Here is a 57,671-nt window from a genome sequence, read left to right as displayed (position 1 = left end):
GATCCTCCCGCGCGCAGATGTCGCGCGCGTTGCCCGCCGGTAACGGGCGGCGTCAGCGCGGGACCACCGTCCGCTCCTCCGCGAAGTGGCACGCCGAGTCGTGCGCGGCCGGGGTGTCCGCGCCGCGGAAGACCGCCGGGACGGCCAGCAGCGGCACCTCCAGCGCGCACCGCTCCTGCGCCTTCCAGCAGCGGGTGCGGAAGCGGCAGCCGGACGGCGGGTCGGCCGGCGAGGGCACGTCGCCGCTGAGGATGATGCGCTCGCGGTGGTCGCGGGCGGTGGGGTCCGGGACGGGGACGGCCGACAGGAGCGCCTGGGTGTACGGGTGGGTGGGGTGCTCGTAGATCTCGGCGTCACTGCCGATCTCGACGATCCGGCCCAGGTACATCACGCCGACCCGGTCGGAGATGTGCCGCACGATCGAGAGGTCGTGGGCGATGAAGAGGTAGGACAGGTCGAACTCGTCCTGGAGCTTCTCCATCAGGTTGATGACCTGCGCCTGCACGGACACGTCGAGCGCGGAGACCGGTTCGTCCGCGACGATGATCTCCGGGTTGAGGGCCAGGCCGCGGGCGATGCCGATGCGCTGGCGCTGGCCGCCGGAGAACTGGTGCGGATAGCGGTTGATGTACTCGGGGTTGAGCCCGACCACGTCCAGCAGGTCCTGCACCTTGCGGCGCCGGTCCCCCTTGGGCGCCACCTCGGGGTGGATCTCGTACGGCTCGCCGATGATGTCGCCGACCGTCATGCGCGGGTTCAGCGAGGTGTACGGGTCCTGGAAGACCATCTGGATGTTGCGGCGCACCGCCTTCAGCGCACGCCCGGACAGCGCGGTGATGTCCTCGCCCTTGTAGCGGATCGCCCCCGCCGTGGGCTTCTCCAGTTGGACGAGCATCCTGGCGACGGTCGACTTGCCGCAGCCCGACTCGCCGACGATGCCGAGCGTCTCGCCCCGGCCGAGGTCGAAGGAGACGCCGTCGACCGCCTTGACCGCGCCGACCTGCTTCTTGCGGACGATGCCCTGGGTGAGCGGATAGTGCTTGACCAGGTCCCGCACCTCCAGGATGGCCTCGCCCGCGGAGACGCTCCGGGTCGAGGGACCCGCCCAGGAGCCCGCCTCGGTCGCCCCGGACCCCTCCCCCGCCTTCTCGTGACCCGTCTCAGGCATCGAGCGTCTCCTTCCAGAAGTGGCAGGCGCTCTGGCGGTCCGCGGCCACGTCGTACAGCGGCGGCACCTCGCTGCGGCAGATGTCCTGGGCCATCGGGCAGCGCGGGTTGAAGGCGCAGCCCGGCGGGATGTGGAGCAGGTTCGGGGGCAGGCCCTTGATCGCGTACAGCTCCTGGCCCTTCTGGTCCAGGCGCGGGATCGACGCGAGCAGTCCCTTGGTGTACGGGTGGGCGGGGTTCGCGTAGATCTCGTGGACCGGGGCGGTCTCGACGATCCGGCCCGCGTACATGACGGCGATCTTGTCGGCGACGTCGGCGACGACGCCCAGGTCGTGGGTGATCAGGATGAGCCCCATGTTGAGCTCGCGCCGGAGCTCCGCGAGCAGGTCCATGACCTGGGCCTGCACGGTCACGTCCAGGGCGGTGGTCGGCTCGTCCGCGATGATCAGCCTGGGCTCCAGGGCGAGCGCCATCGCGATCATGATGCGCTGGCGCATGCCGCCGGAGAACTGGTGCGGGTACTGGCCGACCCGCTCCTTGGCGGCCGGGATGCGCACCCGGTCCATCAGCTCGACGGCCTTCGCGCGGGAGTCCTTCTTCGACATCCCGCGGTGCACCACGAACATCTCGCCGAGCTGCTCCCCCACCGTCAGGACGGGGTTCAGCGAGGACAGCGCGTCCTGGAAGATCATGGCCATCTCGGCGCCGCGGATCTTCCTGCGCCGGTCCTCCTTGAGCTTGAGGACGTCCTGGCCCTGGAAGAGGATCTCGCCCTGCGGGATGCGTCCGGGCGGCATGTCGAGGATGCCCATGACGGCCTGCGCGGTCACCGACTTGCCGGAACCGGACTCGCCGAGGACGGCGAGGGTCTCCCCCTCGTCGACGCTGTAGTTGACCCCGTTGACGGCCTTGGCGACGCCGTCGCGGGTCTTGAACTCCACGTGCAGATCGCGTACTTCGAGCAGCATGTCAGCAGCACCCGCTATCGCAGCTTGGGATCGAGGGCGTCGCGGACCGCGTCGCCGAGCATGATGAACGCGAGGACCGTGACGGCCAGGGCGCCCGCCGGCCACAGCAGCATGTGCGGCGCGTTGCGGACGTACGCCGAGGCCGAGGAGATGTCGATGCCCCAGGACACGGTGGGCGGCCGCAGACCGACCCCGAGGTACGAGAGGGTGGCCTCCAGCGCGATGTACGTGCCCAGCGCGATGGTCGCGACGACGATGACCGGCGCGATCGCGTTGGGGGTGATGTGCCGCAGCAGCATCCGGGAGTTGCCCGCGCCGAGCGCCCGGGCGGCCTGCACGTAGTCGTTCTGCTTGGCGGTGATGACCGAGCCGCGCGCGATGCGGGCGATCTGCGGCCAGCCGAGCAGCACGATGAAGGCGATCACCGGCCAGACCGTGGTGCCGGGGACGACCGAGAGGAAGACCAGGCCGCCCAGGACGACGGGGATGGCGAAGAAGACGTCCGTGATGCGGGAGAGCAGCGCGTCGAACCAGCCGCCGAAGAAGCCCGCGAGGCCGCCCAGGACGCTGCCGAGGAGGGCGACGCCGAGGGTGGCGCAGACGCCGACCGTCACCGAGGCCCGCGCTCCGTAGACGGTGCGGGTGTAGACGTCGCAGCCCTGGCCGTTGAAGCCGAAGGGGTGTCCGGGCTGGGAGCCCTGCTGGGCCTTGGCCAGGTCGCAGGCGAGCGGGTCGCCGGACGCGATGGCGGAGGGCCACAGCGAGATGAAGACCAGGAAGGCGATGATCAGCCCCGAGAGGAGGAACACGGGGTTGCGGCGCAGGTCGTGCCAGGCGTCCGACCACAGGCTGCGCGCCCTGTCGCTCCGTCCGGGGCCGGGGGGCTGTTCCAGGCTGGCGCCCTCGTCGAGCGCGAGGTCCATCGCGCCGCCCGCTCCGGCGGTGGAGATCGCGGTGTCGTCCTTGCGGGGAGTGGGCTCAGGCATACCGGATCCTCGGGTCGAGAACGGCGTACAAGAGGTCGACGATCAGGTTCGCCACCAGGTAGACGAGGACCAGGATGGTCACGAAGCCGACGACGGTCTGCGAGCTCTGGCGGACGATGCCCTGGTAGAGCTGGTAGCCGACGCCGTGGATGTTGAAGATGCGCTCGGTGACGATCGCGCCGCCCATCAGGGCGCCGACGTCGGTGCCGATGAAGGTGACCACCGGGATCAGGGAGTTGCGCAGCAGGTGCCGGGAGACGACCCGGCGGCGCGGCAGGCCCTTGGCGACCGCGGTGCGGACGTAGTCGGCGCGGGCGTTCTCCGCGACCGAGGTCCGCGTCAGGCGGGTGACGTACGCCAGCGAGACGGACGCCAGCACCAGTCCCGGCAGCAGGAGTTCGTCGAAGGCGGCGTCCGGGGAGACGGCCGGTTTCACCCAGCCCCACTTCACGCCGAGCAGCAGTTGGAGCAGCAGGCCGGTGACGAAGGTGGGGACCGAGATGACGATGAGGGTGAGCAGCAGGACCCCGGTGTCGACGGGGCGGCCCCTGCGCAGTCCGGTGAGGACGCCGAGGCTGATGCCGATGACGATCTCGAAGACGATCGCGACCAGGGTCAGCCGGGCGGTCACCGGGAAGGCGGTGCCCATCAGCTCGGTGACCTTCTGGCCGTTGAAGGCGCGGCCGAAGTCACCGGTGAAGAGGTTGCCGAGGTAGGTCAGGTACTGCTGCCAGACCGGCTGGTCGAGTCCGAAGTCCTTCTTGAGCTGCGCGGCGACCGCGGGGTCGCACTTGCGGTCGCCGCACAGGCCCGCGACGGGGTCGCCCATGACGTTGACCATCAGGAAGATCAGCAGCGTGGCGCCGAAGAAGACCGGGATCATCTGGAGCAGACGCCGGATCACATAACGTCCCATGACTGGGGGCTCCCGTGGTCGTCGTTACGGTGAACTCGTCAGCGATGGGCGTCAGTTGACCTTGATCTCGCTGTAGACCGGGATGCTGAAGGGGTTCAGCGCCACGTTGGAGACGCGGTCGGAGTAGGCGACACTGCCGTTCTGGTACCAGAGCGGGATGGCGGCCATGTCGTCGGCGACGGCCTTCTCGGCCTTCTGGTAGGTCTCGACGGCCTTCTTGGTGTCGACCTCGGCGTTGGCCTCGTTCATCAGCTTGTCGAAGGCGGGGCTGGACCACTTGCCGTCGTTGGACGAGGCGTCCGTGTAGTACAGCGGCTCCAGGAAGTTCTGGATCAGCGGGTAGTCCATCTGCCAGCCCGCCCGGAAGGGGCCGTCCATCTCGCCCTTGGTGACCTTGCTGCGGAAGTCCGCGAAGGTGCCGATGGGGTTGCCGACGCAGGCCCGGTTGTCGCCGAGGGCGTTGTTGATGCTGTTGCAGACGGCGTCGACCCAGTCCTTGTGGGAGCCGCCGTCGGCGTTGTACGAGATCTTGAGCTGGCCGCCGGGGATGCCGCCGCCCTCGGTGATCAGCTTCTTGGCCTCGGCCGCGTCGTACTCGCAGTCGGCGCCGCACAGCCCGGCCTTGTAGCCGCCCTCCTCCTTCAGGACCGGGGAGGTCCAGTCGGTGGCGGGGGTGCGGGTGCCGTGGAAGATCGACTCGGTGATCTGCTTGCGGTTGATCGCCCGGGAGATGCCCTTGCGGACCTTGGCGGCGCCCTCGGTCTTCCACTCCGGCTTGTAGAAGGGGAAGGCGAGGGTCTGGATGATGCCGGCGGGCGGGCTGGCGTACCGGCCGCCCACGTCGTTCTTGACGTTCTGGAGCTGGGCGGCGGGGACGTCGTCGAGGAGGTCCAGGTTGCCGGCCACGAGGTCGTTGTAGGCGGCGGTGTTCTCGGTGTAGACGCGCAGGTCCACGCCGTTGTTCTGCGCCTTGTCCGGGCCCGGGTACTCCCCCCACTTCTTGAGGTTCATCGCGGAGCCCTTGGCGTAGTTCTCCACCGTGTACGGGCCGTTGCCGACGGGCTTGGACACCCAGGCGTCGTGGTCGTCGAAGAAGGCCTTGGGCAGCGGGGCGAAGGCCGCGTAGCCGAGGGTCTCGGGCCAGGTGGAGAACTTCTGGTTGAGCTTGACCGTGAAGGTCTTCTCGTCGACGACCTTGAGGCCGGACAGGGTCTCGGCGATGGGGTCGCCCTTCTCCGGGTGGACCTTGTCGTAGCCCTCGATGTAGCCGAAGAAGGGGGCGCCCTTCTGCTTGTTCTTGACGTTGGCCCCGTAGTTCCAGGCCCGTACGAAGGACTCGGCGGTGACCTTCTCGCCGTTGGAGAACTTCCAGTCCTTGAGCTTGACCGTGAAGTTCTGGGCGTCGGTCGTCTCGATCTTCTCGGCGACCATGTTCTCGGCGGCGCCCGTCTTCGGGTTGTACCGCTTGAGGCCGCGCGTGACCATGTCGAGGACCTTGCCGCCCTGCACCTCGGTGGTGTTGGCGGGCTCCAGGGGGTTCTGCGGGTCGCCCCACCAGGCGCTGAGCACGCCGTCCCCGCCACCGCCGCCGCCGCTGCCGCCTCCGCAGGCGGTCGCGGCGAGTGCGACGGCGGCCGCGGCTGCGGCCCATTTGGCGTGCCTGGCTCCGCGCATGGGGTGCCTCCTGGAGTCCCGAAGATGACCTAGGGACCCATATCACCCCATTTGACAGGGTGCCGCATCTCCACTCCGCCATACGCGGCGTGTCCGGTACGGGGCGGGGACGGCTGCCCGGCGGACGTGCCGTCAGGGGCGCGGGGAACCGCGCGACCAGCCACGACGGAGCCGCACGGGACGGAGGACCACGACGGGTCCGCACCCGCCCACGCGTCCGCGGACACGACACCGCCCCCGCTCCGAGGCGACTCGGAACGGGGGCGGTGCGTCAGGTCCTGGCAAGGGAACGGCTCAGGCCGCGCCCACCACGTCCTTGACCTCGGCGAAGTGGCACGCCGACTCGTGGGCCGCCGGAGTGTCCGTGCCCACGAAACGCGTCGGGATCGCCAGCAGCGGCTCCTCCTGCGCGCACTTCTCCTCCGCCTTCCAGCAACGCGTCCGGAAGCGGCAGCCCGACGGCGGGTTGGCCGGCGAGGGCACGTCACCGGTGAGCACGATCCGCTCGCGGTGGTCGCGGGCGGTCGGGTCCGGGACGGGTACGGCCGACAGGAGCGCCTGGGTGTACGGGTGGGTCGGGTACTCGTAGATCTCGGCGTCGGAGCCGATCTCCGCCATCTTGCCCAGGTACATCACGCCGACGCGGTCGGAGATGTGCCGCACGATCGAGAGGTCGTGCGCGATGAAGACGTAGGACAGGTTGAACTCGTCCTGGAGCTTCTCCATCAGGTTGATCACCTGCGCCTGCACGGACACGTCCAGGGCCGAGACGGGCTCGTCGCAGATGATGATCTCGGGGTTGAGGGCCAGGCCGCGGGCGATGCCGATGCGCTGGCGCTGGCCGCCGGAGAACTGGTGCGGATAGCGGTTGATGTACTCGGGGTTGAGCCCGACCACGTCCAGCAGGTCCTGCACCTTGCGGCGCCGGTCGCCCTTGGGCGCCACCTCGGGGTGGATCTCGAAGGGCTCCCCGATGATGTCGCCGACCGTCATGCGCGGGTTCAGCGAGGTGTACGGGTCCTGGAAGACCATCTGGATGTTCCGGCGGACGGCCTTGAGGGCCCGGCCGGTCAGCTTGGTGATGTCCTGGCCCTTGTAGAAGACCTCGCCCGCGGTCGCCGTCTCCAGCGTCATCAGCAGCCGGGCGACCGTGGACTTGCCGCAGCCGGACTCGCCCACGATGCCGAGCGTCTCGCCCTGGTAGAGGTCGAAGGAGACCCCGTCCACGGCCTTGACCGCGCCGACCTGGCGCTTGAAGAGGATGCCCTGGGTCAGCGGGAAGTGCTTGACCAGGTTGCGGACCTGGAGGATCGGCTCCCCGCGCTGCACCGGCGCCTCGATGGCGGCGACGGCCTCCTCGACCGAGGCGGCGTCCACCGTCTCGACCTCGGTGACGTTGGGGGTCGCGTCCACGGCCTCATCGGACTTGTTGAGCTCAGCCATGGATCGTCTCCTTCCAGAAGTGGCACGCGCTACCGCGGCCGGGCAGTTCGGCGCCGTCCTGCTCGGTGACCTGCACCAGCGGCGGGATGTCCGTGCGGCACACGTCCTGCGCCATGGGGCAGCGCGGGTTGAAGGCGCAGCCCGACGGGATCTTGAGCAGGTTCGGCGGGAGACCCTTGATCGCGTACAGCTCCTGGCCCTTCTGGTCCAGGCGCGGGATCGATTCGAGCAGTCCCTTGGTGTACGGGTGGGCCGGCCGCGCGTAGATCTCGTGGACCGGGGCGGTCTCGACGATCCGGCCCGCGTACATGACCGCGATCTTGTCCGCGACATCGGCGACGACGCCGAGGTCGTGGGTGATCAGGATCAGGCCCATGTTGAACTCGCGCTGGAGCTCCGCGAGCAGGTCCATGACCTGCGCCTGCACCGTCACGTCCAGGGCCGTGGTCGGCTCGTCCGCGATGATCAGGTCGGGCTCCAGGGCGAGCGCCATCGCGATCATGATGCGCTGGCGCATGCCGCCGGAGAACTGGTGCGGGTAGTCGTTCACCCGCGCCGCGGCGGCGGGGATCTTGACCTTGTCCATCAGCTCGATGGCCCTGGCCTTGGCCTCCTTCTTGGAGAGGCCGAGGTGCACCCGGTACATCTCGCCGAGCTGGTAGCCCACGGTGAGCACGGGGTTGAGGGACGAGAGCGCGTCCTGGAAGATCATCGCGATCTTCCGGCCGCGGATCCTGCGCCGCTCCTCGTACCCCATCGTGAGCATGTCCTGCCCGCGGTAGAGGATCTGGCCCTGCGGGATCTTGCCCGGCGGCATGTCCAGGATGCCCATGATCGCCTGCGCGGTCACGGACTTGCCCGAGCCGGACTCGCCGAGGACGGCGAGGGTCTCGCCGGCGCCGACGGAGTAGTTCACACCGTTGACCGCCTTGGCCACACCGTCGCGGGTGTGGAACTCGACGTGCAGGTCGCGCACTTCGAGCAGCGGGGTGTTGTCGGATTCGCCCGCTCCGGAGAGGGGGGCACTTGCGGTTTCTTCGATGATCGTCACGACGCCCTCCTAGCGCAGCTTCGGGTCGAGGGCGTCACGGACCGTGTCACCGAGCATGATGAACGCGAACACCGTAAGGAAGAGCATTCCGGCCGGGAAGATCAGCACGTGGAGGTTGTTGCGGATCTCCTCGCTGCCCGCCGAGATGTCGATGCCCCACGAGATGGTCGGGTCGGCGAGACCCAGACCAAGGTAGGACAGCGTCGCCTCGGCGGAGATGAAGCCGCCGAGCGCGATGGTGGCGACCACGATGGTGGGCGCGAGCGCGTTGGGCAGGACGTGCCGGAAGATCATCCGGCTGGTCCCGGCGCCGAGGGCGCGGGCCGCGGTCACGTAGTCCGCCTGCTTGGCACTGATCACCGAGGCCCGCATCACGCGGCAGATCGACGTCCAGCCGAGGAACGCGAGCGCCGCGATGACGACGTACACCTTGCGCTCGGTGAAGGCGTTCAGGACGACCATCGTGCCGAGCAGGAAGGGCAGGCCGAAGAAGATGTCCGTGACGCGCGAGATGATCGAGTCGATCCAGCCGCCGAAGTAGCCGGAGATCAGACCCAGCAGACCGCCGATGAGGGTGATCGCGAGGGTCACGCCGACGCCGACCAGGATCGACGCACGGGTGCCGTGGATGACGCGTGCGTAGATCGACCGGCCCTGGATGTCGTAACCGAACCAGTCCGCCTGGAAGAAGTGCCCCAGCTCGGGCTTGGTCAGGTAGTTGTTGGTCAGGTCGCCGGCCCGCGGGTCGGCGCTGGTGAACAGGCCGGGGAAGGCCGCGATCACCAGCAGGACGAACAGCATGGTCGCCGCGGTCCAGAACATCGGGCGGTGGCGCAGGTCGTACCAGGCGTCGCCCCAGAGGCTGCGGGGCTTGCCGGTGGACTCCCTCTTGACGGCCTCGGGGGCCGCGTCCGCTGCCGGGGGCGCGATGGCGTCCACGGCGGCGTCGGTCTTGGACTTGGTCACGTCAGGCATACCGGATCCTCGGGTCCAGGACCGCGTACAGCAGGTCGACGATCAGGTTGATCACCAGGATGATCAGGACGAACACGGTGACGATTCCGACGATGGTGGAACCCTCACGCTGCTGGAGCGCCCGGAAGAGCAGGTTGCCCACTCCCTGGACGTTGAAGATGCCCTCGGTGACGACGGCGCCTCCGATGAAGCCGCCGATGTCGGTGCCGACGAAGGTCACCACGGGGATCAGGGAGTTGCGCAGCAGGTGCACTCCGACGATGCGGCGTCGGGGCAGACCCTTGGCGAGGGCGGTGCGCATGTAGTCCGCACGCAGGTTCTCGGCGAAGGTCGTGCGCGTCAGCCGTGCCACGTACGCCATGGAGAGCATGGCCAGGACGAAGCCCGGTAGCAGCAGCTGGGTGATGTCCATCGAGTCCTCGACGTTCGGAGCCACCCATCCCAGGGTGTCCGCGAAGACGTAGCGGGCCAGGTAGCCCATGATGAACACCGGCACCGAGATGACCACGAGGGTGAAGAGCAGGACGCCGGTGTCCGGGGCCTTGCCCACCTTCAGACCGGCCCACGCGCCGAGCGCGAGACCGATGATCAGCTCGATGGTGAGAGCGACGATCGTGAGGCGGATGGTCACCGGGAAGGCGGCGGTCATCTCGTCCCAGACCGGTCGGCCGCCGAAGGTGTTCCCGAAGTCGAGCTGGAACAGGTCCTTCATGTAGTTGACGTACTGCATGTAGAGGGGCTGGTCGAGCCCGAACTCCTTGCGCAGTGAGGCCAACTGGGCCGGGTCCGCACCCTTGTCGCCGAACATGGCCCTGATCGGGTCGCCGGGAAGGATGTGAACCATAAGGAAAATCAACAGAGTGGTCCCGAGGAACACCGGGATCATCTGGAGCAGTCGCCGAGCGACGTAGCGCCCCATCATGCCTCCATGCCGTGAGGGGTCGGCGATGGCCTTCGCAGTTGTTCTCCGCCATGGGGTGTGGGCGGCGAGTTGACGGGCCTACGCCTGCCTGCCGACGCCGCCCCCGGACAGGGGCGGCGCCGGCAGGCCGGTTCTGAGAAGACTTACTTCTTGGCCTTGACCTGAACGTCGGTGAAGATCGGGTCGCCGTCCTGGCCGTACACGATCTTGCCGAACACGTTCTTGGACTGGCCCGAGTTGTTCTTGTAGAACCACAGCGGGATGGCCGGCATGTTCTTCGCCAGGAGCTGCTCGGCGTCCTGGTACATCTTCACGGTCTCGTCGAGCGTCTTGGCCTTGTCGGCCTTGGCGGCGAGCTCGTCGAACTCCTTGTTGGAGTAACCGCTGGTGTTGCCGGCGGCCGTCGTGCCGTACAGGTCACGCATGAAGTTCGAGTTGACCGGGTAGTCGAGCACCCAGCCACCGCGGTACATGGACTTGACCTTCTTGCCGTCACGGGCGTTCAGGTCGGTCGCGAAGTCCGGCTTCGAGTCGCCGACGCACTCGACGCCGGTGGCCTGGCGGATGGAGTTGCAGACCGCGTCGACCCACGCCTTGTGCGGCTGGTCGGCGTTGAACTGGATCGAGATCTTGTTGCCCGGGACGCCGCCGCCCTCGGTGATGAGCGCCTTGGCCTTGGCCGCGTCGAACTTCGTGATGTCGCCGAGGGCGCCGGCCTTGTAGCCGAGCACGCCGCGGGCGACGTAGGAGTCCGCGGGCTCACGGGTGCCGTTGAGCACCGTCTTGGTGATCGTCTCGCGGTCGATCGCCATCGAGAGGCCCTGGATGACCTTCGGGTTGATGCCCTTGAACTGGTCCGTGTAGAACGCCGGGACGATCGACTGGACGGCCGAGTACTCCTGGTCGATCGCGCGGTCGCCGAGGTCCTGCTTGTAGTTCTTCAGCGCGGTGACCGGGACCTGCTCGATCCAGTCGAGCTGGTCCGAACGCAGTGCCGAGTAGGCCGACTCCGCGGTCGTGTAGTTCTTGAAGTCGATGCCACCGTTCTTGGCCTTGTTCGGGCCCTGGTAACCGTCGAACTTCCGAACCTTGATGACCTTGTTGTGCTCCCACGACTCGAACTTGTACGGGCCGTTGCCGATCGGCTTCTGGCCGGCGGCCTTCGGGTCCTTGAAGAAGGACTCCGGCAGCGGCGCCCAGACGTCGTAGCCGAGCTTGTAGGCGAAGTACGAGACCGGGCCGGTCAGGTTGATCGTGAAGGTGTTCTCGTCGACGACCTTCAGACCCTCCATCTCGGTCTTGGTCGGGTCGCCCTTCTCCGGGTGGACATCGGCGTAGCCCTTGATGTCCTGGAACCAGCTGGAGTTGGTCTGGTTGTTCTTGACGTTGGCCGACCAGTTCCACGACTTCACGTAGGACTGCGCGTTGACCGGGGTGCCGTCGTGGAACTTCCAGCCGGGCTTCAGCTTGACGGTCCAGACGCTGGAGTCCTCGTTCGGCGTGACGGACTCGGCGTTGACCATCTCCAGCTTGCCGGTGCCGGGCTCGTAGTCGACCAGGCCGGAGAAGACCGTGCGCAGCACGCGGCTGCCCTGGCTCTCCTTGGCGTTGGCCGGCTGGAGCGGGTTCTGCGGCTCGCTGAGCTGGGCGACCAGGATCCCGTTCGGGTCGGCCTTCCCCTCGCTCATGCCGCCGCCGCTCTTCTTCTCGTTGCCACCGCAGGCGGTAGCGGCCAGAGCCACGACTATCGCGCCTGCGACCCACTTGGCGCTCTTGGCACCGCGCATGGGTTCCTCCTCATGAGTCCACTTGTTAACTGCAAGAGAGGGCACAGGTGCACTCGCCGACACCCCTGACGGCGAGAAGATTCTGGTGCCCCAGTGTGCTCGTGAGTCGGCGCTCCCCACAGCGCCCAACCCATTGACCCGAGCTCAGTGGAGCCAACTATTAAGTACGTCCGGACCGTAAACCACACTTAAAGGGTCTCGTTTTGACAACATCACTTATCGCCCACTGCCCGAAATCCGGACAAAGTGAGCCCAGACAGACACCCCCGAAACGGACTGTTAACGCAACTTCCGGAGAGTGTTGATCGATATCCGGACACATGGCCCGCGAAAACGACTTGACCGACGGGTCGGTACGGGACGGTTGGATCTTGCCCGGACAGCCCGGAGGCCCGACACTCTGACGAGTGTCGGGCCTCCGGCTCCCCGGCCGGGCGGCCGCCCGGCGGGAGTGCCTAGCGCTTGGCGCGCGAAGCCGTGCGGCCGCGCTCCTTGGCGTCCAGGACGACCTTGCGGATGCGCACGGCCTCCGGGGTCACCTCGACGCACTCGTCGTCGCGGCAGAACTCCAGGGACTGCTCCAGCGACAGCTTGCGCGGCGGCACCACGTTCTCGGTGGTGTCGGCGGAAGCGGCACGCATGTTGGTGAGCTTCTTCTCCTTGGTGATGTTCACGTCCATGTCGTCGGCGCGCGAGTTCTCGCCGATGATCATGCCCTCGTACACCTCGGTGCCGGGGTCGGTGAACAGGACGCCGCGCTCCTGGAGGTTGATCATCGCGAACGGCGTGACCGTGCCGGCGCGGTCGGCGACCAGGGAGCCGTTGTTACGGGTCACGAGCTGGCCGAACCACGGCTCCAGGCCCTCGTGGATCGAGTGGGCGATGCCGGTGCCGCGGGTGCTGGTCAGGAACTCCGTACGGAAGCCGATGAGGCCGCGGGACGGGACGACGAACTCCATGCGGACCCAGCCGGAGCCGTGGTTGGACATGTTGTCCATGCGGCCCTTGCGGACGCCCATGAGCTGCGTGACGGCGCCCATGTGCTCCTCGGGGACGTCGACCGTCATGCGCTCGACCGGCTCGTGCACCTTGCCGTCGATGAGCTGCGTGACGACCTGCGGCTTGCCGATGGTCAGCTCGAAGCCCTCGCGGCGCATCTGCTCGACCAGGATGGCCAGCGCCAGCTCGCCGCGGCCCTGCACCTCCCAGGCGTCGGGGCGCTCGGTGTCCAGGACGCGGAGCGAGACGTTGCCGATGAGCTCGCGGTCCAGGCGGTCCTTGACCTGGCGGGCGGTGACCTTGCGGTCCTTGACGGCGGACTTGGCGTCCGCGCCCTTGCCCGTGCCGCCGCGGCCGACCATCGGGGAGGTGTTGGTGCCGATGGTCATGGAGATGGCGGGCTCGTCGACCGTGATCAGCGGGAGCGCGATCGGGTTCTCCGGGTCGGCCAGGGTCTCGCCGATCATGATCTCCGGGATGCCGGCCACGGCGCAGATGTCACCGGGGCCCGCGACCTCGGCGGGCTTGCGGGTGAGCGCCTCGGTCATCATCAGCTCGGAGATGCGCACGTTGGAGATCGTGCCGTCGCGCTTGATCCAGGCCACCGTCTGGCCCTTGCGCAGCTCGCCCTGCTCGACGCGGAGCAGCGCGATGCGGCCGAGGAAGTTGTCGGCGTCCAGGTTGGTGACGTGCGCCTGGAGGGGGGCGGCCTCGTCGTACTCGGGGGCCGGGACGTGCTGGAGGATGGTGGAGAAGAACGGCTCCAGCGAGTCGCTGTCGGCGGGGACGGTGCCGTCCTCCGGCTTGGTCAGCGAGGCGATGCCGTCACGGCCGCAGGCGTAGACGATCGGGAACTCGATCTGGTCCTCGTCCGCGTCCAGGTCCAGGAACAGGTCGTACGTCTCGTTGACGACCTCGTCGATCCGGGAGTCCGGGCGGTCCGTCTTGTTGATGCACAGGATGACGGGCAGGCGCTGCTGGAGGGCCTTGCGGAGCACGAAGCGCGTCTGCGGCAGCGGGCCCTCGGAGGCGTCGACGAGCAGGACGACCGCGTCCACCATCGACAGGCCGCGCTCGACCTCGCCGCCGAAGTCGGCGTGGCCCGGGGTGTCGATGATGTTGATGGTGATGACGTCGCCGCCATCCTTCGGGTGGTACTTCACCGCGGTGTTCTTGGCCAGGATCGTGATGCCCTTCTCACGCTCCAGGTCATTCGAGTCCATCATGCGGTCGTCGAGCGACTCAGAGGCGTGCGCGGCGAAGGAGCCGGCCTGCTTGAGCATGGCGTCGACGATGGTCGTCTTGCCGTGGTCGACGTGGGCGACGATGGCTACGTTACGGATGTCGTGGCGCGTGGGCATGGGTTGCTAAACGCTTCTCTCGATCGGGGGATGCGGCGTCTCGTTCCTCGTACGCCCACCGGGCGGACGCGCCACGGCTTACCCCATGGTACGGGGCGCACGCGGGACGGGCTTCCCGGGCCGATCGGTACGGTGCTCGCCAGGGGTTCGCCGGGGTGGGCGGGGGTGACCTGCGCGAAGGGTGCGGGGGGTGCGGACTGACGGGTCAAGGAGTCGGGAACGACCTTGCCCGCCGAAGGCTCGGCGGGCAAGGAAACGGGGCTGATTCACGGTGGGTTCTCAGATCCCGAGATGGGCTCTGACCTGCGATGCAGCGGTTATTTCCGATTACTTGCCGTCATCTTTGGCCGAATCGGGCTTCTTGAAGCCGATGTCCTGGTAGCGGGGGGCCGAGAAGCCGAAGGCGCCCGTGTTCGCCAGCTTCGGCTTCACCGCGACCAGCTCGGGGCGCTGGTAGAGCGGAATGGACCCGGCCGCCGCCCAGATCCGTTCGTCGGCCTGCTTCAGCAGCTCCCGGGCCGCCTCCTCGTCCAGCTCGGCCGCCGCCCGGTCGAAGAGCTGGTCGATGTGGTCGGTGCCGACCCGGGTGTAGTTCTGCTCGACGAACAGCGAGCCGTCCGCCGCGGGCTCCGGCTTGGCGAAGATCGGCCGGGCGTCGGTGGCGGGGTAGGCGGTGCCGGGCCAGGAGTAGAGCGCCAGGTCGTAGTCGCCGGAGGCGATGTGGTCCTTGAAGTAGCTCGCGTCCTCGACCTTCTTGATCTCGGTGCGCACCCCGATGGACCGGAGCATCCGCGCGATCCGCTCGCCTACCGCGCGCAGGGCGGCCGAGCCGGGGTCGGCGGGCAGCACGAAGCGCAGGGTCAGCGGCTTGCCGTCCTTGCCGACCGCGCGGGGCCCGGCCGCGGCGGCGCCCGCCGCACCGGCCGCCGCGGGGGCGGCGGTGCCGCGCGGGGCGTAGGCGCCGGCCATGCCGCCCTTCTTCTTCTCCTTGGCCTCGGTCTTGCCGTCCGCCCGCTCCTTGTGGTCGCGGTACTCGGACCGCGCCCGGCCGTCCTCCCGCGGCGTGCCGTGCGCGAGGACCAGGGGCGGGGAGAGCAGGGAGGCGGACCCGGCGGCCGGGGCCAGGACGTAGCCGCCGGACTCGGCGGGACCGCCGTCGCCCGGCTTGTCGTCGCCGACGATGTACAGGCCCTCGTCGGAAACCTCGTCGGAGGCTTCGTCGGAGGTCTCGTCGCCGTCCTTCTTCTTCGGGGCCTCCTTCCGCGGGGCGCTCGCGGCGGTCTGGTTGCCCGCGCCGCCCGTGGTGAAGCCCGCGTCGGCGAGGAGGGCCTGCGCGGCCTGGGCGTCCTGGGAGCCGAGGGCGTCGCTGCCGTCGGCGTACGCCTCCTGGCCGGCCAGCGCCAGGTGGCTGCCGAGCGGGGCGGCGGGCAGGCCCAGCGGGGCCAGCACCGACGCGGCGAGCTCCTCGCGGTTCAGGGCGCGGGCCACCGCCCGGCGCACCCGCTCGTCGGCGAGCGGCCCCGAGGTGCCGTTCATCGCGAGCTGCGTGTAGGCGGGCTCCAGGGACTTCCGTACGGTGAAGGCGCGCAGCGCGCGCTGCTGCTTCGCGTACGACCGGATCTCGGCCTGCTTCTTCCTGCGGGCCTCCTGCTCGGCCTCGGCGGTCTCCTCGTCGACCGCGCCGTGCGCCCGCGCCCAGGAACGCAGGGCGTCGGCGGCGCTGGTGGTGGAGCCGGGGCCGTGGGCCGTGGGGGCCCGGCCCGCCTCCTTGGCGGCCAGCGCGATCCGGTCGGCGGCCCGCCGGTCGACCTCGGCGATGTCGACGCGACCGTCGGCCAGGGCCTCGGCGCGCTCGCCGCGCGGCACGGCCCGCAGGACGAGCTTGTCCAGCTTGGCGGGCTGCCCCCACCAGCGCGGATTGCGTTCCAGCACGACCGAGCCGTCCTCGCGGTCCAGCTTCACCGGGCGGAACGGGCCCGCCGTCGACTGCAGCTTCGTGCGGGCGCCCTCGTTGAAGGCCTCGGGCGTGCCCATGACCTCCTTGGGGTACAGCGGGGTGAACAGGGAGCGCCAGTCCGCGTACGGGCGGGCGTAGGTGACCCGCACCTCGAGGTCGTTGGCGCCGCGCTCGATCTTCTCGATGCGTTCGTAACCGGCGTTGCGGGCGGTCCAGTACGCGGAGTCCTTGCCGCGCAGGGCCCGCCACTGGGCGACGAAGTCGGCGGCGCCGATCTCGCGGCCGTCGCCCCAGACGGCCTGCTGGTTGATCCGGTAGAGGACGACCTGCTTGGGTTCGCGCTCGACGACCGAGGCGTCCTCCAGGTAGTCGGGGTTGCGCTGCGGCTTGCCGGCCGCGTCGAGCACGAACAGGGCGGGCAGCACCGCGCCCGCGACGCGCGTGGTCGTGGCGTCGGCGTCCGCCTGGAAGGCGTTGAAGGTGGCGGGGACGGAGTCGACGGCCCAGTGGAGGGTGCCTCCGTCGGCGACCTGCTCGCGGTCGGCCGCGGCGAGGTCGGCGGCCACGGGCACCGCCCCGCCGGGCTGCTCGTCCGACGCTCCGCCGCAGCCGGCCAGCATGGGCAGCACGAGCACTCCGCAGACCAGGAGGGTCGCGGGGCGCGGGGCACGCCGGGTGCGCCTGGCGCGGGGCGCGCGCGGGATCGCGGCGTCGGACATGGCTGGTACCTCCAGGCTGACCCGGCCGTTCCTGCCGGAAGGGGCGGTTGAGTTTCACGTTCGGGCGGTTATTGGGGTGATCACACTTGTCGTCCTTGTCGCCCACTGAAAAGGACCTCGCGCGGGGCGGCGGTGACGACACGTCGGGCATTCGGGGAAGGGCACCCGTGCGGCGCAATCCGGCGGGGGCCGGTGGGGTGCGCGGGACGGGCGCGCTGCGCGCACCGGCGTACGCACCCTTCACAAGGGGGGATGTGACGCGCGACACTCCAGGCGCATGGGCGTTGCGTGAGCGCACGGCGGAAGCGAGGCCAAACCATGTCCCTGCACGAGGAATTGACGGACCTTCAGGACTGTCTGGACCGGCTGGAACGGTCGGTGCTGACGCTGACCGGGCGGGCCGGGCTCGGCGAGAGCCACCCGCTGGACGTGCGGCGGGTGCGGACGGATGCGGCGCATCTGAGGGAGAGCGTGGCGATGCTGAGCGCCTTGGCGGCGGCGGGGGGCGGGTCCGCGGGGAGGCGGGGGCCGGCTCGGCCGGAGCTGATCACGATTCCGGATGCGCCGTACGACAGCGCGCTGTGGACGGACTCGGACGACGAGGGGCTGGGGGCGCGGGACCGTCGCGCCCCCTGAGCCCCCCTCGGGGCGGGGGGCGGTTCGGCCCGTGGGGCCCTGCTCCTCCCGACTCCGGCCGGCCCCCTTGGGCGGCGGGGCCGCCTCCCAGAGGCGGGACGGGCGGGCAAGGGGGCGACCCCTCCCGCTTCCGGCCCCGGCCGGGCCCTGTTCCGGACGGCCGTCCAGCAGGGGCCCGGCACCGTCCGTACCGGAAAGGCAGGTCCCCAGCCCCGCCCCTTCACCTGAACCCGCGGGGCGGTCAAACGGTTCCGTGCGGGTGCGTCGTGGCTGGTCGCGCAGTTCCCTGCGCCCCTACCGGGGCACGGAAAGAGCGCCCGCGCGGCGGAGCCGCAGATCGAGCACAGCCCCGCGCCCCCGACGGGGCACGGACGAGCACCCGTTCCGCTCTCCGCCCAGTCGACCCCGAGACCCCTGGAGCCCCCGTTGGCCACAGGCACCGAACCCAGAGCCGGTACCGCGGGTGCGCGGACCGGCGTCCACTCCCCGGGCCGGGCCCGGATCGCCGCCCGGCACCTGCGCACCGACCGCTGGTGGCTCGCCCCCGCGGCGACCGCGGCCGGCCTCCTCGCCTTCGTCGTGTACTCGACCTGGCGGGCCTTCGCCAACGAGCACTACTACGCCGCCCCCTACGTCTCCCCCTTCTACTCCCCCTGCCTCGCCGAGAACTGCGTCCCCATGAAGGGCGGCCCCAACTGGGAGGTCTTCGGGAGCTGGTGGGGCCTCTCCCCCGCGCTGCTCGTCCTGATCTTCCCGCTCGGCTTCCGCCTGACCTGTTACTACTACCGCAAGGCCTACTACCGCGGCTTCTGGGCCTCGCCCCCCGCCTGCGCCGTCGCCGAGCCGCACAAGAAGTACTCCGGGGAGACCCGCTTCCCCCTGGTGCTGCAGAACGTCCACCGGTACTTCTTCTACGCCGCCGTCCCCGTCGCCGGGATTCTGACGTACGACACCGTCCTGGCCTTCCGGGACGCGGGCTACGCGTGGGGGCACATGGGGCTCGGGACCCTGGTCTTCCTCGTCAACATCGTCCTGATCTGGGCGTACACCTTCTCCTGCCACTCCTGCCGGCACATCGTCGGCGGACGGCTCAGGCACTTCTCCAGACATCCGGTGCGGTACCGGCTGTGGAGCTGGGCCGGGAAGCTGAACGCCCGCCACATGCAACTGGCCTGGGCCTCGCTGGTCAGCGTGGCCGTCGCCGACTTCTACGTCTATCTCGTCGCTTCCGGCGCCTTCGAGGATCCGAGGTTCTTCTAAAGATGACTCAGCTGGAGCGGCAGGAGTGGGACGTCGTCGTGGTCGGCGCGGGCGGGGCGGGACTGCGCGCCGCCATCGAGGCGCGCGAGCAGGGCGCGCGTACGGCGGTGATCTGCAAGTCACTGTTCGGCAAGGCGCACACCGTGATGGCCGAGGGCGGCATCGCCGCGTCCATGGGAAACGTGAACTCCGGCGACGACTGGCAGGTGCACTTCCGGGACACGATGCGGGGCGGGAAGTTCCTCAACCAGTGGCGGATGGCGGAGCTGCACGCGAAGGAGGCGCCCGACCGGGTCTGGGAGCTGGAGACCTGGGGGGCGCTCTTCGACCGGACCGCCGACGGGCGGATATCGCAGCGCAACTTCGGCGGGCACGAGTACCCGAGGCTGGCGCACGTCGGGGACCGGACCGGGCTGGAGCTGATCCGCACGCTCCAGCAGAAGATCGTGCAGTTGCAGCAGGAGGACTTCCGGCAGTCCGGGGACCACGAGTCCCGGCTGAAGGTCTTCCAGGAGTGCACCGTCACCCGCATCCTCAAGGACGGGGAGCGGGTCTCGGGGACGTTCTGCTACGAGCGGGAGTCCGGGCGGTTCTTCGTGCTGGCGGCGCCGAGCGTCGTCCTCGCCACCGGCGGCATCGGGAAGTCCTTCAAGGTGACGTCCAACTCGTGGGAGTACACGGGCGACGGGCACGCGCTGGCCCTGCTCGCGGGCGCGCCGCTGCTGAACATGGAGTTCGTGCAGTTCCACCCGACGGGGATGGTCTGGCCGCCGTCGGTGAAGGGCATCCTGGTCACCGAGTCCGTGCGCGGCGACGGCGGCGTACTGCGCAACTCGGACGGCAAGCGGTTCATGTTCGACTACGTGCCGGACGTCTTCAAGGAGAAGTACGCGGAGTCCGAGGAGGAGGGCGACCGCTGGTACGAGGACCCGGACCACAACCGGCGCCCGCCCGAGCTGCTCCCCCGCGACGAGGTCGCGCGCGCCATCAACTCCGAGGTGAAGGCGGGCCGGGGGTCGCCGCACGGCGGGGTGTACCTGGACGTGTCCACGCGGATGCCCGCCGAGACCGTCCGGCGGCGGCTGCCGTCGATGTACCACCAGTTCAAGGAGCTGGCGGACGTGGACATCACCGCCGAGGCCATGGAGGTCGGGCCCACCTGTCACTACGTGATGGGGGGCGTCGCCGTGGACTCCGACACCGCCGCCACCCGCGGCGTGCCGGGGCTCTTCGCGGCCGGTGAGGTGGCGGGGGGCATGCACGGCTCGAACCGGCTCGGCGGCAACTCGCTGTCCGACCTGCTGGTCTTCGGGCGGCGGGCCGGACTGTACGCGGCCCAGCACGCCGCCGAGCACCTGGGCGCCGCACGGCCGGCCGTCGACGGGACCCAGGTCGACGCGGCGGCGGCCGAGGCCCTGCGCCCGTTCAGCGCCGAGGGGCCCGAGCCGGGCTCCGCGGAGGCGGGACGGCCGCCGGAGAATCCGTACACCCTCCACCAGGAGCTCCAGCAGACCATGAACGACCTCGTCGGCATCATCCGGCGGGAGCACGAGATGGAGCAGGCCCTGGAGAAGCTGGCCGAGCTGCGGGTACGGGCGCGGCGCGCCGGGGTGGAGGGGCACCGGCAGTTCAACCCCGGCTGGCACCTCGCGCTCGACCTGCGCAACATGCTGCTGGTCAGCGAGTGCGTCGCGCGTGCCGCCCTGGAGCGCACCGAGAGCCGCGGCGGCCACACCCGGGAGGACTTCCCCGCGATGGACCGCGCCTGGCGGCCGGTGAACCTGTTGTGCCGCCCCGCCGACCCGACCGGCGGACTCGCCGCCACCGACCCGGTGCGCGGCCAGATCGAACTCGTCAGCACGACGACCGAGCCCATCCGCCCGGACCTGCTCGCCCTCTTCGAGAAGGAGGAGCTGGTCAAGTACCTCGCCGAAGAGGAGCTGTCCGAGTGACGAACGCGGCATCCGCAAAGTACGTCGCCGACTTCAGGGTCTGGCGCGGGAGTCCGGCAGGCGGCGGACTCGAGGACTTCAAGGTCGCGGTGAACGAGGGCGAGGTCGTCCTCGACATCATCCACCGGCTCCAGGCCACCCAGGCGCCCGACCTGGCCGTGCGCTGGAACTGCAAGGCCGGCAAGTGCGGTTCGTGCAGCGCGGAGATCAACGGGCGGCCCCGGCTGCTGTGCATGACCCGCATGTCGACCTTCACCCCCTCCGACACGATCACGGTGACGCCGCTGCGCGCCTTCCCGGTCGTGCGGGACCTGGTGACGGACGTGTCCTTCAACTACGAGAAGGCCCGCGAGGTGCCCGCCTTCGTGCCGCCCGAGGGGGTCGCGCCCGGTGAGTACCGGATGCGACAGGTGGACGTGGAGCGGTCGCAGGAGTTCAGGAAGTGCATCGAGTGCTTCCTGTGCCAGGACACCTGCCACGTGGTGCGCGACCACGAGGAGAACAAGACGGCCTTCGCGGGCCCCCGCTTCCTGATGCGGATCGCCGAGCTGGACATGCATCCGCTGGACGCGGCGGCGGAGTCCGGTCTCGACCGCAGGCGCACCGCCCAGGAGGAGCACGGGCTCGGCTACTGCAACATCACCAAGTGCTGCACGGAGGTGTGCCCGGAGCACATCAAGATCACGGACAACGCGCTGATCCCCCTGAAGGAACGGGCGGCCGACCGCAAGTACGACCCGCTGGTCTGGCTCGGCGACAAGATCCGGCGGCGGCCGGAATAGCCCCGGGACGCCGTGCGCTGGACCAGGCATGTGGAACAGCGAAGCGCTCGATCTGGACGCGTACCTGAAGAAGACCGGTTACGAGGGGCCGCGCGAGCCCTCTCTGGAGGCCCTGCGGGCGCTGCACCGCGGGCATGTGCTGGAGCTGCGGTGGAGCACCGTCGACGCGATGCTCCACCACGACGTGCCGCTGGACCTGTCCTCGCTCCAGGACAAGCTGGTGGCCGGCGGGCGCGGCGGGTACTGCTTCGAGCACGTGTCGCTGTTCGCGGCCGTGCTGGAGGCGTTCGGGTTCGAGTTCTTCGCGGTGCAGGGGCGGGTCGTGATGGGCAGCGAGAAGATGCTGCCCGCCACGCACGCGCTGCTCGTCGTGGAGCTGGACGGGCGGCGGTGGCTGTGCGACGTCGGCTTCGGGGCGTCCATGCTGGAGCCGGTCGAGCTGGTTCCGGGCGGGGCGGGCAGCGAGGTCGAGCAGGACGGCTGGCGCTACCGGCTGCGCGAGCGGGCGGAGATCACGCCCGGCGCGCGGGGGTGGGAACTGCTGCAACCCGCGTCCGGGTCGGAGGCCGACGGGGACGGGGACGGCTGGATGGTGCGGCACAACTTCACCCTCACTCCGCAGTACCCGGTCGACTTCCGGGCGTCGAACCACTTCGTGGCGACCAGCTCCCATTCGCCGTTCAGCCACCGGCTGTACGCGCAGCGCGTGCTGCCCGGCGCCCTGCACATCCTGGACGAGCTGCGCCTGACGACCAGCACCGCCGGCGGCGGCCTTCCGGCCGTGACCCGCGACCTGGAACCCGCGGAGGTCCCCGGGGTGCTGGCGGAGACCTTCGGCATCCAGCAGGGCGAGGAAGAGGCGCGGCTGCTGGTGGCGCGGCTGGCCGCCAACGCGGCGGCCTCCCGCGTGAGCGCCTGACGCCCACGGGGTACGACGTCTCATGGACAGGGCGGGATTTTCCCAGGCCGCCCGGGGCACGGACCGGACCGCCCGGCCGCACAGACGGCGGGCCGGGCAGGCGACGGATCGGGCAGGCGACGGGCTGGGCGGGCGGTTTCGCCGTACTCGCCCGGACGGCGCCGGCCTCCCCGGCGCCTCCGGTGCCGGTGGCCCGCCACGGCCGCCCCCGCCCGCACCTGACCCGCCCCCTCCCGCGGCCCCCTCCGACACCGCGTCCCGCACGCTCCGGTCCCGGCGCTCCCGGTCGCGGGGGTGGTGAGGGCGACATAGCCTCGCCTCTGTGACGTCTCCCGAGAGCCGTTCCCGCGTCCCGCGGCCCGCCGCCCTGCTGGCCGTCCTCCTCGGGCTGGGCGGGTGGTCCGTCGCCGCCGCGCCGCACCCCGCGCCCCCGGCCGCGACGGTCGCCGAAGACCCCGTCCGGCTGTCCTCGGACGGCCAGCTCACCGACAAGGCCGGCGCCCTCGGCGGACGACGCGGCGAGGTCGCCCAGGCCCTCGACCGGCTGTACGCCGACCACCGCGTCCAGCTCTTCGTCGTGTACGTCCGGAACTTCTCCGGCCGCTCCGCCCAGAGCTGGGCCGACACCACCGCCACCCGCAACGGGCTGGGCCGGGACGACGTGCTGCTGGCCGTCGCCACCGGGGACCGGCAGTTCGCGTACTCCGTCGACCAGGACTCCCGGCTCAGCGACGCCCAGCTCGCCGAGGTCTCCGCGACCGCCGTCAAGCCCGCCCTGCGCGAGAACGACTGGGCCGGGGCCGCCATCGGCGCGGCGAACGGATACGCCGCCGTGCTCGACGGCAGGCCCGTGCCCACCCCCGCCATCACCCCCGGCACCCGCGATCCGGGTTCGGAGGACGGTTTCGCCGGTGATCTCGTGCTTCCCGTCGTCGCCGTCGGCGGCGCCGGCGCGCTGGCCGCGTACGCCTTCAGCCGCCGCAGGCGGAAGCGCGCCCCGGGGCCCGAGAGGGCCGCCCCCGCGCTCACGCCGCTCCCCGAGCTCGACAGCCGCGCCAAGCAGGCCCTCGTCGAGACGGATGACGCCCTGCGCACGAGCGAGGAGGAACTGGGCTTCGCCACCGCCCAGTTCGGCGAGGAGGCCGCCCGGCCGTTCGCCGAGGCGCTCGCGTCCGCGAAGGGGGAGCTGACCAGCGCGTTCAGGGTGCGGCAGCAGCTCGACGACGCCTTCCCCGAGGACGATCCGACCAGGCGGAGGATGCTGGAGGAGATCCTCGCCCGGTGCGCCGAGGCCAACCGCCGTCTGGACTCCGAGGCCGACGCCTTCGACCACCTCCGCGAGCTGGAGCGCAACGCCCCCGCCGCGCTCGACGCCGCCGAGACGGCCTTCCGCGACCTCACCGGGCGCACCGGCGCCGCCGAGTCCGCCCTCGCCACGATGCGCGAGCGGTACGCCGCGTCCGCCGCGGCCCCCGTGGCCGGGCACGTCGAGCAGGCCAAGGACCGCCTCGTGTTCGCCACCGCCAACCTCAACCAGGCCCGCCAGGTCCTGATCGCCGGGGACAACAGCCGGGCAGCCGTCCTCGTACGGGCCGCGGAGGGCGCGGTCGACCAGGCCGCCACCCTGGTGGACGCCGTCGAGCGGCGGGCCCGCGAACTGGCCGACGCGGAGCAGGAGCTGGCCGGGGCGCTGACCGAGACCGACACCGACCTCGCCGACGCCCGCGGCCTGCTCGGCGGTACGGCCCCGGGCGCCGGCACGGCCGACCTGCGAGGGCGCATCGCGCGCGCGGAGGCCGTCGTGCGCGACGTACGGGAGGAGATGCGGGCCGGGAAGTACGACCCGCTCGACGCCCTGCGCAGGACCGAGGAGGCGGACGCCGCGCTGGACGGGGCCCTCGCCGGGGCCCGGGAGCGCGAGAGCACCGGACGGCGGGCCCGGGACCTCCTGGGGCAGGCCACCCTCACCGCGCGCGCCGCGATCGGCGCGGCCGCCGACTACATCACCACCCACCGCGGGGCCGTGGGCAGCCCGGCCCGCACCCGGCTCGCGGAGGCCCAGCGCCGCCTGGAGCAGTCGGCGGCGCTGACGGACGACGCCCCGGCCGCCCTCGCCGAGGCCCAGCGGGCCGACGCCCTGGCCCGGGAGGCGCAGAGCCTCGCCGAGCAGGACGTGCGCGGCTTCGGCGGCCCGTACGGGGGCGGCGGCGGCGGCGGAGGCGGCCTGAACGGGGCCGTCCTCGGCGGCATCATCCTGGGCGGCATCCTCAACGGCGGACGCGGCGGCGGTCACGGAGGCGGCTTCGGCGGCGGGGGCTTCGGCGGCGGCGCGGGTCCCGGCAGCTTCGGCGGCGGCGGCACCCGGGGCCGCCGGGGAGGCGGAGGACGGTTCTAGGCCGCGCCGCCGGCCACGGCGACCGCGTACCGCCGCACCCATGACACGTACACCCGGCACCCCCACTCACCCCAGGGAGCAGACCATGTCCAAGCAGTCCGTCCTCGGCCGTGTCACCCAGCTCGCCAAGGCCAACATCAACGCGCTGATCGACCAGGCCGAGGACCCGCAGAAGATGCTCGACCAGCTCATCCGCGACTACACCGGCAACATCGCCGAGGCCGAGGAGGCCGTCGCCACCACCATCGGCAATCTGCGGCTCCTGGAGCAGGACCACCGCGAGGACGTGGACGCCGCCCGCGAGTGGGGCGGCAAGGCGCTGGCCGCCAGCAGGAAGGCCGACGAGCTGCGGGCGGGCGGTTCGGCGGCGGAGGCCGACCGGTTCGACGGGCTGGCGAAGGTGGCGCTCCAGCGGCAGCTCCGGGCCGAGAAGGAGGCCAGGACCGCCGAGCCGACGATCGCCGCGCAGACCGAGGTGGTGAACGGGCTCAAGGACGGCCTCACGAAGATGAAGGCCAAGCTGGGCGAACTCACCTCCAAGCGCGACGAGCTGGTGGCCCGGGCGAAGTCGGCGCAGGCCCAGAACTCGATGATGGACGCGGTGCGGAACATCGACGTCCTCGACCCGACCAGCGAGCTGAGCCGCTTCGAGGACAAGGTGCGGCGCGAGGAGGCGCGGGCGGCGGGCAAGCAGGAGCTGGCCGCCTCCTCGCTGGACGCCCAGTTCGAGCAGTTGGACAGCCTGGGCGACGACGCGGAGATCGAAGCCAGGCTGGCCGCCCTCAAGAACGCCTGACGCTCAGTACATGCTCAGCAGTTGGTCGACCGTCAGCTCGGCGGGCCCGGCCGACTTTCCGTCCGGCAGGGCCAGTTCGAACCACACCGTCTTGCCGCGCGGGGTGCGCCTGGCCCCCCACGCCGCACTGAGCAGCCCGACGAGCTGGAGGCCGCGGCCGCCCTCGTCGGTGTCGCGGGCCCGCCTGCGCCGGGGCTGGACGAGTCCCGCGTCCCAGACCTCGCAGACCAGGGTGCGGTCGAGCAGCAGGCGCAGGCGCACCTCGCCCTCGCCGTAGCGCAGGGCGTTGGTGACCAGCTCGCTGACCAGCAGCTCCGTGGTGTCCACGAGGTCTTCGAGACCCCAGGAGACGAGCTGGCCACGGGCCAGTTCGCGGGCCCGGCCCACCGAGCGCGGTTCGCGCGGCAGCCGCCAGTCGCCGACCGAGGCGGCCGGGAGGCCCTGGATGCGGGCCATCAGGAGGGCGATGTCGTCCTCGCCGTGGCGGGTGTCGAGGGTGGTCAGGACGTGGTCGCAGACGTCCTCCAGGGGGCGGACCGGCCCGCTCATGGCCGTGCGGAAGTCGCGCAGGCCCTCCTCCAGGGGGTGTTCGCGGGACTCGACCAGACCGTCCGTGTAGAGGGCGAGCAGCGAGCCCTCGGGCAGCTCCACCTCGACCTCCTCGAAGGGTTCGCCGCCGACGCCCAGCGGCATTCCGGGCGGCACGTCGAGCAGCAGCGGCTCCTCGCCGGGCTCGACCACCACGGGCGGCAGGTGGCCCGCGTTGGCGAACGTGCAGCGGCGGGTGACCGGGTCGTAGACCGCGTACACGCAGGTCGCGAGGTACACCTCGGAGAGGTCCGCCTCCCGGGACTTGTGAGCGGCACGGGAGGCCTGCTGGGCGCCGCTGGGGGTGCCGAGTCCGCGGGCGATCTCGTCCAGGGCGCTGAGCACTTCCGCCGGTTCGAGATCGAGGAGCGCCAGGGTCCGCACGGCGGTACGGAGTTCGCCCATGGCGACGGCCGCGCGCAGCCCGCGCCCCATCACGTCTCCCACGACCAGCGCGGTGCGGTGGCCGGGGAGTTCGATGACGTCGAACCAGTCGCCGCCGACCTCGGTGGCGGTGTTGCCCGGCAGGTAGCGGCAGGCGATGTCGAGCCCGGCGGCCTCGGGGTCGCCGGGCGGCAGCAGGCTGCGCTGGAGGATCAGCGCGCGCTCGTGCTCCCTGCGGTAGAGGCGGGCGTTGTCCATGCAGACGGCGGCCCGGGAGGCCAGCTCGGTGGCCAGCGCCCGGTCCCGCTCGCCGAAGGGCTCGCTCCCCTTGGTGCGGGAGAACTGCACGAGCCCGATCACCGTGTCGTGGGCGACCATCGGCACCGCGATCGTGGAGTGCACCAGCTCGCCGTCCTCGCCGGGGACGACCCGGGCGCGTCCGGTGCGCAGCGCCTTCGCGCACGGGGTGGTGAAGGGATAGCGGTGGACCGAGCCGACCTGGATGTCGGCGGGGTCCTCCCCCGGGCCCACGCAGCCGGGCGCGGCCAGCGGCGCGTCGGAGACGGCCGAGGCGAACGCGACCCGGCGCAGCTCGGCGCTGCCGTCGGTGACCCCGGGCGGGGCCTCGTCGCCCGTCAGCAGCCCCTGGTACAGGTCGACGGACGCCAGGTCGCAGAAGCCCGGCACGGCGACGCCCAGCAGCTCCCGGGCGGTGGTCTCCAGGTCCAGCGAGTTCCCTATCCGGGCGCCCGCCTCGTTGAGGAGGGCGAGGTTGCGCCGGGCGTCGGCGGCCTCGCGGGCGGCCCGGTGGCGGCGGGTGACGTCGGTGGCCAGGCCCGCGACGCCGACCGGGCGGCCGGAGCCGCTGTGCACCCGGTAGAGGTTGACGGACCAGTGCCGGCGCTCGGCGCTGCCGGGCTCGGTGCCGGTGATCTGGATGTCGGTCATGGCGTCGCCGGTGTCGAGCACCCGGCGCAGGGCGGCGGAGACGCGCTCGGCCTCGGGGGCGGCGAGGTAGTCGTGGACGGTGCGTCCCCGGTGCGCGTCGGCGTCGCCGCCGAAGACCTCGGCGAAGCGGCGGTTGGTGCGCTGCACGGTGAGGTCCGTGCCGAACAGCAGGAAGCCGAAGGGAGATTGGCCGAAAATGGCCTGCGAGGCGGCGAGGTCGGTTTCGATCCGGCGCAGGGCGCGCACGTCGACGACCAGACAGAGCGCGCCACGCTCCCCGGCCTGGGTCTCGCTGGGCATCACATAGATCTCGGCGACTCCCTCGGCACCGTTCGTCCCGGCCGCCGCCTCGGGCATCCGGAACGGGACGAGGCCGGTCCACTCCTTGCCGTCGAGGATCTCGGCCACCTCGCGGTGACCGCGCCCGCGGTACTCCTCGGGCATGAAGACCTCGACCGGGTCCCGCCCCACGACCTCCCGGGCGAGCACCCCGAAGAGCTCCTCGGCCCGGCGGCTCCACTGCTCGACGCGGCCGTCGGCGCCGAGCGAGAAGGAGGCGATCTTGATGTAGTCGTAGATCGACCCGGGCGGACTGGACTGCCACAGGGGCCCGCCGCCCTCCGCGGCCCCGGCGCCGCTCGCTGCCTCACCAGCACCGCGTGGGGTCCCACCGGCACCGCTCGTGGTCCCACCAGCACCGCTTGCCGCCATCGCGGCATCGCGTGGGGTCCCACCGGCACCGCTCGCGGCCCCGCCGACGCCGCTTGCCGCGTCACGGATGCCGCCGACCGCAGCTCCGCCGACCGCGGCACCGCCAGTCGTAAGGCCGGTACCCTCCGCGCCGCCCGCGTCCCGACTCCGGTCATGGCCCGCGCCGGTCGGGACCCGGCCGGGTCCCTCGGCGGTCGGGCTCCGGTCAGGTCCTTCTGCGTTCCCGGACCGGCCAGGTGCTTCTGCGCCCCGGAACCGGTCAGGTCCCTCTGCGCTCGCGCCCCGGTCGGGTCCCGCTGCGCTCGTGCCCCGGTGAAGGTCCTCGCCGGTCGCGGCCCGCTCAGGGTCTCCCCCGGTGGCGGTCCGCCCCTGAGCCGCGTCGCTCACGCCGCCGTCGTCGCCCGCACCGCTCGTCCTCGTACCGTGCGTACCGTGCGTACCGCGTGGACCGTGCGTACGGTACGGACCGCCCGACCCGGCATCGGGCCCGTCAGCCACGGCGTAGCCGTCCGCCCCCCGGGGCACGCCTTCGGGAGCCGTCGGCTGCGCGTCCGCCGCCCGGTCCGGACCAGTGGGTCCGGGCGCCGCTGGGGCCCCGGCCGATCCTCCGGTGCCCAGGGCACCGCCAGCGCCGCGAGCACCGCCCGCTGCCTCGCCGGGCGTCTGCGCCTTCGCCGGTATCTCGTTCACACGACCGTCCCCTCCAGCTCACCTCACCGGAACCGGCCTTGCCCGCAGTATTCAGCACTGCGGCCCCAGACGGCACGGCGTTCACGATCGCGACGTCCTCCCGGGCCGTACCCGACCCTTTTCGGCCGTAACGCACTGCCCGGCCGGGACCTCCCGGATGTCGCGTGATCGTTCAAGTCCCTTCACACTTCTAACCGGGCAGAGCCAGCTCGAACCACACCGTCTTGCCGCTCTTTCCGCGCCGGGTTCCCCAGCGCCGTGCGGAGCACGCGACCAACTGCATGCCGCGCCCCCCCTCGTCGTCCGGCCCCGCGGCCCGCTCGCGCGGTGGATCCGGAAGCGGATCGGAGACCTCCACCCGCAGGACGACGGGCGCGGCGGTCGCGGTTCCGGCCAGGGGCCCGGGGGTGGCGAGCCTCACCAGCCGCACCCCGATCGGCCCGGACGTGTACCGCAGGGAATTGGTCACCAGCTCGCTGACCAGCAGCACACTGACGTCGCTGAGCTCCTCGAGGCCCCAGTCGCGCAGCGCGTCGCGCACCGCGTGCCGTGCGGTGCGCACCGCGCCGGGCTCAGCGGGGAAGGTCCACTCGGCGCAGGCGCCTTCGATGTCCAGCACGCCGACCACATCCCAGAACAGCAGCAGTGGACCCCAAAGAGGCAGTGTCCTTTTTCAGGGGGTTAATCAGCACATACCCGATATCCGTCTCCGACTATCCCGGGAACGGGCGCACTGTGGCACGAACGGCGTACGGGGTCGCCCGTGCGCTGGGTCCCGTTGCCCCGTTCAGACCCGTGTGACCGGCGGCATCGGCCCGTACGAGGAGGCCGCACCCGCGGTCGTACGAATGCGGAACCGACCCGGAACCGGCCCGGACCGGAACGTCCGCCACCCCGCAGACCCTCAGCCCTCCCCGCCGAACCCCTCCGCCCGCAGCCGACGCACCGCCTCCGCGACCGCCGGGCGGTCCTGGTCGAGCCAGTCCACCGTGTCGCTCTCGTCGGGGCCGAGCCAGCGCAGCTCGTCGTGGTCCTCCAGCGGGCGCGGCTCACCGGAGAGCAGCCGGGCCGTCCAGACCTGGAACACGTACCCGGGTTTCAGCGGCCACTGCCCCGGAATGCGCTCCAGCGGCTCGACCTCGACGCCCAGTTCCTCGCGCAGTTCGCGGACCAGCGCCTGCTCGGGCGTCTCGCCCGGCTCGCGTTTCCCGCCGGGCAGTTCCCAGCGGCCGGCCAGCTCCGGCGGGGCGCTGCGGCGCGCCGCCAGCAGCCGCCCGTCATGGCACAGGGCTCCGCCCACGACAAGTGTTTCCGTCATGGTGCGGAGCCTACGGGTGTGCCCACCCGGCTGGATCACGGGCGCGGTACGGGCGTCGGGGAACTGATCGGATTCACCGCCGCACGCCGCGCGCGCTCCTCCCCCTCACTGCTGCTTCGCCGCAGCCTGTTCGATCCAGTACAACTGCTTGTGCCCGTGGCTTTCGAGCTGGTCGGCCCTCTGCTGGGCCTCCGCGCGCGTGGCGTACGCCCCCACGCGATAGCGGTTGCCGTTGTCGTCCTGCCGCACCACCAACCACGGAAGCCGATCGCCGTTGTCATTCATCGCGCGCCTCCGTCAGGGGTCCCCAGGAAACCTCAGTACGCATATGCCCGACCTTACGCCTGACCTTTACGCACCGGATATGTGTTTTCACAAAGAGGCACCGATCTGGCCAAGAAATACTGGGGAGTTGACGCCGAAGAGGGGGCGCGTCCGCGTGGACGCGCCCCCTCGAAAACCCCAACCGCCGGGCGCGCCAAGGAAATTGGCGTTCCCGTGCCGGTGCCGGGCTACCGCACCGGCAGGTGGTACGACACCCGGTAGCGGTCCGCCGGGACCACCAGGTCGGCGGTCTCCACGGCCCGCCCCGAGGCGTAGTACGTCCGCTCGATCACCAGCACCACATGCCCGGGCACCCCGCCCAGCTCCGCCAGCTCCTCGGCGAGCCCCGGCCGGGCGCCGACCTCCTCGGCCACGTTGTCCACGACCACGTCGATGGCCGCCATCCGCTCGACCACCCCGCAGCCGCCGAGCGGGCCCTCCTCGGGCAGCATCACCGGTGTCCGCCCGGTGACGGACAGGGGTTCGTAGGAGGTCGACAGCATCATCGGCTCCCCCGCGTCCCGGAAGACGTACTTCGTGCGCATCACCCGCTCGCCCGGCTCGACGCCGAGCCGGACCGCCACCTCGGCGGACGCCTCCACCTGCTCGCTGCGCGACTCCCAGGTGCCGCGCGTGCCCTCGGCCGCCTGCTCCTGCCGGAAGGGCGTCGTCGAGCCCGGCCCCCGGTAGGCGGAGCGGGCGACGCTGCGCGGCACCGGGCGCTCCCGGACGTACGTGCCCGAGCCGGACCTGCCCTCGACCAGGCCCTCCGCCATCAGCACCTTGCGCGCCTCCAGCGCGACGGTGTCCGAGACGCCGTAGACCTCACGGATGCGGGCCTGCGAGGGGAGCCGGGTGTGCGGCGGCAGCTTCCCGTCGGCGATCTGCTGCCGCAGGTCCCTCGCCACGCGCAGATAGGCCGGCTGCTCACCGAATGTCACTGGCCACTCCCATCAGGTTGACAGACAGCAACAGCCTGGCAACCGTGGGTTCTGGAACACAAGCAAAGGCCAGAGTTTCACTCGAAGTGATGATTCGGCTTCACGCAGGCATGTTTCCTTGGGTAAGTGGCGTGAGGCGTTACACCTCTTCCTGCGCATCCGTACCGACGCTCGCGCCACCCCCGGTGCTCCCACCGGTCCCGTCCGTACCACCGGACCCGTCGGTCCCTCCCGTACCGCCCGAACCACCCGTACTGCCGGTACCACCCGTGCCGCCTGCAGCGCCCGTGCCACCCGCACCACCCGCACCGCCGTCGCGCAGCGAACCGGTCAGCTTCTCCCCCGACTCGTTGCCGAAGACGCAGGTGACGCCCCGGTCCCCGAGCCGCCAGCCCCGGCGGTCGGGCATCAGGTAGTAGAAGTCCGCCTCGATGTCGGAGCCGCCGGTGTAGGTCACCTGCGCGGCGGAGCAGCGCCGGTCGGCGATGGCGCTGATCTTCTCGTCGCCGGGATACGTGCGGGAGTCGGCCAGGTCGAAGGTGCCGAACACCTCCGCGTCGTGCTCCTCCTGGCAGCCGACCACGTCCACCCGGTAGGTGGTGCCCTCCAGCGAACCGTCGACGGAGTTGAAGCACTGCCCGACCCGCAGATCCGTGACGGAACGGCCGGTTCCGTCCGCCCCCCGCTCAAGGCCGCGCAGGATGCCCCCGAACCCGCCGGTGAGGAGCGTCACCAGGGTGAGCACGACGCTGAGCGAGGACAGCACGATGCCCGTCACCGCCAAGCCCTTGCCGCTGTCGCCGCGCTTCCTGATCTGCGCGAGCGCGATGAGGCCGAGGACGAGACCGAGCGGGGGCACGCAGCAGACGATGCCGGTGACCAGCGAGGCGATGGCGAGCCCGTTGGTGGCGGGCGGCACGGGCGGCATGCCGTAGGGACCGACGCCGTAGGGCTGGGCGCCGTACGGGGTCTGCTGTCCGTACGGCGCCTGCTGCCCGTACGGAGGCTGCTGACCGTACGGTCCGGGAGCCTGCCCGTACGCCTGGTGCGGCGGGGAGCCCTGCGGATTCGGCCCCTGGGGGCTCGGCCCCTGCGGATTCGGCCCCTGGGGCGGGTCCCAGGGCTGTTCGGGCGGCGGCGGTATCGCCATCGGTACGGTGCTCCTCGTCGGGGGTGCGGGGCGCGGGGTGCCCGGCGCATCGTACGTGCCCCGTACCCGCCGGGGCAGTCCGCGCCTACGCCCCCATGCCTGCCGGGGCGGCCCGCTCGTCACCTGCCCCGTGCCTGCCGGACACCGTCCGGCCGCCCCGCCGGGAGCAGCCCACGACCATGTCGGAAAACCGCCAGCGCCGCCCGTCCCGACCTGATGCACTGGTCCCCATGACGACGACGCAGTACGACAAGGCCACGCTCCTCGACTCCCTGCACCGCCGCCCCGGGTCCCCGCTCCTGGTCGCCAACGCGTGGGACGTCGCCAGTGCCCTGGTGGCCGAGGACGCGGGCGCCCCCGCCGTCGCCACGACCAGCGCCGGGGTCGCCTGGAGCCTGGGTTCGCCGGACGGCGACGTACTGGACCGTGGCCGGGCCCTGGACCTGGTCGCCCGGATCGCGGCGGCGGTGAAGGCGCCGGTGACGGCCGACATCGAGGGCGGTTTCGCCGAGAGCGCGGAGGGCGTCGGCGAGACCGTGGCGAAGGTGATCGAGGCGGGCGCGGTCGGCGTCAACCTGGAGGACGGCAACCGCGATCCGGCCGCCCAGACGGGCCGGATCGCCGCCGCGCGGGCCGCCGCCGACAAGGCCGGGATGCCCCTCTACCTCAACGCCCGCATCGACACGTACCTCTTCGGACTCGGCGAGGAGTCCGGCCGCCTCCAGGAGACGACCGAGCGGATGCGGGCGTACGTGGCCGCGGGCGCGTCCGGCGTCTTCGTCCCCGGGGTGACCGACCCGCAGGTCATCGCCGCGCTGGTGGCCGCCGTCGACGTCCCGCTGAACGTCCTGGTGGGTCCGGGCGCCCCGAGCGTCGCCGAGCTGGCGGAGCTGGGCGTGGCCCGGATCAGCCTCGGTTCGACCGTGGCGGCCGCGGCGTACGCGGTGGCCCGCCGGGCGACCCGCGAACTCCTGGAGCGGGGAACGTACGGGACGGTCGCGGACGCCATTCCCTACGGCGACCTGAACGGCCTCCTCCCCCGCTGACGTCCGGCCGCCGCCCCCGCCGCCCTACCGGGCGCCGAAGACCTGGGTCCAGCGGTGGTCCGCGACGCCGATGCCGACCTCCTTGAACGCGCAGTTGAGGATGTTGGCGCGGTGCCCGGAGCTGTTCATCCAGGCCTTCATGACGGCGGCGGGGGTGCGCTGGCCGGCCGCGATGTTCTCGCCGTACGTCGACCACTTGTACCCGGCGGCGGTGACGCGCTCGCCGGGCCCGTCGCCGTCGGGGCTGGTGTGGTCGAAGTAACCGCGGGCGACCATGTCCGCGGAGTGCCGCTGGGCGGCCGTGTCCAGCAGCGCGTTGCCGCGCACCGCCGGGCAACCGGCCTTGGCCCGCTCCTCGTTGAGCAGCCGTACGACCTCCTGCGCGGGCCCGGCGGGGGGCGCGGGCGGGGCGGGCTTGTCGGTACGGGGCGGCCTGGGCGGCGGCGCGGCCTTCGACGGCGTCCTGGTGGGCGGCTTGGGCGGCTTGGTGGCGGCGGACCTGGTGGGCTTCGGCGTGGCGGTGCGGGCGGCCGAGGCGCTGGGGGTGGGGGTGGGGACGGGAGCGGTGGCGCTGGGGGCGGGGTTCGACGGGAGGGCCGGCCCGCCGGTGCGCGCGGCGTCCGCGACACTCGTGCTGCCCCCGCCCCCGCCGCTGCCGCCGCCCGAAAATATCTGGTACACCCCGAAACCGCCGCCCAGGAGCGCCAGCAGGGCTGCCGAGCCGATCACCTGATGCTTCCTGCGGGTGCGCCGCTGCCGCAGTTGGGACCGGGAGGGCCCGTGGGGGGTGGTGCTCTGCTGGTTCTCTGCTGCGTCGCCGTACGACAAGTCGTGCTCCTGCGTCCCGTGCTGTGATGTGTCTGCCTGAGTCCCGTGGAGCGGGTCCTGCGAGTACGGCGGTACGTCCCGGGCGTGCGCGACGGGGGCGAACCCGCCGCTCCCGCGCCGCACCGCGGCGCTGACGGCCGCGGCCAGCGCCGCCGCCACGGGCACGAGCCCGAACCCGGCGAGCAGCCCCTCGGCGGGCACCAGCCCGGTGCGGTGCCCCGAGCAGGCGGCGCACTCCTTGGCGTGCCGGGAGATGCGCTTGCGCCACAGCGCGGAGGGCACTCCGTCCCAGGGGCCGAGCACCTCCCGCAGCGTCCCGCACGACGGCACGGCCGCCACGGCACGCACCACCACCCGTGACGCCTCCAACTGCGCCTTCATGCGCTGCACACGGACGGCGGTGTGGTCGGGCGGCAGGTCCAGCGCGGTGGCGACCTCGGCACGGGTCAGTTCGCCCGCCGCCTCCAGCCACCACAGCGACAGCAGCGCGCGGTCGTCGGAGTCCAGCCACCGCGTGGCCTCGACGGTCTCCTTCCGCTGCCCGGACAGCCCCATGCGCACCAGGGACAGCCCGACGAAGTCGGCCGCGGGGTCGGCGAGCTCGCGCTCCTCCGACACCGGCACGGCGTCGGTCTGCCCGCGCTGCCAGTGCCGGCGCACCTCGTTCATGGCGATGGCGACGAGCCAGGACCGGAAGCCCTCGGGTATGCGCAGGGACGGCAGTCCGTCGAGGGCCCGCAGCATGGTCTCCTGCACGACGTCGTCCACGTCGGCGTGTCCGTTCAGGGCGCGTCCGACGATGTTGTAGACGAGCGGCAGATAGGCGGCGACGAGGGCGTCCTGTGCCTGCGGGTCACCGCTCTGCGCGGCAAGCACCCGCGCGACTCCGTGTTCCCTGTTCACGGTTGCCCGCCCCTTCTCCGCCGGATTGCCCGATACGCGCCTACGCACCTGCGTACGCGGCACGCACCCGCATCTTGCTCCACGCCTAGGAGACCGCCCCCGCCCCCCGCCATAACAAAAACCTCCCCCCGACTTCTCCGCCTCCCGCCGAGGGGGCACCGCGTCAGGGGCGCGGGGAACTGCGTGAGCAGCCACGACGCACCCGCACGGGAACCGTTCCCCTTGGCCGCGCGGCGAGCGCTTCAGGGAAAGGACGGGGTCTCCCCTGCTCGAACGAAGTTGAGAGCTTGGGGAAGGGTCCGGGGCCTCTCCTGCGTTCGCAGGACAGGGCTGACACATCCGGCACAGGTGCTGGGCTCACGGCTCTGGCGGAGGAGGTTGCCCGGTACAGGCGCTCACACAACGGGGCGGCACCCGGGCGAGCCGGGAGCGGGAGGGGTCGCCCCCTTGCCCGCCCTCCCCCAAGCTCTCGGCTTCGCTCGAGCAGGGGGTACCCCCCTCGCCCCCTTGGGGCGGCCCCGTCGTCCAAGGGGGCGAGGGCGGCAGGGCGGCTGCGGTGCCCGAAGGGACGGGGCGAAGGGAGAGGGCAAGGACGGGTCCGCTGTCCAACGGGGCCCGGCGCCCAGTAGGGGCCCGGCGCCCGACAGGGACCGGCATCCAACAGGGTCCAGCACCCAGCGGGATCAGGAGGAGAAGGAGGGGCGAGGCAGAGGGCGGAACGCGCTCCGGAGGGGGACAGAAACACCCACCGGATCAGGCGGAGCCCGCCCCCACCACCTCAGCCCTCCGCCTCCAACGCCGCATCCAGCCTCTTCCGCGCCCCCTCCAACCACCCCCTGCACACCTTCGCCAGCTCCTCCCCCCGCTCCCACAACGCCAGCGACTCCTCAAGCGACGTCCCCCCGGCCTCCAGCCGCCGTACGACGTCGATCAGCTCGTCCCGCGCCTGCTCATAACCGACCTCGGCACCCGACGCACTCGAAGAACCCGACGCACCCGACACTGCGGCTTCATCCGTATTGGCCATGCGTTCCACCCTATGCACGAGCTCCGACAACTCCGACTCAACAACAGACCCGCCCACGAACCCACCCTCCGAACTCACTCCACCCGCACCCCGAACTCCCCCTCCGCGACCCGCGCCCGCAGCACGTCCCCGGCCGTCACCTCCTCCGCCGACCGCACCACCGCCCCGTCCCCCCGCTGCAGCACCGCGTACCCCCGCTCCAGCGTCGCCGCAGGCGACAGCGCCACCACGCGCGCCCGGGTGTGCGACAGCTCGGAGTCCGCGCGGTCCAGCAGGTGCCGCAGCGTCCTGCGGCTGCGCGCCACCAGCGCGTCGACCTCGTCCTCGCGGTCCTCGACCATCCGCTGCGGCCGCTCCATCACCGGCCGGGCCAGCGCGTGCGCCAGCCCCCGCTCCTCCCGGTCGAGCAGCCCCCGCACGGTTCGCAGCGCCCGGTCCCGCAGCCCCTGCACCCGGTCGAGCTCCTCCCCCACGTCGGGCACGACCTTCTTCGCCGCGTCCGTCGGCGTCGACGCCCGCACATCCGCCACCAGGTCCAGCAACGGCGAGTCCGGTTCATGCCCGATGGCGGAGACGACCGGGGTCCGCGCCTGCCCGACCGCCCGCACCAGCGACTCGTCGGAGAACGGCAGCAGGTCCTCCACACTCCCCCCGCCCCGCGCCACGATGATCACGTCCACGTCCGGCAGCGCGTCCAGCTCCTGCACAGCCCGCACCACCTGCGGCACCGCGTGCACCCCCTGCACGGCGACGTTGCGCACCTCGAAGCGCACCGCCGGCCACCGCCGCCGCGCGTTCTCCAGCACGTCCCGCTCGGCGGCGCTCGCGCGGCCGGTCACCAGCCCGACCAACTGCGGCAGAAAGGGGAGGCTCCGCTTCCTGTCCAGCGCGAACAGCCCCTCCGCCGCCAGCGACCTCTTCAACTGCTCCAGCCGCGCCAGCAGTTCCCCGATCCCCACCGGCTTGATCTCACTCGCCCGCAGCGAGAGCTGCCCGCGCGGCGCGTACCACTCCGGCTTGGCGTGGACGACGACCCGCGCCCCCTCCGACACCACGTCGGCCACCGCGTCGAAAACCTGCCGGTAACAGGTCACCGCCACCGAGATGTCGTTCGACGGATCGCGCAGCGTCAGGAAGACGACCCCCGCCCCCGGCCGCCGCGACAACTGCGTGATCTGCCCCTCGACCCACACGCTGCCGAGCCGGTCGATCCACCCCCCGATCAACCGGGAGACCTGCCCGACCGGCAGAGGCGCGTCCGCTGACGTATTCAGAGCCATACAGCGAGGCTAGCCGGACCGACCGACATCGACCCCCGCGCCGGCCCCCGCCCGCCGCCCCCGCTGGGCGAACAGCACCACCAGGCCCACCACCAGCCACACCACGCCCACCACCTGCGCCGTCCGGCTGGCCTCCACGATCACCGCCACCGCGATGACCGCGCCCAGCACCGGTACCACCACGTGCTTCCACCAGACCGGCGGGCCGCCCATCCTCCGTACCGCGAACCAGCCCACCACCGACGCGTGCAGCAGCACGAAGGCCGTCAGCGCGCCGATGTCGACCACCGACACCAGGTGGTCCATGCCGTCGCCCCGCGAGGCCGCCCACACGGCCGCCACCAGCGTCACCACGGCGGCGAGCCCCAATGCCACCCTCGGCACCCCGGACTTCCCGTCCACCCGGGCCAGCAGCCCCGGCAGCCGCCGGGCCCGCGCCATCGCGAACAGCAGCCGTCCCGCCGCCGCCTGCCCGGCGAGCGCCGCGAAGGCCGCCCCGATCGCCTTGCTCACCGCGACCAGGTCGTGCAGCCACTGCCCGACCGAGCCGTCCACGGCGTCGTAGAAAGCGGTTCCCTGCTTCGACGGATCGGCCGCCAGGTCCGCCGCCTGCACCGGTGACAGGAGTGCCACCAGATACGTCTGCACGACGAAGAGCACACCCACCATCGCCAGGCACAGCAGCACCGCCCTGGCCACCTTCGCGGAACCCCCGGTGACCTCCTCCGCGAAGGAGGCGATCGCGTCGAAGCCCAGGTACGACAGCACGGCCACCGACACCGCGCCCAGCACCGCCGCGAGCGAGAACCCGCCCATCGACCCGTCGCCGGTGAGCGGCGACAGCCAGTCCCGCTGCGCCCCGTCCCGTACGAGCACCACCACGGCGGCCACCACGAACACCGCCAGCACGGCGATCTCCAGCGCCAGCACCGCGAACCCGACCCGGGCGGCGGCGCGCACGCCCCACATGTTGAGGGCGGTCGTCACCACGACGGCCAGCGCCGTCCACACCCACTGCGACACCGAGGGCACCAGCGCGTGCAGGGCGATACCGGAGAACAGGTACGCCACCGCCGGGATCAGCAGGTAGTCCAGCATCGCCATCCACCCGGCGACGAATCCCGGCCCCTCCCCCAGGGCGGACCGGGCGTACGCGAAGACGGAACCCGCGCGCGGCACGACCCGCACCATCTGCGCGTAACTGAACGCGGTGAATCCCATGGCCACCGTGGCGACGAGGTAGACGAGCGCCACCGAGCCGTGCGACTTGGCGTCGAGGGTGCCGAAGACGCCGACCGGGGCCATGGGCGCGATGAACAGCAGCCCGTACACGACCAGATCCCGGAAGCCGAGGCTCCTCTTCAGGCCCGCCGAGCCGGTCCCTGCCGCACCCGTGGCCTCCGTGGCCCCACCAGGACTCCCCACCATCGCTCCTCCGTACGCGCTTCGGTCAACTCTCCCAGTGTTGCCCCGGACGCGATCTTTGGCCTCCTGGGCACGGCCTTACGATGGGAGGCATGACTTCCTCCTCCCCGCGCCGTGTCCTGCTTGCCGCCCCCCGTGGCTACTGCGCGGGCGTGGACCGCGCCGTCATCGCCGTCGAGAAGGCCCTGGAGCAGTACGGCGCGCCGATCTACGTCCGGCACGAGATCGTCCACAACAAGTACGTCGTGCAGACCCTGGAGAAGAAGGGCGCGATCTTCGTCGAGCAGACGGCGGAGGTCCCGGAGGGCTCCATCGTGATGTTCTCCGCGCACGGTGTGGCCCCGACCGTCCACGCCGAGGCCGCCGAGCGGAAGCTCGCGACGATCGACGCGACCTGCCCGCTGGTCACCAAGGTCCACAAGGAGGCGGTCCGGTACGCCAAGGACGACTACGACATCCTCCTGATCGGCCACGAGGGCCACGAGGAGGTCATCGGCACCTCCGGCGAGGCCCCCGACCACATCACGCTGGTCGACGGCCCGGAGGACGTCGCGAACGTCACCGTGCGCGACGAGTCGAAGGTCGTCTGGCTCTCCCAGACCACGCTCTCCGTCGACGAGACGATGGAGACGGTCGACGCCCTGAAGAGCAAGTTCCCGAACCTGCTCTCGCCGCCCAGCGACGACATCTGCTACGCCACGCAGAACCGTCAGATCGCGGTGAAGAAGCTGGCCGAGGACGCCGAGCTGGTGATCGTCGTGGGCTCGAAGAACTCCTCGAACTCCATCCGCATGGTCGAGGTCGCCCTGGACGCCGGCGCCCCCGCCGCGCACCTGGTGGACTTCGCCTCCGAGATCGACGAGGCCTGGCTGGAGGGCGTCGGCACGGTCGGCCTGACCTCGGGCGCCTCCGTGCCGGACGTGCTGGTCGACGGCGTGCTGGAGTGGCTGGCCGAGCGCGGCTACGCGGACGTCGAGACGGTGAAGACGGCCGACGAGTCGATCACCTTCTCGCTCCCGAAGGAACTCCGCCGCGACCTGCGCGCGGAGGCCGCCGCGCTGGGCAGCAGGTAGGACTTTTCCAGGAGGTACGGCGCACCGCTGTCATCGGTGCGTCGTACGGTGGTGTCCATGAACGTGTTCGGAGTGGACATCGGCGGTTCGGGCATCAAGGGCGCTCCTGTGGACCTGCAGCGGGGCGACCTCGCCCAGCCGCGGCACAAGGTGCTGACCCCGCACCCGGCGACGCCGGACAGCGTGATCGACGGCGTCAAGGAGGTCGTCGACAACTTCGGCTGGTCGGGCCCGGTCGGCATCACCTTCCCCGGCGTCGTCACGGACGGCGTCACCCGCACGGCCGCCAACGTCGACAAGGGCTGGGTGGACCTGAACGCCCAGCAGGTGCTCGGCGAGCGCCTCGGCATGCCGGTGACGGTGCTGAACGACGCGGACGCGGCGGGCGTCGCCGAGATGACCTTCGGCGCGGGCGCCGACCGCAAGGGCACGGTCATACTGCTCACCTTCGGCACGGGCATCGGCAGTGCCCTCTTCCTCGACGGCAGGCTGGTCCCCAACACCGAACTGGGCCACCTGGAGCTGAACGGCCACGACGCCGAGAAGCACGCCTCGACCAAGGCCAAGGAGGACGAGGACCTGAGCTGGGAGCACTGGGCGAAGCGCGTCACGAAGTACCTCGCCCACGTCGAGATGCTCTTCTCCCCGTCCCTCTTCATCATCGGCGGCGGCGTCAGCCGCAAGGCCGAGAAGTTCCTCCCGCTGATCGAGGGCATCCGCGCGGAGATCGTCCCGGCCCAGCTCCAGAACAACGCGGGAATCGTCGGAGCCGCCATGGCCGCCGCCAAGCGCTGAGCGCCCCGCGCGGACGGACGGGACACGGAGGCGGTACGGGATCGCTCCCCCCTGCCCGCGGGACCCGCTGCCGCACCCCGCCGGGACCGCTCACGGCACCTGCCGCCTCGCACCCTGGGGCGGCACGGCCCTCGCCCGCTGCTACTTCGGCGGACGCTGCCGTCGTACGCCGCCCGTCCGCCCCGGGGCCTGCGGTCGTACGGCGGCGGGGGCGACGGCGGCGTGCGGCGCGGCGGCTGCGGCCCGCTCCGCCTGCCTGCTCGCCATCCGCCGCACCTTGCGGACACTCGCGATCAGACCGGCGATCAGGGTCCCCCCGTACAGCCATCCGGCGTGGACGGCCAGCGCGGTGACGACGGCCATCAGCCGGCTCCCCAGCCCGTCCGACCCGCCCGCGATGGGCACCAGCCCGCAGGCGAAGGCGATCGGCACGCTGATCGGCGCGGTCACCAGGTCGGCGGGCCGCACCCAGAGCGCGGTCAGCATGCTGACCGGCAGGAACAGCACCCCGTAGACGATCGGCGACCCGTCGAACAGCAACTGGTCCAGACACCCCAGCACCACCATGACGGCCATGGCGAAGAGCCCGCCGCCGAGCCCCGTCAGCCGGGGCTGGGGCAGCCGGCGCAGCGCGAGGACCACGGGCGCGACGGGCCGCGCGGTCCTTCCTCCCCCGGCACTCCGGTAGACGGCCGAGGTCTCGGCTGTGACTCCCCGCGCGGCGACGTGCGGCTTGCGCGGCGAGGGGCGGGGTCGGGTCCTGGGATGCTCCACCGCACCAACGTAGGTCGCCGGACTGGCGGATCGCGGGCTGGGACACGCCTTTTGGCCGACCTTGGCACTGCGTTCGACGCATCCACACACCACGACCACCCGCTCCCCCTCTCCTCCCCGTACGACACCCCCACCCGCCCGCCCGTAAACTGGTGGATCGGTCGGCCCGCCCCGGGCCGCAACCAGCTCTCCTCTCTCCGCTACGGGAAGTCGCCAACGTGTCGCTCACGATCGGAATCGTCGGTCTGCCGAATGTCGGCAAGTCGACCCTGTTCAACGCCCTGACCAAGAACGACGTGCTGGCGGCCAACTACCCGTTCGCCACCATCGAGCCGAACGTCGGCGTGGTCGGCGTCCCGGACCCCCGCCTGGCGGTCCTCGCCGGCATCTTCAACTCCCAGAAGATCCTCCCCGCCACGGTCGACTTCGTCGACATCGCGGGCATCGTCCGCGGCGCGTCGGAGGGAGAGGGCCTCGGCAACAAGTTCCTCGCGAACATCCGCGAGTCCGACGCGATCTGCCAGGTCATCCGCGCCTTCAAGGACGAGAACGTCGTCCACGTCGACGGCAAGGTGTCCCCCAAGGACGACATCGAGACGATCAACACCGAGCTGATCCTCGCCGACCTCCAGTCCGTCGAGAAGGCGATCCCGCGCCTGACCAAGGAGTCCCGCCTCCAGAAGGAGAAGGTGGCCGTCCTCGCCGCCACCGAGAAGGCCAAGGCGATCCTCGAAGCCGGCGAGACCCTCTTCTCCGCGGGCATCACCAAGGGCACCGAGCAGGGCGACCTCCTCCACGAGCTGCACCTGCTCACCACCAAGCCCTTCCTCTACGTCTTCAACGTGGACGAGGACGAGCTGGTCGACGAGGACTTCAAGAACGAGCAGCGCGCCCTGGTCGCCCCGGCCGAGGCCATCTTCCTGAACGCCAAGATCGAGTCCGAGCTCATCGAACTCGACGACGACGAGGCCCTGGAACTCCTCCAGTCCATGGGCCAGGAAGAACCCGGCCTGGCCACCCTGGGCCGCGTCGGCTTCGCCACCCTGGGCCTCCAGACCTACCTCACGGCAGGCCCCAAGGAGACCCGCGCCTGGACGATCCCCCAGGGCGCCACGGCCCCCGAGGCGGCCGGTGTGATCCACACCGACTTCCAGAAGGGCTTCATCAAGGCCGAGATCATCTCCTTCGCCGACCTGGTCGAAACCGGCTCCGTCGCCGAGGCCCGCGCGAAGGGCAAGGCCCGCATGGAGGGCAAGGAGTACGTCATGCAGGACGGGGACGTGGTGGAGTTCCGCTTCAACGTGTGATCACAGCATCACCGCAAGACAGATGGGGTCGGCTCTTCCGGGAGTCGGCCCCTTGGTGTTTTCCGTGCTGGGAAGCATGACTCCCCAATAGCCACCTGGTCCACTGAAGGACGTCGAGAGTGGTACGTTATTAGGTACCACTCAATGGAAAGGGTCAGGTCATGTCAATAACCGCGAGCGAAGCCCGCAAGGGGCTCTTTCCGTTGATCAAGAAGGTTAACGAAGATCACGAAGCCATCGAGATCGTCTCCAAGCACGGCAATGCCGTCCTCGTCTCGGCCGAGGACTACGCGGCGCTGCGCGAAGGCTCGTACCTGCTCCGTTCGCCGGCGAACGCACGGCGGCTCCTCAAGGCGTACGAGAACGCCCTGGGCAACATCAACGTGTCGGAACGTGAGCTGATTGATCCGGACGCGGACCCTGCAAAGGGTGCTGCGTGAGGCTTGTCTTCGAGGACCAAGGCTGGGAGGACTACACGTCCTGGCTCAAGAACGACCGCAAGATGCTCGCTCGGATCAACAAGCTCATCGAAGACGCCAAGCGTGACCCCTTCACGGGAATCGGCAAGCCCGAGCCGCTCAAATACCACTTGCCCGGGGTGTGGTCGAGGCGGATCGACGACGAGCATCGTCTCGTCTACTTGGTCACGGACAAGGAGATCGTGATCCTGGCAGCTCGCTACCACTACTGAGTGCTGCGCTGTCCCAAGCACCATTCGGCATGGGGATCGACGCTTGCGATCAGGGCAGCAGAGGTGGCGGCGAGTGCGTGGGCGAATTCTGTGATCGCCGTGCCGTCCGGATGCGTGGGACAGCCGTGGAGCTGGCCCCTCCACTCAGGGCGGAACCTGCGAGTCAGCCGGTGGCCCTCTCCGCACATGGACAGTCCGAGGGTTACGAGAACGTCCAGCCCCGGCAACGGAACCACGGGGGATACGAGCCGTCCGGCCGTCTTGCACCAGATGATCGCGTGACCCGGACCTCCGAGTCCTGCATGACCAGCAGGGGAAGCAGCCAGTTCGGTTCAACGTGCAGAAGGTGCGTCCCTGTGCGCCTGAACGGTGCGGCCCGTTCGGTGGAGTGGGGCGCGCCGTTCTGCGTATTCCCGTGAAGGGGTGGGAACGGCCGGGGGTGTCGTAGAGACTGGCGGGACGTGTTGGGGCGGGGGGACTCGGGGGGTCCGGGCGTGAATCGCCGGCTGGCAATGGTGGTTGCCGGGTTCGGGGCGTGGAGTCAGGCGCTCGTGCTCGGGTTTTTCGATGAGTTGAGCCGGTGGGCGATCGGGGCGACCGTGCCGTGGCAGGCCGTTCCGGAGCTCCGGGTGGCGGGGTTGTCGTTCAACGGGTTCGTGGTCCGCTACTACACGGTCGCCGCGACGTGGCTGCCTCAGCTGGTGTTCGTGGTGGTGAACGCGCTTCTGGTTTATGGGGTGTTGAGGGGGGCGGCCGAGTTACGACCCCGGGTGCGGGCCGTGCTGGGGGTGGTCGGCGCCGAGCTGCTCGCGGCGGGGGTGGCGGTATTGCTCAGGCCTGCGCTGGAGCCGCAGGGCAGTTCGGTTCTGTGGACGTACGGGGAGTGGCGCTTCCATGGGCAGACAGAGGGAGTGTCCGGCACCGCGGCACAGTTCGCGTTGTGCACGGTGTGGCTGCCGGTCGGTCTGTGGTGGGTGGTGTGGCGATGCAGGGCATGGGGACCGTTGCAGCCGTATGTGGGATCGGAGAAAGCAGCGGAGGGGGGTGCGGCGTGGTTCCGCGGGAGGCGGGAGCGGTGGGATCTGGTCTGTGCCGGGTTGATCCCGGCGGTGTTGTTGGCCGTGGCGGGCGGGCCGGTTCTGCGGCATACGGCCGTGCACGACCTCACGCAGTCCTCCTCACTCACCTTCGATCCGAAGCTGTGGGACTCGTACGTCCCGCCGGGGCCGATCGAGGCGTGGAGCGGGGTGCTCTATCCGGCGATGCGGCTTCGGCCCCTTCCCGGGGAGTGGCCCGCGGGATGGCTGGCGACACTGGTGATCTGCCTGGTGTTCCTGGCGGTGTTGACGGTGGCCTTGTGGCACACGGTGGCCAGGGGCGTGTCCTGCGGGGTGCCGTTGCGGTGGGCGCAGGGGCTGCGAGTGGTCATGCGGGGGTGGTACGCGACGATCCTCGCGGCGGTGGTCGCCGCGGGTGTCGACGGCGGGCCCCTGGTCCGGGGGTTCGCCCCGGGGCGGTCGTTGAACGGGATGGCGAGCTCCGCCGAGCTGGCCCTGGAGGACGCGGTGCGGTTCGGCGCGGCCTGGGGATGGGCCGTCGGGCTCGCCTGCCTGGGAGGGGTCTGGCTGGCCGTACGACGTCAGGAGGTTCGGATGACGGCGGTCACGGGCGTCGATGCCAGCGCGTCCAAGGGCGTCACAGCTGAGAGCGTCACGGCCGGTGGCGTCGCGGCGGGCGGCGGGGAGCGAGAAGCGGGAGAGGGGCAGGTCGGGCGTGTCGGGTGATCGGGTTCGTACGCGAAGAGGGGCTTCCGAGCGGCTCCCCCGCCGCAGGTCCGGTGCGCTCACCCGGGCCGGCGTGCGCCGCGGCGGCGGGAGCCGGACCGTGGACGCGGAGGAGGCTCCGGGGCGGCTGCGGTATGTGCGGAGCCCGGCCGTCCGGCTCACCGGCATCGTGCCGACCGTAGCGGGGGTGACCTTCCAGGACGTTCCGACCGCGTCCGTGAAGACGGCCCTGCCGCTCGGCCGGGTGCCCGACCGGCTCTCGCCACAGGGTGCCATCGACGTGGTGCAGGTCAAGGACGTCAAGACCACCGGCCGGTACCTGGTCGCCGAGGGCACCGGCGATCCGCGCGGGGCGCCGGCAAAGTCCGGTGGGTGGCGGCGGGACCGGCGGGTCGTCGACGTCGGCGAGGCACAGTGGATGGTCACGCCGCAGGAACGGGCCGCCCAACAGGTGCGGATCACCGACATCGCTCCCGAGGTGGAGGGCGGGGTATGCGCGGCACCGCTCGGCGGCAGCCTGGTGGAAGTCCTGTCGCAAGGAGCCACCGAGGTCATTCCGTTGCAACTGGAGGTGGACGCCCCGCTTCCGCTGCTCAAGGCGACCGGCAAGGACCGCAAGGGGCCGCCGGAGCCTTTCTTCACCGGACCCGGTGCCAAGCACATCACGCTGAACCAGAACGAGAGCGAGGCGTTCCTCATCGTCGCGACGGCCCACAAGGGGCACTGCCGCCGGCGGCACCGCGTGCACTACGAAGTGGGCGGCGGCACGGCCGAGACGGTGCTCAGCGGCCCCGACGGCAAGCTCTTCGAGCTCACCGCGGAGCTGAAGAGGACGGCCGATTACAGGAATGTCTACTTCCCCTCACTCGTTTGCGCTTCCGAGGCCCCGTACCGGCACACCTGGTACCGGCAGACGGGCCGGCAGTACGCCGCGTGGAAGCAGGACAAAGGGTTTCCGACCTGTCCGGAGGGTTGAGGAGAGGCGCGAGTGTGAGCCCTGCCACGATCGCGGCGCTTTAGTTGAAACTTAACCTAAACCTGTTCTACGGTGGCCGCATCGCTTGATCCTCCGCACGTTTGGAAGGCACGACGCATGTCCCTCGTTCTTGACCCCGCCGCCCAGGACCTCCTCTTCCGTGAGGCCCGCACCGCCAACACCTTCTCCGACGAGCCGGTGACCGAGGAGCAGGTCGCGGCGATCTACGACCTGGTCAAGTACGGCCCGACCGCGTTCAACCAGTCGCCGCTGCGCATCACGCTGGTCCGTTCCGAGGAGGCCCGTGAGCGTCTCGTCGGTCTGATGGCCGAGGGCAACCAGGCCAAGACCCGCACCGCGCCGCTGGTCGCGATCCTGTCCGCCGACAACGAGTTCCACCACGAGCTCCCGGCGCTGCTCCCGCACTTCCCGCAGGCCAAGGACGTCTTCTTCGCCGAGCGTCCGGTCCGCGAGCAGGCCGCGCTGGTCAACGCCACCCTCCAGGCCGGTTACTTCATCGTCGGCGTGCGCGCCGCCGGGCTGGCCGCCGGTCCCATGACGGGCTTCGACTTCGCCGCCGTCCAGAAGGAGTTCCTGGACGACGACCACACCCCGCTGATGGTCGTCAACATCGGCAAGCCGGGCGAGGACGCCTGGTTCCCGCGCTCCCCGCGACTGGCGCAGGACGAGGTCATCACGACCGTCTGAGCCGCCGCGTACGGGTATGCCGTACGGCACGAGGGGCCGTCGCACCGGGCAGGTGCGGCGGCCCCTTTCCGCGTGCGGCGCGGGCGCGGGCTACGTCGCCGAGGCCGGGGCCGACGGCTTCGGCAGTTCCTTCGGCTTGAGGGCCGCGGCCATCTCCGCCAGGCGTTCGTCCTTCGCCGTGCCGAGGACGACCGTCGTCGCGCCCTTGTCGGTGCGCACCAGGGCGTCGTACTTCTCGCCCTTCCACACCTGCCAGTCCGCGCCGCCGATCGCCTGCGTCCTCCCGGAGTTCTTGGCGGCGAGGGTGACCTCGGGCACGTACTTCGCCGGGTCCTTCGTCGACTGCTCGACCGCGACGTACTCCTTGTCCGGGTCGAGGAAGCCCAGGTGCCAGGCCTTGCCCTCGTTGCCCCGGTACGTCACGGAGGTCGCGCGCCACTCAGGGGGCAGGCCCTGCGGGGCGAGCACCGGGTAGGGGGCGGACCGCTGGGCCGTGCTGAGCTCGACCCGGTAGTCGACCGTCTTGACCGGGTCGGCGTCCTCGTCGTGCGGGATCACGGTGTAGACGAGGGCGACCACGGCCCCGATGACCACCATCGAGAGCACCATGTCCCGGATCTTCTGATTGCCACGCTTCGCTGCCACGCCCTCCATGCTCCCTCATGGGGTGCGCGGGCCCCGCCGCGGCCCCGCACCCCGGGGACGTAACCCGATATGCCGCTCATACGTGCACCCCCTCTGCTCATTTTGTCGATGTACGGATAGAGTCGCACTACCGCCGCCGCTCCCGTGCAGCCACACAGGCAGAACAGAAAGGGTTGCTCACCGATGACCGAGCACCAGCTCCCGTCGCAGCTCGAAGTGCCCGCCGAGGCTCCCGACCGCAACCTCGCCCTTGAGCTCGTACGCGTCACGGAGGCCGCCGCCATGGCCGCCGGCCGCTGGGTGGGCCGCGGCGACAAGAACGGGGCGGACGGCGCCGCGGTCAACGCCATGCGCACCCTGGTCTCGACCGTGTCGATGAACGGCGTCGTCGTCATCGGCGAGGGCGAGAAGGACGAAGCCCCGATGCTCTACAACGGGGAGCACATCGGCGACGGCACCGGCGCCGAGGTCGACATCGCGGTCGACCCGATCGACGGCACCACGCTCAACGCCAAGGGCATGCCGAACGCCATCGCCGTCCTGGCGGCCGCCGACCGCGGGACGATGTTCGACCCGTCGGCCGTGTTCTACATGGACAAGCTCGTCACCGGTCCGGAGGCGGCCGACTTCGTCGACATCAACGCCCCCGTCGCGGTCAACATCCGCCGCGTCGCCAAGGCCAAGAACTCCACCCCCGAGGACGTCACCGTCGTCATCCTGGACCGCCCCCGCCACGAGGGCATAGTCAAGGAGATCCGGGAGACCGGCGCGCGGATCAAGTTCATCTCGGACGGCGACGTCGCCGGTTCGATCATGGCGGTACGGGAGGGGACCGGCGTCGACCTGCTGATGGGCATCGGCGGCACCCCGGAGGGCATCATCAGCGCCTGCGCGATCAAGTGCCTCGGCGGCACCATCCAGGGCAAGCTGTGGCCCAAGGACGACACCGAGCGCCAGCGCGCCATCGACGCCGGGCACGACCTGGACCGCGTCCTGCACACGAACGACCTGGTCAGCGGCGAGAACGTGTTCTTCGTCGCCACCGGCATCACCGACGGCGAGCTGCTGCGCGGGGTGCGCTACCGCTCGGCGACCGCCACCACCCAGTCGCTGGTGATGCGGTCGAAGTCCGGCACGATCCGCCAGATCGACTCGACGCACCGCCTGTCCAAGCTGCGCGCGTACAGCGCGATCGACTTCGACCGCGCGAAGTAGGACAGACAGAGAAAACAGACAGAGAAGCAGGGCAGACAGAGACGCACCCACGACGAAGGGGCGGCCACCGTGTCGGGCGGCCGCCCCTTCGTCGTCACGCGTACGCGTCACCCGGCTATGCGGTGGTCCCCCGCTCCCGGGGCCGCCTTGAGCTCCATCTCGCGGCGGCGGCGCCTGGCCAGCACCACCCGGCGCTCGGCGGCGGTCAGGCCGCCCCAGACGCCGTACGGCTCGGGCTGGAGGAGGGCGTGCTCGCGGCAGGCGATCATCACCGGACAACGGGCGCAGACCCGCTTGGCTGCCTCCTCGCGGGCCAGCCGGGAGGCGGTCGGCTCCTTCGACGGGGCGAAGAACAGCCCGGCTTCGTCCCGGCGGCACACCGCCTCCGTGTGCCAGGGGCCGGCCTGGCCTTGCCGATCACGGACCGGTGCCGGGACGCGTTGCGCGGGCACGGCGGCGACCTGCAAGGACTGATGCGGCGGTTGCAGCACGGTCTACTCCTGACGACGGCTTCGCGAGCGAGCGACGATGCGCAGTCCCTACCCGCTGTGCCGACGCCTATGCACAGGGTTTCGAACCATGTCCAGTACGCGTCGCCCGGCGTGTCCCGGTTTCCGTCAGTGTCCGAGGTGTTTGCGCAGGCGGTCGTGCAGGTCGGCGATGAGCTTGCCGCGCCTGGGCTTCGCCTCGATGTTGCCGAGTACCGCCGTCCCGTTCACCACGACCACGGGGGCCTCCGGGTCGGCGGCCTCCAGGGTGCGGATCTCGAAGTTGCCCAGGATGCCGTTGCCGGTGCCGCGCAGGGTGATGTTCTCGGGGACGGTGATCTCGACGTTGCCGAAGACCGAGGTGGCGTTGATGGTGGTCAGGCGCTGCGAGAAGAGCGCCTCGGTCAGGTCGATCTCGACGTTGCCGAACAGCGCGAAGGCGTTGGTGCGGGCGCCGACGCGCCAGCGGCCCTTGCGGGTGGTGCTGCTGAGCACGGCCACCAGGCTTTCGGCGGGCTCGCCCGGCTGTCCCGCGTCGTACAGGTACGGGGCCGGGTCCGGCGAGGCGGAGGCGGCACCCGGCGCCGGCAGGTCCCGCACCAGCGGCTCCAGTTCGGCCACGGTCTTGGCGCGGTAGACCGCGTCGATGCGCTCGCCGTGCTCCTCGGCGTCGAGCCGGCCCTCCGCCAGCGCCTCGCGCAGGATGTCCGCGACGCGGTCGCGGTCGGCGTCGGAGGCGCGCAGGGCGGGGGCCGCCGCGGGCCGGGCGGGCTGCTGCTCGGGCTTCTTTTCGAGGTCCACGGGGACACCGTACCGAAACGCGATAGATCGCGACAGGGGGCAGAGCGGTCCACCGGACTCCGGGTGAGGCGGACCTCACCGGCCGGGGCGGAACGGCCGCGTCTTACGCTGTGGGGTGCGCTGCCAATGGAGGTATGCGTCGCCGTCTGCCTGCCTAGTGAGGAATGGCCGAAATGCCAGAGTTTGCCTACTCCGATCTGCTCCCGCTGGGAGAGGACACCACGCCCTACCGGCTGGTGACCGCCGAGGGTGTCTCCACCTTCGAGGCCGACGGGCGCACGTTCCTCAAGGTCGAGCCCGAGGCGCTGCGCACCCTGGCCGCCGAGGCCATGCACGACATCTCGCACTACCTGCGGCCCGCCCACCTCGCGCAGCTCCGGCGGATCATCGACGACCCGGAGGCGTCCGGCAACGACAAGTTCGTCGCGCTGGACCTGCTGAAGAACGCGAACATCGCGGCGGCGGGCGTGCTGCCGATGTGCCAGGACACCGGCACGGCGATCGTGATGGGCAAGCGCGGGCAGAACGTGCTCACCGAGGGCGGGGACGAGGAGGCGCTGTCGCACGGCATCTTCGACGCCTACACCAAGCTCAACCTGCGGTACTCGCAGATGGCTCCCCTGACCATGTGGGAGGAGAAGAACACCGGCTCCAACCTCCCCGCGCAGATCGAGCTGTACGCGACGGACGGGGGCGCGTACAAGTTCCTGTTCATGGCCAAGGGCGGCGGGTCCGCGAACAAGTCGTTCCTGTTCCAGGAGACGAAGGCGGTGCTCAACGAGGCCGCCATGATGAAGTTCCTGGAGGAGAAGATCCGCTCGCTGGGCACGGCGGCCTGTCCGCCGTACCACCTGGCGATCGTGGTGGGCGGGACGAGCGCCGAGTTCGCGCTGAAGACGGCGAAGTACGCCTCCGCGCACTACCTGGACGAGCTGCCGTCCGAGGGGTCGCCGACCGGGCACGGCTTCCGGGACCAGGAGCTGGAGCAGAAGGTCTTCGAGCTGACCCAGAGGATCGGGATCGGGGCGCAGTTCGGCGGCAAGTACTTCTGCCACGACGTGCGTGTGGTGCGGCTGCCCCGGCACGGCGCGTCGCTGCCGGTGGCCATCGCGGTCTCCTGCTCGGCGGACCGGCAGGCCACCGCGAAGATCACCGCCGAGGGGGTCTTCCTGGAGGAGCTGGAGAAGGACCCGGCGCGGTTCCTGCCGGACACGACGGACGAGCACCTCGCGTCGGACGAGGAGGTCGTGCGGATCGACCTCAACCGGCCCATGGACGAGGTCCTCGCCGAGCTCACCAAGTACCCGGTGAAGACCCGGCTCTCGCTGACCGGGCCGCTGGTCGTCGCGCGGGACATCGCGCACGCCAAGATCAAGGAGCGGCTCGACGCGGGCGAGGAGATGCCGCAGTACCTGAAGAACCACCCGGTGTACTACGCGGGGCCGGCGAAGACGCCCGAGGGGTACGCGTCGGGGTCGTTCGGGCCGACGACGGCCGGGCGGATGGACTCCTACGTCGAGCAGTTCCAGGCGGCGGGCGGGTCGAAGGTGATGCTGGCCAAGGGGAACAGGTCGAAGCAGGTCACCGACGCGTGTGCGGCGCACGGGGGCTTCTACCTGGGGTCCATCGGCGGGCCCGCGGCCCGGCTAGCGCAGGACTGCATCAAGAAGGTCGAGGTCGTGGAGTACGAGGAGCTGGGGATGGAGGCGGTGTGGCGGATCGAGGTGGAGGACTTCCCGGCGTTCGTCGTCGTGGACGACAAGGGCAATGACTTCTTCACCGCGCCGGCGGCGCCCCCTCTGCTCACCACCATCCCGGTCCGCGGCCCGGGCCTGCCCTAGCCTTTCCCGGCCCTGCCCTGACTTCTCCCGGCCCCGGGACCTTCCACGACCGTCCCCGGGGCCGGGCCTGTCCCAGCCGTCCCGGGGGCCCCTCGCCCCCTTTGCCCCATTCGGCTTCGCAGCCCTCGTCCCCTTGGGCTTCGCAACCTTCGCCCCTTGGGCGACGGGGCCGCCCCAAGGGGGCAAAACGGGCGGGCAAGGGGGCGGCCCCTCCCGCTCCCGGCCCACCCGGGTGCCGCCCCCTGCACCGGACGCGCGGCTCCGCCCGGCTCGGGCAGGAGAGGCCCCGGACCCTTCCCCAAGCTCTCAACTTCGTTCGAGCAGGGGAGACCCCATCCTTTGCCTGAAGCGCTCGCCGCGCGGCTGCCTCCGGTTCACTGCGGACGCGTCGTGGTTGCTCGCGCAGTTCCCCGCGCCCCTGGCGGGGCGCGTCGCCGGGGGGGGCGGGCCCTGGTGGTTGTGGGGCTAGGGCCTTGTCATGGAGAGGACGTCGAGGGCTGCGTCCAGTTGGGCCTCGGTGAGGGCGCCGCGCTCGACGTAGCCGGACTCCACGACCACCTCCCGGATCGTCTTGCGTTCGGCCACGGCCTTCTTGGCGACCTTGGCCGCCTCCTCGTACCCGATGTACTTGTTGAGGGGGGTGACCACCGAGGGGGACGACTCCGCGTATTCGAGGGCCCGTTCCACGTTCGCCGTGATGCCGTCGACCGTGCGGTCGGCCAGAAGACGGGTGGAGGTGGCGAGGAGGCGGATGGATTCGAGGATGTTCTTGGCAATGACCGGGAGCATCACGTTCAGCTCGAAGTTGCCCGCCGCGCCCGCGACCGCCACGGTCGTGTCATTGCCCGTGACTTGGGCCGCGACCATCAGGACCGCCTCCGGAATCACCGGGTTGACCTTGCCCGGCATGATCGACGAGCCCGGCTGGAGGTCGGGGAGGTTGATTTCGGCCAGTCCGGTGCGCGGGCCGCTGGCCATCCAGCGCAGGTCGTTGGCGATCTTCGTGAGGGAGACGGCGACCGTCCGGAGCTGGCCGGAGGTCTCCACCAGGCCGTCGCGGGCGCCCTGGGCCTCGAAGTGGTCGCGCGCCTCGGTCAGCGGCAGGCCCGTCGTACGGGCGACCTCCGCGATGACGGCGGCGGAGAAGCCGGGCGGGGTGTTGATGCCCGTGCCCACGGCCGTGCCGCCCAGGGGGAGTTCGGCCAGCCGCGGCAGCGAGGCGCGGAGGCGTTCGACGCCGTGGCGGATCTGGGCCGCGTAGCCGCCGAACTCCTGGCCCAGGGTGACCGGGGTGGCGTCCATGAGGTGCGTGCGGCCGGACTTCACGACGTCGGCGAACGCGGACGACTTCCGGTCGAGCGCGGCCGCCAGGTGGTCCAGGGCCGGGATCAGGTCGTGGGTGACCGCCGCCGTCGCCGCGATGTGGATCGAGGAGGGGAACACGTCGTTGGAGGACTGCGAGGCGTTGACGTGGTCGTTCGGGTGGACGGAGGCGACGGAGCCGCCCGAGCCGGCCAGCCGCTCCGTGGCCAGGGTGGCGACGACCTCGTTCATGTTCATGTTGGAGGACGTGCCGGAGCCCGTCTGGAAGACGTCCACCGGGAAGTGCTCGTCCCAGTCGCCGCGCGCCACCTCCTCGGCGGCGTCCGCGATCGCGCCCGCGACGTCCTTGTCCAGGACGCCCAGTTCGGCGTTGACCTTGGCGGCCGCCGCCTTGATGCGGGCCAGGGCCTCGATGTGCGCGCGTTCCAGGCGTTGGCCGGAGACGGGGAAGTTCTCCACGGCCCGTTGCGTCTGCGCGCGCCACTTGGCGTGGGCGGGGACCCGTACCTCCCCCATCGAGTCGTGCTCGGTCCGGTAGCCCTGGGGGGCGTCGTTCTCGGTCATCGTCACGTACCTCCTGTCAAAGCTGAGCAGTTGTCTGGTTCTGGCTATTCCCAAGTGCGCTACCGGCCAGTAAATACCTCGGGTAACAACCAACCGGGGAGGCGCCGTGACGCGCACCAGGCACAGATTCCGTAGCACTCTCGTCCTCGCGGCCGCGCTCGCCGCGGCCCTCGGCGGCACGACCGCGCCGGCCTCCGCGGCAGACCTCCGGGCCGCCGCGTCCACCCCGCTGCCGCCCGAGCTGGAGGCCGTCCGCGCCGCCGAGGCGACCAGGCTGTACGGGTCGCCCGAGGAACGGCCGATGGCGCAGCGCAAGACCGGGCTCGTCTCGCTCGGCGACAGCGAGATCTCCGGGGAGGGCACGGGCACCTACGAGGCCCCGACCAACGGGCCGACGAACTGGTGCCACCGTTCGCCGGATGCCGCGATCCACAAGACCTCCATCGGCGCGGACGTGACGTACAACGTCTCCTGCTCGGGCGCGTCCACCGGAAACATCCGGATCGGCGGCAGCAAGCAGTACGCCGACGAACCGGTGCAGAGCGACAGCCTCGCGATCAAGGCCCGCAACACGCGGATCAAGATGGTGGTGCTGGTCGCCGGCGCCAATGACGACCTCCAGTTCGGGCCGGTCATGACGGACTGCGTGACGCGCTACCTGACGCTTCAGGGGCCGTGCGAGCCGAAGTACGCGGGCGGCTGGCAGGCCCGGGTGGACGCCCTGGTCCCGAAGGTCGAGCAGACGGTCCGGGACCTGCGGGCGACGATGACCGGGGCCGGGTACGCCGACTCCGACTACCGGCTCGTGGTCATGGGCTACCCGAGCCCGATCGGGCCCGACTTCCGGGACAACCCGGACTTCCCCGGCAAGGTGGCCTGCGGCGGCCTCGGGTACGACTCCGACACCGCCTGGGGCCGCAACGTCGCCGTGCCCGCCTTCGAGCGCGGGATGCGCAGGGCCGCGGCGGCCACCGGGGCCACGTACCTCGACGCCTCCCGGCTCTTCCACGGGCACGAGGTCTGCATGGACGACGCCTGGGCGCGCGGGCTCTACATCGACCTGAGCAAGCCGGGCCCGCCCGACGAGAACTCCGTCCGGCAGTCCTTCCACCCGAACATCCGCGGCCACCAGGCCTTCGCCTCCTGCCTCAGCCAGCTCTACGCCTCCGGGCAGCGGGAGGCCGGCTGCGCCGACCCGGCCTCGACCGGCAGGCCCGTCCTGACGCCGGGCGCCTGGGACGACGCGTACCAGCCGCTCAGGAACGCCGGGACCGGCACCTGCCTGGACGCCCCGGGGTCCGTGACGCGCAACGGGACCGCCGTCGGCGGGTGGGACTGCCACGGCGGCCGCAACCAGGGCTGGTGGTACGACGCGGCGCGGCAGTCCCTGCGGACCGAGCTGAGCCACGACCGCTGCCTGGACGTGCCGGGCGCGAAGTACGAGGCGGGTGCGGGGCTCGTGCTGTGGAACTGCTCGGGAGCGGCCAACCAGCGGTTCGTACGCCAGGCGGACACCCTGCGTCCGGCCGCGGCGAACGGACTGTGCGTCACCCTGTCGGCGGCCAGGGACCCGCTGAAGCTGCGGGCCTGCGACGGCTCGGCGAGCCAGCGGTTCGCCTAGCCCTTACGTTCGGAGCATGATTCCAGCACTCTCCGTGACCATCGCGGCGCTCGCCGCGACCCTGGCGCCGGTCTCCTCCCCCACCCCCACGGGGGAGGACGCCGGCGCCGTGCGCAGCTACTGGACCGCCGACCGGATGCGGGAGGCGGTGGCCACGACCGGGGCCCGCGACCGGGCCCGCGACGACGAACCGCCCGCCGGGGTCCCCTGGCCGGGAGACGCCGCGGGCGTCGCGCACGTCGGGCGGCTGTTCATGGTGCTGCCGGGCGGGCAGAAGGCCACCTGCACCGCCGCCGTCGTCACCGCCGCCAACCGCGACGTCGTCGCCACCGCGGGGCACTGCGTGCACCTCAAGGCGGCGGGCGGGGCGATGAAGTCGCTGCTCTTCGTCCCCGGGTACGACGACGGGGCCACCCCGTACGGCAGCTATCCGGCCCGCTCGGTGGCGGTCGCCCCGGCGTGGACCGAGCGCGAGGACCACGCCGCCGACTTCGCCTTCGTCGCCCTGGACACCGACGACCGGGGACGGCACGTCCAGGACGTGACCGGCTCCCGCCGGGCGGTCTTCGGCGCAGAGCCCGGCGGCCGGCGCACCGCGCTCGGCTACCCGTTCCTGGCGCCGTACGACGGCCGCACCCTCCAGTACTGCGCGGGCGACGCCACCCCGGTCGAGGACGGCCGGCTGGCGGGCGGCTCCCAGCTCAAGCCCTGCCGCATGACCAACGGGGCCAGCGGCGGCCCCTGGTACGCCCGGGAGCCCGGCGGCGAGGACGTCCAAGTCGCCGTCACCAGCTCCCGGCCCCGGGGCGAGGAGTTCAAGGACGTGGCCTGGGGTGCGGTGTTCGACAGGACCGCCGAGGCTCTCCACACCGCCCAGGCAGCCCTTACGTCGAAGTAACCACCCACAAATAAGTGGGTACTTGAGGAAGCCGTCCGCCGGGTGGAGGCTGAAGCCCTGCCCGGTCGGCGGCAACCGCCGCCCGGCTAACCAGCCAGAGAGGAGGACGCCTCGTCCTGCTCCGCGAGCATCCGTATGCGGCGGTCGCCCCATGCGCCCAGCGGAGCCAGCGCATCGTGCAGATCACGGCCGAGCTCCGTCAGGGAGTACTCGACCCGGGGCACCGCCGTGTCCTCGTACACCTCGCGGTGAACCACCAAGTCGGCCTCCAGCTCCCGCAGTTGCGCGGCGAGCACCTTCTCGCTGATTCCGGGCAACGCCCGTCTGGTCGCCCCGAAGCGGCGCGGACGCTCGTACAGCGCCCACAGGATCAGCACCTTCCACTTGCCGTCGATGACGTCGATCGCCGCGTCGAGCCCGCACTGGTACGGCACGTTCTTCATCCCGGCCCACCCGCCCCTTCTTCTCGCATGTCCTCACAGCATGACCTCAAGCATGTCCCCACAACGTCTGGAACCCATCATGAGTGCCCGCACTGACAATCCCGCCGCCGACCTCGCCGCCGCCACCTCCGACCCCTCCGCCGCCCCTGCCGTGAAGCAGCCCGTCACCGTCCTCGGGCTGGGCCCGATGGGGCAGGCGCTGGCCCGCGCCTTCCTCGCCGCCGGCCATCCCACCACCGTGTGGAACCGCACCGCGTCCCGGGCCGACGCCGTCGTCGCCGAGGGAGCGGTGCTCGCCGCCTCCCCCGCCGAGGCGGTGCGCGCCAGCGACCTGGTCGTGGTGTGCGTCCTGAACTACGACGCGGTCTTCGCCGTGCTCGGCGCGGCGGGCGACGACCTCAAGGGCCGCACCGTCGTCAACCTCACCGCCGACACCCCCGAGCGGGCCCGCACCGCCGCCGCGCACGCCCAGGAGCGGGGCGTCACCTACCTCGAC

General features: G+C 71.2%; 49 protein-coding genes (1 of these 49 running past the window's edge). 21 read left to right on the top strand and 28 right to left on the bottom strand.

All coding sequences use genetic code 11. The annotated features are described in order from the left end of the window. Positions 1–52: 52 nt before the first annotated feature. From ACZ56L_RS21170 to ACZ56L_RS21115, 12 genes are all read right to left on the bottom strand, one after another. Positions 53–1,168 carry an ABC transporter ATP-binding protein gene (locus ACZ56L_RS21170; protein ID WP_345228599.1) on the bottom strand — a complete coding sequence of 372 codons (1,116 nt, stop codon included), beginning with the start codon at positions 1,166–1,168 and terminating at the stop codon, positions 53–55. Beyond that, entirely contained in the window at positions 1,161–2,135 is a 975-nt protein-coding gene (locus ACZ56L_RS21165) for an ABC transporter ATP-binding protein (protein WP_345228600.1), read from the bottom strand. Before ACZ56L_RS21165 ends, ACZ56L_RS21170 begins: the two co-directional genes overlap by 8 nt. Before the next feature lie 14 nt (positions 2,136–2,149). Beyond that, on the bottom strand, positions 2,150–3,121 hold the full coding sequence (locus tag ACZ56L_RS21160) for an ABC transporter permease (RefSeq protein WP_345228601.1): 972 nt from the start codon (positions 3,119–3,121) through the stop codon (positions 2,150–2,152). After that, positions 3,114–4,037, bottom strand: a complete 924-nt coding sequence (locus ACZ56L_RS21155; protein WP_345228602.1) for an ABC transporter permease — start codon at positions 4,035–4,037, stop codon at positions 3,114–3,116. The genes ACZ56L_RS21160 and ACZ56L_RS21155 overlap by 8 nt, the downstream gene beginning before the upstream one ends. Before the next feature lie 51 nt (positions 4,038–4,088). After that, positions 4,089–5,711 (bottom strand): peptide ABC transporter substrate-binding protein, encoded by a 1,623-nt coding sequence (locus ACZ56L_RS21150; protein WP_471065580.1) that lies wholly within the window; start codon positions 5,709–5,711, stop codon positions 4,089–4,091. 294 nt (positions 5,712–6,005) lie between these two features. Continuing rightward, the gene (locus ACZ56L_RS21145; protein WP_345228604.1) at positions 6,006–7,154 is read right to left on the bottom strand and encodes an ABC transporter ATP-binding protein; all 1,149 of its coding nucleotides are present in this window, start codon (positions 7,152–7,154) and stop codon (positions 6,006–6,008) included. Next, positions 7,147–8,205 carry an ABC transporter ATP-binding protein gene (locus ACZ56L_RS21140; protein WP_345228605.1) on the bottom strand — a complete coding sequence of 353 codons (1,059 nt, stop codon included), beginning with the start codon at positions 8,203–8,205 and terminating at the stop codon, positions 7,147–7,149. The genes ACZ56L_RS21145 and ACZ56L_RS21140 overlap by 8 nt, the downstream gene beginning before the upstream one ends. 9 nt (positions 8,206–8,214) lie before the next feature. After that, the gene (locus ACZ56L_RS21135; RefSeq protein ID WP_345228606.1) at positions 8,215–9,180 is read right to left on the bottom strand and encodes an ABC transporter permease; all 966 of its coding nucleotides are present in this window, start codon (positions 9,178–9,180) and stop codon (positions 8,215–8,217) included. Then, on the bottom strand, positions 9,173–10,099 hold the full coding sequence (locus ACZ56L_RS21130) for an ABC transporter permease (protein WP_345228607.1): 927 nt from the start codon (positions 10,097–10,099) through the stop codon (positions 9,173–9,175). The genes ACZ56L_RS21135 and ACZ56L_RS21130 overlap by 8 nt, the downstream gene beginning before the upstream one ends. A gap of 146 nt (positions 10,100–10,245) precedes the next feature. Then, positions 10,246–11,889: a peptide ABC transporter substrate-binding protein gene (locus ACZ56L_RS21125; protein WP_345228608.1), complete on the bottom strand. Its 1,644-nt coding sequence runs from the start codon at positions 11,887–11,889 to the stop codon at positions 10,246–10,248. A 455-nt stretch (positions 11,890–12,344) separates the two neighbouring features. Next, positions 12,345–14,249: a translational GTPase TypA gene (gene typA / locus ACZ56L_RS21120; protein ID WP_345228609.1), complete on the bottom strand. Its 1,905-nt coding sequence runs from the start codon at positions 14,247–14,249 to the stop codon at positions 12,345–12,347. A 327-nt stretch (positions 14,250–14,576) separates the two neighbouring features. Beyond that, positions 14,577–16,925: an ABC transporter family substrate-binding protein gene (locus ACZ56L_RS21115; protein ID WP_468686190.1), complete on the bottom strand. Its 2,349-nt coding sequence runs from the start codon at positions 16,923–16,925 to the stop codon at positions 14,577–14,579. 318 nt (positions 16,926–17,243) lie between these two features. Between ACZ56L_RS21115 and ACZ56L_RS21110 the strand changes: the two genes are divergently transcribed. The 7 genes from ACZ56L_RS21110 to ACZ56L_RS21080 all read left to right on the top strand — a co-directional run bounded on the left by ACZ56L_RS21110 (position 17,244) and on the right by ACZ56L_RS21080 (position 25,665). Continuing rightward, positions 17,244–17,561, top strand: coding sequence for a hypothetical protein (locus tag ACZ56L_RS21110; protein WP_380837211.1), 318 nt, complete (start codon positions 17,244–17,246; stop codon positions 17,559–17,561). 426 nt (positions 17,562–17,987) lie between these two features. Next, positions 17,988–18,821: a hypothetical protein gene (locus ACZ56L_RS21105; RefSeq protein WP_468686191.1), complete on the top strand. Its 834-nt coding sequence runs from the start codon at positions 17,988–17,990 to the stop codon at positions 18,819–18,821. Between the two features lie 2 nt (positions 18,822–18,823). Next, positions 18,824–20,773, top strand: coding sequence for a fumarate reductase/succinate dehydrogenase flavoprotein subunit (locus ACZ56L_RS21100; RefSeq protein ID WP_471065575.1), 1,950 nt, complete (start codon positions 18,824–18,826; stop codon positions 20,771–20,773). After that, positions 20,770–21,555 carry a succinate dehydrogenase/fumarate reductase iron-sulfur subunit gene (locus tag ACZ56L_RS21095; protein ID WP_471065573.1) on the top strand — a complete coding sequence of 262 codons (786 nt, stop codon included), beginning with the start codon at positions 20,770–20,772 and terminating at the stop codon, positions 21,553–21,555. Before ACZ56L_RS21100 ends, ACZ56L_RS21095 begins: the two co-directional genes overlap by 4 nt. Positions 21,556–21,583: 28 nt before the next feature. Next, the gene (locus tag ACZ56L_RS21090; RefSeq protein ID WP_471065571.1) at positions 21,584–22,474 is read left to right on the top strand and encodes an arylamine N-acetyltransferase family protein; all 891 of its coding nucleotides are present in this window, start codon (positions 21,584–21,586) and stop codon (positions 22,472–22,474) included. A gap of 322 nt (positions 22,475–22,796) precedes the next feature. After that, a complete protein-coding gene (locus tag ACZ56L_RS21085) occupies positions 22,797–24,869 on the top strand; it encodes a TPM domain-containing protein (protein ID WP_471065569.1) in 2,073 nt (690 codons plus the stop codon). Between the two features lie 85 nt (positions 24,870–24,954). After that, positions 24,955–25,665, top strand: coding sequence for a PspA/IM30 family protein (locus tag ACZ56L_RS21080; RefSeq protein ID WP_401756288.1), 711 nt, complete (start codon positions 24,955–24,957; stop codon positions 25,663–25,665). Between the two features lie 3 nt (positions 25,666–25,668). Here the strand turns inward: ACZ56L_RS21080 and ACZ56L_RS21075 are convergent, their stop codons facing one another. The 6 genes from ACZ56L_RS21075 to ACZ56L_RS21050 all read right to left on the bottom strand — a co-directional run bounded on the left by ACZ56L_RS21075 (position 25,669) and on the right by ACZ56L_RS21050 (position 32,719). Then, a complete protein-coding gene (locus ACZ56L_RS21075) occupies positions 25,669–28,191 on the bottom strand; it encodes a SpoIIE family protein phosphatase (RefSeq protein WP_401757003.1) in 2,523 nt (840 codons plus the stop codon). A 985-nt stretch (positions 28,192–29,176) separates the two neighbouring features. After that, on the bottom strand, positions 29,177–29,614 hold the full coding sequence (locus ACZ56L_RS21070) for an ATP-binding protein (RefSeq protein ID WP_345228617.1): 438 nt from the start codon (positions 29,612–29,614) through the stop codon (positions 29,177–29,179). Between the two features lie 276 nt (positions 29,615–29,890). Further along, positions 29,891–30,304 carry a (deoxy)nucleoside triphosphate pyrophosphohydrolase gene (locus ACZ56L_RS21065; RefSeq protein WP_471065567.1) on the bottom strand — a complete coding sequence of 138 codons (414 nt, stop codon included), beginning with the start codon at positions 30,302–30,304 and terminating at the stop codon, positions 29,891–29,893. A gap of 105 nt (positions 30,305–30,409) precedes the next feature. Then, the gene (locus ACZ56L_RS21060) at positions 30,410–30,589 is read right to left on the bottom strand and encodes an SPOR domain-containing protein (RefSeq protein WP_345228619.1); all 180 of its coding nucleotides are present in this window, start codon (positions 30,587–30,589) and stop codon (positions 30,410–30,412) included. A gap of 227 nt (positions 30,590–30,816) precedes the next feature. Further along, a complete protein-coding gene (locus tag ACZ56L_RS21055) occupies positions 30,817–31,569 on the bottom strand; it encodes a GntR family transcriptional regulator (protein ID WP_468686195.1) in 753 nt (250 codons plus the stop codon). Between the two features lie 139 nt (positions 31,570–31,708). Beyond that, on the bottom strand, positions 31,709–32,719 hold the full coding sequence (locus tag ACZ56L_RS21050; protein ID WP_471065564.1) for a DUF4190 domain-containing protein: 1,011 nt from the start codon (positions 32,717–32,719) through the stop codon (positions 31,709–31,711). A gap of 230 nt (positions 32,720–32,949) precedes the next feature. Between ACZ56L_RS21050 and ACZ56L_RS21045 the strand changes: the two genes are divergently transcribed. Continuing rightward, the gene (locus ACZ56L_RS21045) at positions 32,950–33,765 is read left to right on the top strand and encodes an isocitrate lyase/PEP mutase family protein (protein WP_471065562.1); all 816 of its coding nucleotides are present in this window, start codon (positions 32,950–32,952) and stop codon (positions 33,763–33,765) included. Positions 33,766–33,789: 24 nt separating this feature from the next. Here the strand turns inward: ACZ56L_RS21045 and ACZ56L_RS21040 are convergent, their stop codons facing one another. The 4 genes from ACZ56L_RS21040 to ACZ56L_RS21025 all read right to left on the bottom strand — a co-directional run bounded on the left by ACZ56L_RS21040 (position 33,790) and on the right by ACZ56L_RS21025 (position 39,231). Beyond that, positions 33,790–35,496: a sigma-70 family RNA polymerase sigma factor gene (locus tag ACZ56L_RS21040; protein WP_471065560.1), complete on the bottom strand. Its 1,707-nt coding sequence runs from the start codon at positions 35,494–35,496 to the stop codon at positions 33,790–33,792. 778 nt (positions 35,497–36,274) lie between these two features. After that, the gene (locus ACZ56L_RS21035; protein WP_471065558.1) at positions 36,275–36,523 is read right to left on the bottom strand and encodes an exodeoxyribonuclease VII small subunit; all 249 of its coding nucleotides are present in this window, start codon (positions 36,521–36,523) and stop codon (positions 36,275–36,277) included. 74 nt (positions 36,524–36,597) lie between these two features. Continuing rightward, entirely contained in the window at positions 36,598–37,803 is a 1,206-nt protein-coding gene (xseA, locus tag ACZ56L_RS21030; RefSeq protein WP_468686199.1) for an exodeoxyribonuclease VII large subunit, read from the bottom strand. A gap of 9 nt (positions 37,804–37,812) precedes the next feature. Beyond that, positions 37,813–39,231 carry an APC family permease gene (locus ACZ56L_RS21025; protein WP_471065555.1) on the bottom strand — a complete coding sequence of 473 codons (1,419 nt, stop codon included), beginning with the start codon at positions 39,229–39,231 and terminating at the stop codon, positions 37,813–37,815. 89 nt (positions 39,232–39,320) lie between these two features. Between ACZ56L_RS21025 and ACZ56L_RS21020 the strand changes: the two genes are divergently transcribed. Beyond that, a complete protein-coding gene (locus ACZ56L_RS21020) occupies positions 39,321–40,301 on the top strand; it encodes a 4-hydroxy-3-methylbut-2-enyl diphosphate reductase (RefSeq protein ID WP_380837217.1) in 981 nt (326 codons plus the stop codon). A gap of 57 nt (positions 40,302–40,358) precedes the next feature. Continuing rightward, entirely contained in the window at positions 40,359–41,096 is a 738-nt protein-coding gene (gene ppgK / locus ACZ56L_RS21015; RefSeq protein WP_345228627.1) for a polyphosphate--glucose phosphotransferase, read from the top strand. 141 nt (positions 41,097–41,237) lie between these two features. Here the strand turns inward: ppgK and ACZ56L_RS21010 are convergent, their stop codons facing one another. Then, entirely contained in the window at positions 41,238–41,870 is a 633-nt protein-coding gene (locus ACZ56L_RS21010) for a DUF6542 domain-containing protein (RefSeq protein ID WP_401756313.1), read from the bottom strand. A 218-nt stretch (positions 41,871–42,088) separates the two neighbouring features. On the opposite strand from ACZ56L_RS21010, the gene ychF reads away from it, so the two are divergent. From ychF to ACZ56L_RS20980, 6 genes are all read left to right on the top strand, one after another. After that, positions 42,089–43,177: a redox-regulated ATPase YchF gene (gene ychF / locus ACZ56L_RS21005; protein ID WP_345228628.1), complete on the top strand. Its 1,089-nt coding sequence runs from the start codon at positions 42,089–42,091 to the stop codon at positions 43,175–43,177. A 161-nt stretch (positions 43,178–43,338) separates the two neighbouring features. Further along, positions 43,339–43,617, top strand: coding sequence for a type II toxin-antitoxin system Phd/YefM family antitoxin (locus tag ACZ56L_RS21000; RefSeq protein ID WP_471065552.1), 279 nt, complete (start codon positions 43,339–43,341; stop codon positions 43,615–43,617). Continuing rightward, positions 43,614–43,868: a Txe/YoeB family addiction module toxin gene (locus tag ACZ56L_RS20995; protein ID WP_471065550.1), complete on the top strand. Its 255-nt coding sequence runs from the start codon at positions 43,614–43,616 to the stop codon at positions 43,866–43,868. Before ACZ56L_RS21000 ends, ACZ56L_RS20995 begins: the two co-directional genes overlap by 4 nt. Positions 43,869–44,362: 494 nt before the next feature. Further along, entirely contained in the window at positions 44,363–45,652 is a 1,290-nt protein-coding gene (locus tag ACZ56L_RS20990; RefSeq protein WP_471065548.1) for a hypothetical protein, read from the top strand. Between the two features lie 100 nt (positions 45,653–45,752). Beyond that, positions 45,753–46,628, top strand: coding sequence for a hypothetical protein (locus ACZ56L_RS20985; RefSeq protein WP_471065546.1), 876 nt, complete (start codon positions 45,753–45,755; stop codon positions 46,626–46,628). Positions 46,629–46,745: 117 nt separating this feature from the next. Then, a complete protein-coding gene (locus tag ACZ56L_RS20980) occupies positions 46,746–47,336 on the top strand; it encodes a malonic semialdehyde reductase (RefSeq protein WP_345228646.1) in 591 nt (196 codons plus the stop codon). A gap of 90 nt (positions 47,337–47,426) precedes the next feature. On the opposite strand, the gene ACZ56L_RS20975 is transcribed toward ACZ56L_RS20980, so the two are convergent. Then, the gene (locus ACZ56L_RS20975) at positions 47,427–47,990 is read right to left on the bottom strand and encodes a DUF4245 domain-containing protein (protein WP_468686210.1); all 564 of its coding nucleotides are present in this window, start codon (positions 47,988–47,990) and stop codon (positions 47,427–47,429) included. A gap of 174 nt (positions 47,991–48,164) precedes the next feature. Here ACZ56L_RS20975 and glpX point away from each other — a divergent pair, with 174 nt between their 5' ends. After that, a complete protein-coding gene (glpX, locus tag ACZ56L_RS20970) occupies positions 48,165–49,196 on the top strand; it encodes a class II fructose-bisphosphatase (RefSeq protein ID WP_345228648.1) in 1,032 nt (343 codons plus the stop codon). A 107-nt stretch (positions 49,197–49,303) separates the two neighbouring features. On the opposite strand, the gene ACZ56L_RS20965 is transcribed toward glpX, so the two are convergent. Then, positions 49,304–49,687 (bottom strand): WhiB family transcriptional regulator, encoded by a 384-nt coding sequence (locus ACZ56L_RS20965; protein ID WP_345228649.1) that lies wholly within the window; start codon positions 49,685–49,687, stop codon positions 49,304–49,306. A gap of 126 nt (positions 49,688–49,813) precedes the next feature. Beyond that, positions 49,814–50,485: a DUF1707 SHOCT-like domain-containing protein gene (locus ACZ56L_RS20960; RefSeq protein ID WP_401756346.1), complete on the bottom strand. Its 672-nt coding sequence runs from the start codon at positions 50,483–50,485 to the stop codon at positions 49,814–49,816. A gap of 173 nt (positions 50,486–50,658) precedes the next feature. Here ACZ56L_RS20960 and ACZ56L_RS20955 point away from each other — a divergent pair, with 173 nt between their 5' ends. Then, on the top strand, positions 50,659–52,326 hold the full coding sequence (locus ACZ56L_RS20955; protein ID WP_471065543.1) for a fumarate hydratase: 1,668 nt from the start codon (positions 50,659–50,661) through the stop codon (positions 52,324–52,326). A gap of 465 nt (positions 52,327–52,791) precedes the next feature. On the opposite strand, the gene ACZ56L_RS20950 is transcribed toward ACZ56L_RS20955, so the two are convergent. Next, positions 52,792–54,213, bottom strand: coding sequence for a class II fumarate hydratase (locus tag ACZ56L_RS20950; protein WP_471065541.1), 1,422 nt, complete (start codon positions 54,211–54,213; stop codon positions 52,792–52,794). Positions 54,214–54,319: 106 nt separating this feature from the next. On the opposite strand from ACZ56L_RS20950, the gene ACZ56L_RS20945 reads away from it, so the two are divergent. Together ACZ56L_RS20945 and ACZ56L_RS20940 are read left to right on the top strand one after the other, a co-directional pair. Beyond that, a complete protein-coding gene (locus ACZ56L_RS20945) occupies positions 54,320–55,834 on the top strand; it encodes a ricin-type beta-trefoil lectin domain protein (RefSeq protein WP_471065539.1) in 1,515 nt (504 codons plus the stop codon). A 16-nt stretch (positions 55,835–55,850) separates the two neighbouring features. Beyond that, entirely contained in the window at positions 55,851–56,732 is an 882-nt protein-coding gene (locus ACZ56L_RS20940) for a trypsin-like serine peptidase (RefSeq protein WP_471065537.1), read from the top strand. A gap of 86 nt (positions 56,733–56,818) precedes the next feature. Here ACZ56L_RS20940 and ACZ56L_RS20935 read toward each other — a convergent pair whose 3' ends face one another. Continuing rightward, entirely contained in the window at positions 56,819–57,175 is a 357-nt protein-coding gene (locus ACZ56L_RS20935; RefSeq protein ID WP_345228655.1) for a winged helix-turn-helix transcriptional regulator, read from the bottom strand. A gap of 79 nt (positions 57,176–57,254) precedes the next feature. Here ACZ56L_RS20935 and ACZ56L_RS20930 point away from each other — a divergent pair, with 79 nt between their 5' ends. After that, on the top strand, positions 57,255–57,671 hold the start of the coding sequence (locus ACZ56L_RS20930) for an NAD(P)-dependent oxidoreductase (protein WP_471065535.1). It continues 528 nt past the right edge of the window; only the first 417 of its 945 coding nucleotides appear in the window; its start codon is at positions 57,255–57,257; the stop codon falls past the right edge of the window.

The sequence above is a fragment of the Streptomyces sp. NPDC039736 genome, from assembly GCF_055596485.1.
This window is presented reverse-complemented; position numbering and strand designations above follow the sequence as displayed.

Coding starts and splice junctions, on each gene's coding strand:
- xseA (WP_468686199.1), bottom strand. CDS start 37,803: ATGGCTCTGAATACGTCAGCGGACGCGCCTCTGCCGGTCGGGCAGGTC.
- ACZ56L_RS20975 (WP_468686210.1), bottom strand. CDS start 47,990: ATGGAGGGCGTGGCAGCGAAGCGTGGCAATCAGAAGATCCGGGACATG.
- ACZ56L_RS21090 (WP_471065571.1), top strand. CDS start 21,584: ATGTGGAACAGCGAAGCGCTCGATCTGGACGCGTACCTGAAGAAGACC.
- ppgK (WP_345228627.1), top strand. CDS start 40,359: ATGAACGTGTTCGGAGTGGACATCGGCGGTTCGGGCATCAAGGGCGCT.
- ACZ56L_RS21150 (WP_471065580.1), bottom strand. CDS start 5,711: ATGCGCGGAGCCAGGCACGCCAAATGGGCCGCAGCCGCGGCCGCCGTC.
- ACZ56L_RS20955 (WP_471065543.1), top strand. CDS start 50,659: ATGCCAGAGTTTGCCTACTCCGATCTGCTCCCGCTGGGAGAGGACACC.
- ACZ56L_RS21065 (WP_471065567.1), bottom strand. CDS start 30,304: ATGACGGAAACACTTGTCGTGGGCGGAGCCCTGTGCCATGACGGGCGG.
- ACZ56L_RS21165 (WP_345228600.1), bottom strand. CDS start 2,135: ATGCTGCTCGAAGTACGCGATCTGCACGTGGAGTTCAAGACCCGCGAC.
- ACZ56L_RS21160 (WP_345228601.1), bottom strand. CDS start 3,121: ATGCCTGAGCCCACTCCCCGCAAGGACGACACCGCGATCTCCACCGCC.
- ACZ56L_RS21170 (WP_345228599.1), bottom strand. CDS start 1,168: ATGCCTGAGACGGGTCACGAGAAGGCGGGGGAGGGGTCCGGGGCGACC.
- ACZ56L_RS21115 (WP_468686190.1), bottom strand. CDS start 16,925: ATGTCCGACGCCGCGATCCCGCGCGCGCCCCGCGCCAGGCGCACCCGG.
- ACZ56L_RS20935 (WP_345228655.1), bottom strand. CDS start 57,175: ATGAAGAACGTGCCGTACCAGTGCGGGCTCGACGCGGCGATCGACGTC.
- ACZ56L_RS21025 (WP_471065555.1), bottom strand. CDS start 39,231: ATGGTGGGGAGTCCTGGTGGGGCCACGGAGGCCACGGGTGCGGCAGGG.
- ACZ56L_RS21100 (WP_471065575.1), top strand. CDS start 18,824: ATGACTCAGCTGGAGCGGCAGGAGTGGGACGTCGTCGTGGTCGGCGCG.
- ACZ56L_RS21135 (WP_345228606.1), bottom strand. CDS start 9,180: ATGCCTGACGTGACCAAGTCCAAGACCGACGCCGCCGTGGACGCCATC.
- ACZ56L_RS21020 (WP_380837217.1), top strand. CDS start 39,321: ATGACTTCCTCCTCCCCGCGCCGTGTCCTGCTTGCCGCCCCCCGTGGC.
- ACZ56L_RS21145 (WP_345228604.1), bottom strand. CDS start 7,154: ATGGCTGAGCTCAACAAGTCCGATGAGGCCGTGGACGCGACCCCCAAC.
- ACZ56L_RS20950 (WP_471065541.1), bottom strand. CDS start 54,213: ATGACCGAGAACGACGCCCCCCAGGGCTACCGGACCGAGCACGACTCG.
- typA (WP_345228609.1), bottom strand. CDS start 14,249: ATGCCCACGCGCCACGACATCCGTAACGTAGCCATCGTCGCCCACGTC.
- ACZ56L_RS20940 (WP_471065537.1), top strand. CDS start 55,851: ATGATTCCAGCACTCTCCGTGACCATCGCGGCGCTCGCCGCGACCCTG.
- ACZ56L_RS21045 (WP_471065562.1), top strand. CDS start 32,950: ATGACGACGACGCAGTACGACAAGGCCACGCTCCTCGACTCCCTGCAC.
- ACZ56L_RS21155 (WP_345228602.1), bottom strand. CDS start 4,037: ATGGGACGTTATGTGATCCGGCGTCTGCTCCAGATGATCCCGGTCTTC.
- ACZ56L_RS21110 (WP_380837211.1), top strand. CDS start 17,244: ATGTCCCTGCACGAGGAATTGACGGACCTTCAGGACTGTCTGGACCGG.
- ACZ56L_RS21130 (WP_345228607.1), bottom strand. CDS start 10,099: ATGGGGCGCTACGTCGCTCGGCGACTGCTCCAGATGATCCCGGTGTTC.
- ACZ56L_RS21035 (WP_471065558.1), bottom strand. CDS start 36,523: ATGGCCAATACGGATGAAGCCGCAGTGTCGGGTGCGTCGGGTTCTTCG.
- ACZ56L_RS21080 (WP_401756288.1), top strand. CDS start 24,955: ATGTCCAAGCAGTCCGTCCTCGGCCGTGTCACCCAGCTCGCCAAGGCC.
- ACZ56L_RS20980 (WP_345228646.1), top strand. CDS start 46,746: ATGTCCCTCGTTCTTGACCCCGCCGCCCAGGACCTCCTCTTCCGTGAG.
- glpX (WP_345228648.1), top strand. CDS start 48,165: ATGACCGAGCACCAGCTCCCGTCGCAGCTCGAAGTGCCCGCCGAGGCT.
- ACZ56L_RS21000 (WP_471065552.1), top strand. CDS start 43,339: ATGTCAATAACCGCGAGCGAAGCCCGCAAGGGGCTCTTTCCGTTGATC.
- ACZ56L_RS21050 (WP_471065564.1), bottom strand. CDS start 32,719: ATGGCGATACCGCCGCCGCCCGAACAGCCCTGGGACCCGCCCCAGGGG.
- ACZ56L_RS21125 (WP_345228608.1), bottom strand. CDS start 11,889: ATGCGCGGTGCCAAGAGCGCCAAGTGGGTCGCAGGCGCGATAGTCGTG.
- ACZ56L_RS21060 (WP_345228619.1), bottom strand. CDS start 30,589: ATGAATGACAACGGCGATCGGCTTCCGTGGTTGGTGGTGCGGCAGGAC.